Origin of the sequence: Nocardia sp. NPDC059764, from assembly GCF_042732555.1 — a bacterium.
Classification (GTDB): Bacteria; Actinomycetota; Actinomycetes; order Mycobacteriales; family Mycobacteriaceae; genus Nocardia.
In genome coordinates, this window is the sequence record NZ_JBHWHH010000036.1 from 1 (window position 1) to 51,435 (window position 51,435).

The following is a 51,435-nucleotide window of genomic DNA, read 5'->3' on the forward strand; positions in this document are numbered from 1 at the left end:
GTTTTCTAGGCGGAGCTGGACTTCTCGCGTAGATTCTGTAACAGGTTACAGTTTTCTGGTCAGGAGTTCGGATGTCGTTTGTGCTGGTCGAGAAGCCACGTCCCCAGATCGCGCTGGTCACGTTGAATCGGCCGGAGCGGATGAACGCCATGGCGTTCGATGTCATGGTGCCGCTGCGCGAGGCCCTCGAGGAGGTCTCCGCCGACAACGAGGTGCGCGTGGTCGTCCTCACCGGCGCCGGGCACGGCTTCTGCTCGGGCGCGGATCTGCAGCACGCGGGCAAGGTGCCGGGTGTAGAGGGCTTGACGCGCACCACCATCGGCCGCCGCTCGATGGAACTGCTCGACAATGTGATGCTCACGATCAAGCGCATGCACCAGCCGGTGATCAGCGCCATCAACGGCGCGGCCATCGGCGGCGGCTTCTGTCTGGCCATGGGCACCGACATCCGGATCGCCGCGGAGGACGCGTACTTCCGCGCCGCGGGCATCAACAACGGCCTCACCGCCGCCGAACTCGGCATCAGCTACACGCTCCCGCGCGCCATCGGTTCGACCCGCGCCTTCGAGATCATGCTGACCGGTCGCGACGTCGATGCGGCCGAGGCCGAGCGCATCGGCATCGTCTCCCGCGTCGTCCCCGGCGACAAACTCCTGGAAGCCGCCTACGACACCGCCGACCAGATCCTGCGCTGGAGCCGCAGCGGCGGCGAACTCACCAAGCGCCTGCTGTGGAGCGGCCTGGAGGCCGGCAGCTTCGAATCCCACATGCAGACCGAGGGCATGGCCCAGCTCTACGTCCGCCTCACCACCGAGAACTTCGACGAGGCCGTCCGCGCCCGCCGTGACCGCCGCCCACCCAACTTCCTGGACTGAGAACTCCCCTGAGACCAGGTGAGCGACGGCCCGGGTCCCTCGGCTCCCTGCCGAGCCGAGGGACCGGATCACCGACGGCTGGCGCTGCCGGTCGGGAACAGTCCGGTGCCGCTGCCGGTCGGGAACAGCTGCGAACTACCCAGGCTGGGGAGAACGATCTTGGGGAGCGCGGCGCTGCCGGAGATCGTGCCGTCCCCATGGCAGGCAGCTTGCGCGGGCGGCGTGACGCTGATCGACCCGGCCGGCGCGGCGACGACGGTGACGGTGGTGTCGGCGAAGTCGGAGCCCTGAATCACACGGATCTTGTGCGTTCCCGGGGTGGTCGGCACCCAGGTGATGTGCGTGTAGTCGTGGATCCCGTCGATGTCGGTCGCGGTGGTGCCCGCGATGCACGCTCCGTTGTCGAAGGCATCCACGTAGATATTGACCTGCACCCCGTCGAGTCCGTAAGCGATCCCGTACGACGTGGAAATCGTGTAGGCCTGTCCCACGGCATACGACCCCGGCGTCGCGCACGGTGTCCCCGTCGGAGTCGGCGGGCAGGCCAGGACCCCGATCGGGCCGACGTCCGCCAAGGCGCTGGGCGCGGTCAGTGCGGTAACCGCCGCGCCGACAGCCAAAGTCGTTGTGCCCCAGCCGATATGTCGCGACGACCGGCTCTTCTTCGCCATGTGTGAGCTCCTTCCGCATCCCCTCCGGGTGTGGGGGTCGGCAGAATCTATCCCGAGCGCCCCGTGCGATAAGAAGGAAGCGGAAAACCCATGTGCCCCAACTTATTTGGGCCGCAGAGCTGGGGGCGGAGGGGTCGGCTCGACCGCGGCCGCCACTACGCCTTCGGGTAGAGGGCTTCGCTGAGGCGCGGCACGGTCAGGGCGCGCTGCCAGGGGCGGGCGCCGCCGGCGGAGAGGAAGTCCTCGATGAGGGTCGGGGCCTCGCCGTTGGTGACGGACTTGGGCAGGCCGTCCCAGCACATGCGGCGGAGCAGGTCGGGGGTGAGGAGGTTCTCGACGGGCACCGCGACCTCGGTGGAGAGTTCGGTCATGGCGGCGCGGGCGCGTTGCAGGCGGGCGGCGGCGGCCGGGTCGCGGCGTTCCCAGCGGTTGACCGGGGGCGGGCCGTCGAAGGGCTGGGTGAGCGGAGGGAGCTCGGTGTCGGGGAGGGCGCGGGCGCGTTCGACGGCGCCGAGCCATTCGCGGGAGTAGCGGCGCTGGCGGGGGCCGCCGAAGATCGGCAGGGCGCGCAGGGCGGCGATGGTCTTGGGCTCGCTGGTGGCGGCGGAGACGATGGCCGAGTCGGGGAGGATGCGGGCCGGGGCCACATCGCGCAGGCGGGCCAGGCGGTCGCGGGTCGTCCATAGTTCGCGGACGATGGCGAGCTGGCGGGTGCGGCGCAGGGTGTGGATGCCGGAGGTGCGCCGCCAGCGGTCGGCCTTGGGGCCGGAGGGCTCGGCGGTGCGGACGTGCTCGAATTCCTGTGCGGCCCACTCGGATTTGCCCTGGTCGGACAGGTCGGCGGCGACGGCGGCGCGGAGTTCGAGGAGTAGCTCGACGTCGAGGGCGGCGTAGTTCAGCCAGTCGTCGGGCAGCGGGCGGGTGGACCAGTCGGCCGCGCCGTGGCCCTTCTTCAGTTCGCGGCCCAGCAGCTTCTCGACCATGGCGGCCAGCCCGACCCGCTCGTATCCGGCCAGGCGTCCGCCCAGTTCGGTGTCGAACAGTTCGGCCGGGTACAGCCCCAGCTCGGCGAGCCCGGGCAGGTCCTGGTCGGCGGAGTGCAGGACCCATTCCAGGCCGTTGATGGCGTCCGCGAGCGGGTCCAGATCGCCGTCGACCGGGATGGGGTCGATGAGGAAGCTGCCGGCGCCCTCGCGGCGCAGCTGGATCAGGTAGGCGCGATTGGAGTAGCGGAAGCCGGAGGCGCGCTCGGCGTCGACCGCGAGCGGGCCGGTGCCGGCGGCGAGGCGGCGGGCGGCCGCGGCCACTTCGAGGGCAGAGTCCAGTACCGGCGGTACACCGTCCACTGGCGCGAGCAACGGTACCGCGGCAGTGGCTTCGGGTTCATCTGGTACGGACATGGTCTTGAACTCTACGGGTTGGGCAAGGGCGAGCCGCGTCACGTCGGTGAAACGACCGGCCGTGACACTGCGTCGGGCCATGGGGAATCGTACTCATCGGCTGTCGATTTCGTTGCAGTACAGATGTTCTCGCAGGCGAGAGGGGGTTTCCCGCCCGGACGGGCGGGAATTCGGCGATCGGTGGGCGCGACCGGGGCCGCAACTACTCGGTGCCCTCGCCCCGGCGCACGTCCAGCCGGGTGACCCCGGCGGGCGGCAGCCCGGCCGCGTACGCCAGCACCTCGCAGAACGCCTCCACGTGGGGGCGCAGGTTGGTGTCGGTGACGGTCCAGGAGGCCCGTACCTCGAGCTGGTGGGCGCGCGGCGGCCCGGCGATGTCGCCGTAGCGGACCGAGCTGGTGGCGGTCACCGTGCCGCCCAGGGCGGTGAACGGGGTGCGCGAGTCGAGCGCGTCGACCAGCCAGCTCCACGCCACCTCGGGCAGCAGCGGGTCCGCGGCGAGCGCGGAGTCGATGTCGGCCTGGCAGTACGCGACCAAGCGGAACACGCCGTGCCAGGCGTCCTGCCCGGCCGGGTCGTGCAGCAGGATCAGGCGGCCGAACGCGTCCCCGTCGGAGTCGACGGGCACCACATTGCTGTCGGGTCGCGTGACTTCCGCCCCGAGGGCGTAGGAGTACGGGGCCAGGCGTTGGGGCGGGCGGATCGGTGCGAGTTCGATGCGGGGATGCACTGATGCGGTTCCCATGGCCTCGACCGCGGCGCGGAACCGGGCTGGTTCTTCGGGCTCCGGGGTCGGGGCAGCGCCGTCGCGGAAGTCGAGCGGTGTCACGAGACGCAACCGTAGACCTCTCGGGTACCCAGCAGTGCGAGGCGCGCCGCCGCGCCCCTTTACGATGGGCGGCGATGACTACTCACGCCCGCCGCCAGCTGACCGATGCCCCGTTCCTCGCCGCCGCCACCGGCGGCGTGCCGCATCGGCGTCCGGTGTGGTTCATGCGACAGGCCGGTCGGTCCCTGCCCGAGTACCGCGAGGTGCGTGCCGGAATCGGCATGCTGGAATCGTGTTTCGACCCGGAACTGGTGTGCGAGATCACCATGCAGCCGGTCCGCCGCCATCAGGTCGACGCGGCAATCCTGTTCTCCGACATCGTGGTTCCGCTCAAGGCCGCGGGCATCGACCTCGACATCGTGGCCGGTGTCGGCCCGGTCGTGGCCGACCCGGTGCGCACCGTCGCCGACGTGCGCGCCCTGCCGCGGCTGCGCCCCGAGAACGTGGGCGCGGTCACCGCGGGCGTGAAGCTGCTGCTCGACGCCCTGGGTGAGACCCCGCTCATCGGATTCGCCGGTGCCCCGTTCACTTTGGCGTCGTACCTGGTCGAGGGCGGGCCCAGCAAGAACCACGAGCGCACCAAGGCGATGATGCTCGCCGACCCCGAGACCTGGCACCAGCTGCTGGGCGTGCTCACCGACATCACCATCGAGTTCCTGCGCGCGCAGATCGCCGCGGGCGTGGACGCGGTGCAGCTGTTCGACTCGTGGGCGGGCGCGCTGTCGCTGGCCCAGTACCGCGAATACGTTATGCCGCACTCGGAACGGGTCTTCGCCGAGATCGCCGACGCGGGCGTGCCGCGTATCCACTTCGGTGTCGGCACCGGAGAACTGCTGGGCGCCATGGGCGAAGCGGGCGCGGATGTCGTCGGCGTCGACTGGCGGATCCCGCTGAACGAGGCCGCCCGCCGCGTCGGCCCCGGAAAAGCGTTGCAGGGCAACCTGGATCCCGCCGTGCTGTTCTCCGGACCGGCCGCCATCGACGCCGAGGTCCGCCGCATCGCCCGCGAGGCCGACGAGGCGATCACCCTCGGTGCGAAGGGTCACATCTTCAACCTCGGTCACGGCGTCCTCCCCAACACCGACCCGTCGGTCATCACCGATACCGTCGCCCTGATCCACAGCCTCCCGACCCCGCTCTGACGCGTAAACCTCCAGGTGGGAGGGAGGTGCCGGGTTCGATTCCCGGGACCTCCCGTGTCCTGGTTCCCGTGCGAACGGGTGCTGTCGGCGAGGCACCGGCTACCGACGCGTCCGAACGCCGGGAGTAGGTTGAGCTGCGGAGCGGCTCGACGTCGAGGTGCGGGTCGCGCGCCGTGGGCTGTGCGTTCGCGGCGGTGACGAGCGGACGAGGAGTGGTCGATGCGGGTCGCGGTGGTCGGTGGCGGGATCAGCGGGCTGGTGGCCGCGTACCGGCTGCGGCAGGCCCTGGGGGAGTCGGCGGAGCTGGTGCTCGTCGAGGAGCGCGACCGCGTCGGGGGGATTCTGCGGACCGTCGACATCGACGGTGATCCGGTGGATCTGGGGGCCGAGGCGTTCGTGGGGCGGCGGCCCGAGATCCCGGAATTGATGCGGGAATTGGGGATCGAGGATCAACTCGTGTTCCCCGCGGGGAAGCGGCCCCTGGTGTGGTCGGAGGGGCGCGGGCATCGCTTGCCCGAACGCACCCTGATGGGCATCCCCGCCGCTCCGGAATCGGTTGCGGGACTGGTGGATGCGGACACCCTGGCCCAGGTCGAGGCGGAGCCCGCGCGACCGCTGCGCTGGAAGCCGGGCGCGGACGTCTCGGTGGGTGACCTGGTCGGTGACCGTTTCGGTGAGCAGGTGGTGCGCCGCAGCGTCGACCCGCTGCTCGGCGGAGTCTATGCGGGCCTGGCGAATTCGATCGGCGTGCGCGCCGCGCTGCCGACCCTGGCCGCGGCCCTGGATCGGGGCGCGAGCAGCCTGACCCGCGCCGTCTCCGAGGCCCTCCCGCCCCCGAGTACGGCCCCGGTGTTCGGCGGCATCCGCGACGGCTACCGCGTCCTGCTCGACGCCCTGCGCGCCGCCGCCGACGTGAAGTCCGAAACCGGCACCGCCGCAACCCGTCTCACCCGCACCGCGACCGGCTGGCAGCTGGACCCGATCGGCGGGGTGGACGCGGTCGTGCTCGCGACCCCCGCCCCCGTCACCGCGCGCCTGCTGCGCGAGGTGGCCCCCGACGCCGCCGACCTGGCCGCCGGTATCGAACTCGCCTCCTCGGCCGTGGTCGCTCTGACCCTCCCCGCCGACACCGCCCTGCCCGACAACTCAGGCATCCTCGTCGCCACCGGTGAACCCTTGCGCGCCAAGGCCTTCACCCTCTCCAGCCGCAAATGGCCCCACCTGGCCGCCCGCGACGTGGCTCTGGTCCGCGCCTCCTTCGGCCGCTTCGGCGACGACTCCACCCAGTCCTGGTCCGACGCAGCCCTCACCACCGCCGCGGTCGAGGACCTCGCCACCGTCACCGGCGCCGACATCCGCCCCCTGCACGCGTTCGTTCAACGCTGGCCCGGCGGCCTCCCGCAGTACGCCCCCGGCCATGTCACCCGCATCCTCGACCTGCGTTCCGCCACAACAGATCTCCCTGGCCTGGCCTTGGCGGGCGCGTACCTCGACGGTGTCGGCGTCCCCGCCTGCGCCGCCAGCGGCAGCAAGGCGGCCGCCCGCATCGCCGCCCACCTGACCTGACGCGATTACCGCGCGACGAGGTCTGACGGGTCGGTGTTCGCGCCGCACACGATGACTGCGACCTGCTCGCCGGGGGAGGGGACGTAGGAGCCCGAGAGCAGGGCCGCGAGGGCGGTCGCCGCACCGTGTTCGACGGCGAGTCGCCGCGTGTCCCACAGAGTTTGGCGGGCGGAAGCGATCTGCTTGTCGGTGACGAGGACGGACTGGACATCGCCTTCGGCGGCGGCGGAGAGAGCCATGGGGGTGACGCGGCGCGCGCCCAGGGAATCCGCGGCGATGGAGTCGATGCCGACGTCGACGGGTGCCCCGGCGGCGAGGGCGGCGTTGAAGGCGCGGCAGTTCTCGGGTTCGACGGCGACCACCCGCACGCCGTGGTGGTTGGCGGACACCGTGATTCCGGCGAGCAGCCCGCCCCCGCCGACCGCGACCAGCACGGTGTCGAGGTCCGGGAACTGGGCGACGATCTCCTCCAGGAGGGTTCCCGCGCCCGCCGCGATGTACGGGTCGTCATAGGCGTGGGAGCGCAGCGCCCCGCTGACCGCCGCGAACCGCTCACACTCGGCGGCCGCCTCGGCGTATCCGCCGTTGCCGCACAGCACCTGCGCGCCGACCGTCTGGAGTCGGGCCAGTTTGACAGCGGGGGTGGCGTCGGGCACGAAGACCGTGGCGGTGGAATCGGCCAGTCGCGCCGCCCATGCCCCCGCCACGCCCGCGTTCCCGCCGGAGGCCAGCGTGATCCCGACCTTCGGCAGCCGCCTCTGCTCCTGGTGCGCCAGCACGAAATTCGCGGCCCCCCGCGCCTTGAAACTGCCGGTGTGCTGCATGTGCTCGAGCGCCAGCCACACGTTCCCGGCCACCGGCACGGTCTCGGCGTCCGCCTGGGCGAGGACGACGGGCCGGGTGTGCCCGGCGATCCGTTCGGCCGCGGCTGTCACGTCGGCATGGGTCAACTGCACGTGCGCTCTTTTCGCTCGATCTGGTCGGACTTCCGGTCGGGCGCGTCGTTCCGCGCGCACGGCTTGCGGGAAACCCCGGGCCGATCGACCCCCTGATTACACTGTAACTTACGATGGATATATGCCCAGGAACTCCCAGTCGCTCGCCGAGGCGACTCCCGAGGCGATCGCTCGCGCGGGGTTGGAGATCATCGCATCCCGCGGCGCGAGCGAGCTGAGTTTCCGCACCATCGCCGCGCATCTGCGGGTCTCGCACACCACCGTGGTGCGCCGCGGCGGCGGCGATTTCAACGGCCTGGTCGAACTCGTGGCGGACGTCCTGGCCCTGGACCTACCCGAGGTCCCGCCCGGCTCCGGTGACTGGTCGGCGTCCACCGCGCGCCGTTTCTCGGCCTGGTACGACCTGCTGACCGCCTACCCGGGCCTGGTCCTGCTGCGCGGCCCGCGCCCGTGGGTGGGCCGCCGCATCCTGGCTCGGCTCACCGAACCGCAACTGGCCGACAACATCTCGCTCGGCCTGACCCCGGAGCAGTCGTTCTTCGCCTACCGCGAGTGCTACCTCTACACGCTGGGCTGCGCGAGCCTGGTCGAGTTCCGCGACCGCAAACCCACTCAGCTCGCCACCCGGGGCCGCCTGGCCGCCCTGGATCCCGATGAATTCCCGATCATGGCAACCCATCTGGACACCGTCACCGAATTGCTGACCAGCGACGCCGTCTTCCACGACGGCCTGCGTCGCATCATCGCCTCCTGGGCGGCCACCGCTCGTTGAATCCGCTGTCCGTCCTGCCCGATTCCGGGCGGTCGGGGGCGCAGTGGCACGATGGGGCCATGGCGCGACTCGACTTCAAGGCCCTCAACGACACCATCCGCTACCTCATGTTCTCGGTGTTCCAGGTGGAGCCCGGCGAGCTCGGTGAGAACCGGGCGGCGGCGATCAAGGAGGCCACGGCCTTCTTCGAGTCGCTCGAGGAGCGCGGTGTCGTGGTGCGCGGCATCTACGACGTCGCGGGTTTGCGCGCCGACGCCGACTTCATGATCTGGTGGCACGCGGAGAAGATCGAGGATCTGCAGGCCGCGTACTCCGATTTCCGCCGCGTCACCGAGCTGGGGCAGATCTCGAACCCGGTGTGGAGCCAGGCCGCCCTGCACCGCCCGGCCGAGTTCAACAAGTCCCACATCCCCGCGTTCCTGGCGGGCGAGGAGGCGGGCAACTACATCTGCGTGTACCCGTTCGTGCGTTCCTACGACTGGTACCTGCTGCCCGACGAGGAGCGTCGCAAGATGCTCGCCGACCACGGCAAGGCCGCCCGCGACTACCCGGACGTGCGTGCCAACACGGTCGCGTCCTTCGCGCTGGGCGACTACGAGTGGATCCTCGCCTTCGAGGCCCCGGAGCTGCACCGCATCGTGGATCTGATGCGCGATCTGCGCGCCACCGAGGCGCGCCGGCATGTGCGCGAGGAGATTCCGTTCTTCACCGGTCCGCGTGTGGAGCTCGAGCAGCTGATCAACGCGCTGCCCTGACGTGTTCGGCGGGTTGCCGCGGCGGTCATTGCCGTGCGGTAACCCGCTGCCTGCCCGCAGAATTCGGGGCATGCGCGACATCGCTCTACCCCATAGCGTTTGTGCGACCCGATCCGCCTGCGCCGCCCGAGGGGTGTGGCCCGCGCGTGTCGAGTCGACGCGGTAGCGCTTGTTTGCGGGCGAGGGTTGTCCTTCGCCCCCGAACATGTGCTCCCCGTATCCCAATCTCCCCGCGACTGGCCGGGTTCGAGAAGCCACACCTGTCGGTTGCCGGTCGTTAGCCTGTATGGGTGGACTCATTCGCGGCGGCGCTGGGTCAGGAAGGATCCGATATACCTGCACAACTCGGATATATCGGATATGGCGGACTCGTCCGGAAACGAATGACGACCGGACTCGCCGATACCGCGATTGGCCTCGGAGTCCGACAGACTACTGTGAGCGCGATCGATTGGTCTGCAAGTTTGTCTCTACCGACATCGGAGGGCTTTGCATGGCGAAAGAATTGACGCAACTCGAGCTGCTGACCGAATTGGAACCGGTCGTCGGCCAGAATATCGATCGGCACCTCGCCATCGCCAAGGAGTGGAATCCGCACGATTACATTCCGTGGGACGAGGGCTACAACTTCGCCGCGATGGGCGGAACCGATTGGGAGCCCGGGCAATCCAGGCTCTCGGAGGTCGCCAAGGTCGCGATGATCACCAACCTGCTCACCGAGGACAATCTGCCGTCCTACCACCGCACCATCGCCGAGAACTTCTCGATGGACGGCGCGTGGGGCACCTGGGTGGGCCGCTGGACGGCCGAGGAGAACCGGCACGGCATCGCCATGCGCGACTACCTGATCGTCACCCGCGCGGTCGATCCGGTGGCGCTCGAGCACGACCGCATGGTGCACATGACCCGCGGCGTGCACGCGCCCGAGGGTTTCGGCGGGGTGATGGACCAGGTCGCCTATGTCACCTTCCAGGAGCTCGCCACCCGCGTCAGCCACCGCAGCACCGGCCGCGTGTGCGAGGACCCGGTGTGCGACCGCCTGCTCGCCCGCATCGCCGCGGACGAGAACCTGCACATGATCTTCTACCGCAATGTCGCCGGTGCCGCGATCGACCTCGCACCGGACCAGGCCATCGAGTGCATCAATTCGGTGGTGATGAACTTCGCGATGCCGGGCCACGGCATGCCGAACTGGCGTCGCAACGGCGTACTCATGGTCAAGCACGGCATCTACGACTTGCGGCAGCACCTCGACGAGGTCCTGTGGCCGGTGCTGAAGATCTGGAAGATCTTCGAGCGCGACGACTTCACCGCGCGCGGCGAGAAGGCCCGTGAGGAACTGGGCCTGTACATGGAGAACCTCGAGAAGGACGTCATCCGATTCGAGGAGCAGCGAGCCCGCATCCTGGCGCGGGAAGCGGCCAAGGCCGAGCGCGGTCTCGCCGCCAGTCGGTGAGCTCAGCTGGTGGAGTGCTCCGTGGGCTGCAGTCGCAGTGAGAGGGAGTTGATGCAGTAGCGCTTGTCCGTGGGCGTGGGGTAACCCTCGCCCTCGAACACGTGCCCCAGGTGACTGTGGCAACTGGCGCACAGCACCTCGACGCGGCGCATGCCCAGGGAGTTGTCCTCCACCAGCACCACCGCGTCGGACTCGGCCGGGTCGAAGAACGACGGCCAGCCGCAGTGCGAATGGAATTTCTCGGCGCTGCGGAACAATTCGGCCCCGCAGGCCCGGCAGGAGTAGACGCCCTCGGTCTCGGTGTCGGTGTATTCGCCCGTGAACGCCCGCTCGGTGCCCGCTTCGCGCAGGACGCGGTATTCGTCGGGGGTCAGTTTGGTGCGCCATTCCTGCGGGGTGAGCTGGATGCGCGGGACCGGCAGGGCGGTCGGGGTGGGTTCGGCGTCGGAACTCATGGCTCCACGCTAGTACGCCGCGCCCGCCTTGGTCCGGGGCGCGACGACCGGTTCCGGTTCGGTGGCGGCCCATTCGGGGTGCATCCAGGCCGGGTCCAGGGACTTGCCGACCCGCAGCCGGCCCTCGCGCCTGGCGGCCAGGTAGCGGTCGCCGAGGACGCAGAACGCGACGATGAGCAGCAGGCCCCAGCCGAAGGTGGTGCGCAGGTACTCGACCACGCGGCCGGGGTGCTGCCAGCGGTCCGAGAGCCACTTGTCGTAGGTCATGAATCCGAACACCGCGACCCAGGCGGGCCAGTTGCGCATCACCGAGTTGGGGCGCACCACGGTCATCAGCAGCGGGAACAGGTACATCGAGTAGTACATCTGGCCCAGCGAGCCGAGCAGCAGCATCGCGGTGATCATGATGCCCGCCGAGGTGCACACGAAGAACACCTCGTCCTCGCGGTAGTAGCGGTACAGCAGCCACAGGGTCAGCGCCACGATGGCGGCCATGGCGATCCGGATGACCCAGACGAGCCAGTCGGCGACGCCGTAGTAGGCGCCGTTGCCGACGATCGCGCTGTTGAAGTAGTCGCGCGACTCGGTCAGGTAGGGCAGCGTGTGCGACCAGAACTGGTCGAAGTCCACGATCAGCGGCCAGGCGATCAGGTTGAGCACCACGGGGATTCCGAGCGCGGTGATGAACACCTTCCACTGCCCGCGGGCCAGTGCGATCAGCAGCAGCGGCGCCAGCAATGGCCCCTTGACCGCGATCGCCAGGCCGAGCGCCACGCCCGCCCACAGGTCCTTGCGCTTCAGGATCAGGTGGATGAACACCATCATCGACAGGAACAGGCAGCCGTTGATGTTGGTGAACACCAGCGTGTTCGTGACCGTCTCGGAGGCGAACATGGCCAGCAGCAGCGCGGGCGCGGCCACCGACTTGAGCGAGTAGTCGAACAGCTTGAGCAGCAGGTACCAGGCCAGCAGGATGGCGATCGCGTTGACCAGGATGAACCCCCACCGCGACTTCTCCGGGTCCAGGATGGCCAGCGGCGAGATCAGCAGTGTCCCGCTCGGCGGGTACAGGTAGTGGGGGTCGGTGGTGTCGTAGTTCTCGCCGTAGATGGCGTGATGGTTGAGGAACGCCAGCGAGGCGTTGTACACCGGACGGAAGTCGTCGGTGATGAACCCGTTGACAGCCTTGATGAACACCCGGTTCAGCACCGTGAGTATCGCGAACGGCCACAGGGCGAAGTTCAGTACTTCGGATGTGGTGCGAGCGGTGCGGGGCTCGAGCTGGCGAAGGAACACTCGGGCACGGTACACCGAAACGCCCCGTCACACATGCGCCGCCTCCCCCGCCTCCCTGAATATTTTGCGGGAGGCTGGGTGCCGTCGGCCGTCTCGCATCCGTGCCGGCGGTTGGGAGCCGAACCGATTCTGGGCGTACCCGGGGAGCTACCCCGACCGTTGCGCGATCAGTTGCCGCCTCGGCACACGAAACGCTGCCGGGCGCGTTGGGCGGGCTGATGGCGATGGGTGTGCTGGCCGGGCTTGATGCGCCCTAGGCGGGGCAGGCGGTGCCGTCGGCGGGGAGTTTGCCCTCCTTCAGGTAGTCGGCGAGGGACTGCTGGGCGCAGCCGGAGTGGGCGAAGGTCGGGTGGCCCCAGCCCTGCCAGACGACGGTCGCGGTGCGGGCTCCGGCGGTGCCGAGGGCGCCGGTGACGGTGGGCCGCCCGTCCTGGCCGGTGACCGGGTCGGCGTTGCCGCCGAGGACCAGGACCGGGAGCGTGAGCTTGTCGGGCAGCGCCATCGGGGTGGCGGCGGGCCAGGCCGAGCAGGCCATCAGGTCGATGGCCGCGACCTTGCCGAACACCGGATAGTGGGTGGCCCAGGCGGTTTCGAGTTCCTTGGCCTTGCCGGGGGTGGAGGGCTCGTGATTGTCGGTGCAGCGGTTGACGAATTGGCCGTCGGTGGCGATCGCGGCGGTGGCGCGCAGCACGAACGGGGTGATCGGGCCGCGGTCGCCCTTGCCGAGAGCGGTGAGGGCGTCGGCGAATTCGGTGATCTGCTGGTTGCCCTGGGCGCGGGAGTCGCCGAGGAATCCGCTCAGCGTGGTCACGAATACGGCGGCGGACAGATCGGGCAGCTGCCCGGCGGCGGCCCGGGTGGCGAGGTCGACGACCGTCGCGCGCGGATCGGCGCCGAGCGAGCAGTTCAGGGACGCGCACCGCTGCGCGTAGGCGGTGAGCGCCGCCTCCTGGCCCTTCACCTTCTGCTCGGCGCGCCCGTTGGCGTCGAGTCCGACGGCCTGGGGCGAGTCGAGGATCAGCCGGCCCAGATGCGATCCGTACTTGCGCGCGTAGTTCAGCGCCACGTTCGCGCCGGTGCCGGTGCCCATCAGCGCGATGTGGTCCACCTGCAACTGCTTGCGCAGCTGTTCGATGTCGTCGGCGGCGTGCGGCGCGTCGTAGAGGCCCTGGCCCGGGGCCAGGAAGTCCAGGCAGGCCACGGTGGCCTCGCGCCCGGCGGTGGCCATGGCGTCCACGGGATCGGTTGTGCCGCGCGTGAATTGGGCCTGGTCGGCCAGTACCCGGCGCTGCGGGTCGGTCATGCAGCTGACCGGCACCGAGCTGCCGATGCCGCGCCGGTCCACCGCGATGACGGGTCGCGCGGCCAGCAGCGCGCTCGCGGACCCGGCCGCCAGTCCGGCCAGCGTCGAGGTGGAGGACTGGTCGGAGCCGGAGGTCAGCACCAGTGGCGCCACGTCCTTGGGTGTCCGGTCGTAGCGGGCGCGCATCACCGCGTTCTTGAAGATGCCCGACACATTGCCCGCGATATCGATCTGCGCGGTGTACTCGGCGCATTCGAGCACCAGTCCCTGCGGCGGCGCGCCGAGCGAGAGCAGATTGAACGTCGGTGTGGTGCAGTCCTTCCACGGCAATTCCGCCTTGGGCACCTCGGGTGCGGGCGGGGCGGTGTCGGCGGGCGCGGTGGTGGGGGCGGTACCGGCCTGGTGCGGATGTTCCACGGCGACGGCGGGCCGGTCGGACGGCCCGGCCCCGCAGGCGGTGGTCACCAATACCGTCAGTGTCGACGCCAGCAGAGCGGCCCGAGTCCAGCGCATGCGCTACAGCCTGCCAGGTCGGGCACGCGGTTTCAGCCTCGGGTGCGGGCGCGTTGGACATCGGATGCGATCCGGGTCGGGCGCGGGAGGCGATCCGGGTTCGGGCGCGGATGGGTTCTGTGAGCTGAATCGCATTCGGCATATGCTGCGTAAAGCCCCACGCGGGGCCGGATCTACGCTGACGCAGTGCAGAAACGCCTCGTCGACAGCCACCCGGAGGTTCCGGCCGACCAGCTCGTGGCCCAGATGGTTCCGCCGCCCACCTTCGACGAGGTGAGCTTCGGTTCCTACATCCCGGATCCGAAGGAACCGTCGCAGGCCGCGGCGGTGCTGAAGGCCGAACTGTTCGCTGATCAGGTCACCAAGCTGCGCAAGGCCGCGGACAAGAAGAGCCTGTTCGGCAAGAAGAAGCCGGTGCAGGGCATCGGCCTGTATCTGGACGGCGGCTTCGGTGTCGGCAAGACCCACCTGCTGGCCTCGATCTTCCACAGCGTGCCGAACCCGAAGTCGTTCGGCACCTTCGGTGAGCTCACCAATCTGGTTGGCGCGCTGGGCTTCAACAACGCGGTGGAGCGGTTGTCGGCCAACAGCGTGCTGTGCATCGACGAGTTCGAGCTCGACGATCCGGGCGACACCATGCTGGTCTCGCGGCTGCTGACCGAGCTGACCGCGCGCGGCGTCTCGGTGGTGGCGACCTCCAACACCCTGCCGGGTCAGCTGGGCGAGGGCCGTTTCGCGGCGCAGGACTTCCTGCGCGAGATCAAGAAGCTGGGTTCGCTGTTCGAGCCGATCCGCGTGGACGGCCCCGACTACCGGCACCGCGATCTGCCGCCCGCCCCGGAGCCGACCTCGCAGGAGCTGCTGGTCGAACGGGCCGTGGCCACACCGGATTCCACGCTCGACGACTACGACGAGCTGCTGAAGCACCTGAGCACCCTGCACCCGTCGCGCTACGGCGCGCTGATCGACGGCGTGTCGGCGGTGTACATCTCGGGCGTGCACCCGGTCACCGATCAGGCCGTGGCGCTGCGCATCGTGGTGCTGGCCGACCGGCTCTACGACGCCGGCATCCCGGTGACGGTGTCGGGCGCGAAGCTGGACGAGATCTTCACCCAGGAGATGCTCGACGGCGGCTACCGCAAGAAGTACCTGCGCGCGATCTCGCGTCTGCTGGCGCTGTCGCGTTTCGAGGCTCCGGTGCACGCCTGATCCGGTTCCGCCCGGGGTTTCCAGCGGAGATCCCGGGCGTTTCTCCACCCCGGCGGCCTTCATAGTTTGCACGGGTAATAAGTTTCGGTGGTCAGCCAAAACCGGGCCGAAGACGGTTTTCGGCCCCGGAAGGGAGTACCACCTTGCGTAAACGTGCTGTTCAGGCCGCCGCGGCGGTCACCATCGCCCTGTCCGCGAGCCTCGGTGCGGTGGCGCCCGCCTTCGCGGCCGACCCGCCGGCCGCCACCAGCAGCGTGCTGGTCAACACCGACAGCCGGGCCCTCGGCCTGACCGGTGTGCTCAATGCCCGCGACGCGGGCGGCTACCGCACCGCCGACGGCCACAACGTGCGCACCGGCCTGGTCTTCCGCACCGGCGAGCTGAGCAAGGCCACCGACGCCGATCTGGCGAAGCTCACCGCCGACAACGTGGTCGCCATCCACGACCTGCGGACGAGCTACGAGCAGTTGATGGGTCAGGACAAGGTGCCCGCCGGGGCCACCGAGCACCACGACGACATCATCGGCCAGGCCCCGCCGCAGGTGATGGCCTCGACCCTGTCCGCGGGCACCGACCTGTACCGCGCCTTCATCACCGCGCCCGGCGCGAACGAGGGTTTCGCGAACGTGCTGCGCGACATCGCCTACAACCCGGGCGGCGTGCTGTTCCACTGCACCGCGGGCAAGGACCGCACCGGCTGGACCTCGGCGGTGCTGCTCACCCTCCTGGGCGTGGACAAGGACACGGTCTACTACGACTACCTGCTGTCGAACTACTACCGCGGCGCCAACGCCGGCGACATGCTCAACGGCGTGACCGCCTCGGCGCTGGACTCGGCCTTCGACCAGGCGACCAAGAGCTACGGCAGCTTCGACGGCTACGTGCGCGACGGGCTGAAGCTGACCGACGGCGATATCGCCGCGCTGAAGGCGAAACTGTTGGCCTGACAAGGCGCTTCACAATACGAGAGCAGCACGGTCGATCGCCGGGCGGGTGATCCCGCCCGGCGCTCGCCGTCTGTGATCCACATCAAAGTGGTTGACGACCCCGCCGCGTCCCCGCTACCGTTCGAGTCCTCATGGGTTTCGGTTTCCTTTTCTTGTGATCGCGTCGCCGCGTTGAGCACCTGCTCCGCCGCGACTCCCTCCCCACGCGTACCCGCTGGTCAGCGGCTCGTATTCGCCTGTCGGCGACCGATTTTCGCGTGGGTTCCCCCACGATCCGGCTCGTGTGCGAGCCAGAACAGGAGACCCCTGTGCTTACCCTCCAACCCTCCGCGGTATCCCAGCTGACTCTGTCCGGCGTCACCAAGCGCTACGCCGATCGCGTGGTGCTCGACGAGGTGAGCCTGTCCATCCGGCCCGGGGAGAAGGTCGGCATCGTCGGCGACAACGGGGCCGGGAAGTCGACTCTGTTGCGGCTCATCGCCGGTCGCGACCTGCCCGACAACGGTGACGTCGTCGTGCACGCGGCGGGCGGCATCGGCTACCTGGAGCAAACCTTGGAGCTGCCGCCCACCGCCACCGTCGCCGACGCGATCGACCTGGCGCTCAGCGATTTCCGGGACCTGGAGTCCCGGATGCGCACGGCCGAAGCCGCTCTCGTCGCCCCGGGCCCGCTCGGCCGGCGGCTCGACGCGTACACCGACCTGGTGGCCCGCTTCGAGGCGCGTGGCGGCTACACCGTCGACGCCCGGGTCGACGCGGCCCTGCACGGCCTCGGCCTGCCGGACCTGGATCGAAACCGCCTGCTGGGCACGCTGTCCGGCGGTCAGCGGCGTCGTCTGGCGCTGGCGGCGACCCTGGCCTCCTCGCCGGAGCTGCTGCTGCTCGACGAGCCCGCCAACGATCTCGACGACAGCGCGGTCGAATGGCTGGAACGTCACCTGCGGGAGCATTCGGGCACGGTGGTCGCGGTGACCCACGACCGTGTCTTCCTCGAGCGCATCACCAGGATCGTGCTCGAGGTGGACGCGGGCGCGGTCACCCGTCACGGCAACGGCTACGCCGGCTACCTCACCGCCAAGGCCGCCGAACGCCACCGCCGGCAACAGGAGCACGACCGCTGGCGGGCCGAACTGTCCCGCAACCGCCGCCTCGCGGATTCGAATGTCGCACGCCTGGACGCGATCCCGCACAAGCTCCCCCTGGCAGTCTTCGCCGCGGGCCCCTTCCGGACCCGCAGCCGCGGCCACGGCGCGCAATCCCGCATCCGCAACGCCAAGGAAAGGGTGTCCCGCCTGACGACGAATCCCGTCGCCCCACCCCCGGATCCGCTCCGCTTCACCGCCGATCTGGCCCTCCCGGGTGCGCCGGCCGCGCCGCAGCCGCAGGAGTCGGTGCTGTCGGCGGGCGCGGCGCTGCCGCCGGTCGCTGAGGTGAGTTCGGTTGTGGTGCAGGGCCGTCTGCGTCTGGATGGGCTGCGGATCGGCGCGGCCGATCGGCTGCTGGTGACCGGGCCCAATGGCGCGGGCAAGACCACGCTGCTGCGGCTGCTGGCCGGTGAGCTGACCGCCGACTCGGGCCCGGTCACGGTCCGCGGCCGGGTCGGGCATCTGCGGCAGGAGGACACGGCGGGTCCGGCGGATCGAACGGTGCTGGAGGCGTTCGCGTCCGGCCGTCCCGGCTATCCGGACGAGCATGCCGACGCGCTGCTGGCACTGGGCCTGTTCCGCCCGGCCGACCTGGGCCTGCGGCTGGGTGAGCTGTCCTACGGTCAGCGTCGCCGCGTCGAATTGGCCCGGCTGGTCACCGATCCGGTGGATCTGCTCCTGCTCGACGAGCCGACCAACCACCTGTCCCCGAGCTTGGTCGAGGATCTGGAACAGGCCCTGGACGGCTACTCCGGCGCGGTGGTCCTGGTCACCCACGACCGCCGTATGCGGCAGCGGTTCCGGGGCCGCCACGTCGAATTGGTCGCGGGCGATGCCGAGTCGGCGGTTGCCGGTACGGTCGCCGCTCGCGGGCGGCGGGTCAGAACCTGTGCAGCATGACGTAGTCGTGGTGGAGCCGGCTGCCGACGGTGAAGGTCTTGGTGCCCGCCACGGTGAAGCCGTGTTTGGTGTAGAAGCGCTGGGCGCGGACGTTCTCCTGGTTCACGCCCAGCCACACCGCGATGTCGCCGCCGGTGCGCGCCGTCTCCAGGGCGGCGCGCATCAGGGCCGCGGACACTCCGTTGCCGTGCTGGCCGGGCAGCACGTACATCTTGCTGAGCTCGGTCACCGGCCGCTGCGTGACGGCGGCGGCGACATGCGGGTCCGCGGGCGGCATCGTGTTGAGCAGCGCGTAGCCGACGATCTTCCCGCGCAGGTTCGCCTTGAGGACCGACCGCTCGGTGTCGCCGAGGTACTCGCGGAACCGGTCCGCCGACAGCACCTGCGCGATGAACGCCGCCATGTCCTCCGGCGTGGATCCGGGCGGGCAGGCCAGCGGGAAGGTCGCGGCGGCCACGGCGGCGAGCTCGTCGGCATCGTCGGTGACCGCCGGTCGGATTGCTACGGCATCGCTCATGATTCCAGTCAAGCAGGCTCCGCCGCGGGTTCGCTGGTCGAGGGGAGCGTGGTGGCGCGCGGGTGGAAGACCCGCGCGAACCCGATCAGCAGGATCGCGAAGGCGAGCGGAATCGTGAATCCGGTCCGCATGTTCGCGGCGTCGGCGACCACGCCCACCACCGCGCCGCCGACCAGCGTGCCCGCGTAGTTGAACAGGTTGAGCCGTGCGATGAGCGCGTCCAGGTCCCGCCCGCTGGTGAGCTGCCCGGCCTCGCTGAAGCACAGCGGCGCGATCACCGGCAATCCGATTCCGGCGACCAGGAATCCGAGGATGGCCACGGCCGGTTCCGGCGCGGCGACCACGATCACCAGGCCCACCGAGCCGACGGCGGCGGCCACCCGCACCACCGTGCGCGGGCCGAAGCGGCGCACCCACAGGTCGCCGGTGAGGCGTCCGATCAGCGAGGCGCCCTGGTAGGCGGCCAGCGCCAGCGCGGCGGTCGCGGAGGAGGACAGCAGTTCGTCCTTCAGGTACAGCGCGGACCAGTTGCCGACCGCCAGGTCGATGGCGAAGGCGAGCGCGATCACCGCGCCGAAGATCCAGAAGACGCGGACCGGCACCGAACTGGTCGGGACGTGTTCGGCCGGACCGGTTTCGGCCTCGTCGGTGCCCAGCAGTCGCGGGCCCGCCGCGACGCACCCGGCCGCCACCACGGCCGCGGCGGTCAGGATCGTGGCCCACAGCGGCACGTGCAGCCTCTCGAACCCCGCCACCAGCAAGGCGCCCGCGATCGATCCCGCACTCCAGGCCGCGTAGAACGACACCAGGACGAATCGGCCGTAGCCGTGCTGGATGAACACCGCCTGCATGTTCGTTCCGGCGTCGACGATGCCCAGCGCGATGCCGTACACCGCCAGCGCGACGAAGAGCGCGATCTTGTTGGGTGCGGCCGCGATGGCCACACCCGACACCGCGATCAGGGCCAGCCCGATGCGCAGCGCGGTCCGGCTCGACCAGCGCAGCGCGATCCGCTCGGCGGTGATGCTGCCCGCGCCGGCCAGCAGCGAGATCATCGCGACCGATGCGACGATCAGGCCGTCGGTGAGCCCGAATTTGTCCTTCTGCTGCGGAAGTTCGGTGAGGATGACGGCCAGGAAGAACCCCTGCAGCGCGAACGCCACCGAGGTGGCGGCGCGTGCCGCCCTCAGGGTCGGGTGTAGCGCGCTGAGCTGCGGGTTCGGGGACTGCGGCGGGAGCATTTCGAAAGAGTAGCGGCGGGGGCGCGAGCGGGCATCCCGGACATCACCGGGGGCCTCGCGGACAGACCGGTGGGCGCGGCCTGTCAAGATCTATCTCGGCATCGTGGACGACGATTACGAACCGCGCCGTGCTTGATCACACGCGGCTCCCGGTTGGATAACGAATCTGGTCGCTTTCCTGCCGGTGGGTGCCCGCGCTGCGGCACTCTGGAAGTGACGGCTAGGGCTGGTGGTTTCCGATGAGGCGGAAGCGGCCCCTGCGGTGAGTGTGGTGGCTGGGGTGATCTTGTGAGCATGAGGCGAGTGGATGGTCCGCGCGACCGGTCGGTGGCTCTCGCCGACCCGGTTCAGCGCGCGAATCCCGCGGCGGCGGTGACGGATTCACCGGCCAAGGTGGGCAAGGGCCATGCGGCGGGGGAGCGCTGCCGGGAAGCCGACTGCGCGGACTGCCGCCGGGATGTGCGACGGCTGGAGTTCTGGCTGCGCGGGCAGCTGCTCGCGGCCGGAGCCGAGGACGTGCGCCTGGGTGCGGTGATCGGCGCGCACACCGTGGATGTGTTGTGGCGCAAGGGTGATCGCACCTGTGCCATCGAGGTGTCCAGTGCGCCACCGGAATTGACGCGCGCCCGGTTGATCACGGCCGAGCTGCGGACCGGCGGGTGCGGTGAAGTCCTCTGGATCTGCCCGCCCGGGTTCTGGACCGCGCAGCTGCCCGCGCTGGGTCTCGACGATTTCGCCGCCGCGGGCCGCGAGTACCGGGTGACCGGCGGGTTGCTGACCGCCGGTCCGGGCGGTGTAGTGTCGGCGCGCCAAACCTCGTGCGAACTGGACGAATTCGTGACGGGCTGGGTGGCCGCGGAGATAGCGTTCGGCTGCCGCGACGAACTCACGGGAGGATGGGCGACAGTGACCGACTGGGAGCGCCACACCCGCACGCAGGCCGCGGTCATCGCACGCCAGCGTCAGGAACTCACGAATCAGCGCACCGCGCTGGCCCTGGCCCGCAAGGCCACCCGCGACAAGTCCAAACAGCTGCTGCGCCTGACCCATCGCCTGGAGCGCGCCGAGATCGCGGCTCAGCAGCAGGCCGACGACCTGGCCCAGACCCGTCGCCGCATCGCCGACCACAATCGCGTGGACGCCACCTTGCGCCTGACGGTCGCGGCCCAGAAGTCGGCGATCATGCATTGGCAGCTGATCACCTGGTTCGCGGTCATGGTGATCGTGACGTTCATCGCGGCGGGACTCGTCCTGAAGTAGACGAGCGCGTTCGAATTTCCCTCCCCCTTCAACGTATATCGCAGTGGGGGGCTTGCGGCAAGGCCCCGGGTATGCCGCAGAATCGTCGACCGTAAGGCGATGACCTGCGGAAATCAGGAGGGCGTTCATGGTCGATGTGATCATTGTCGGGGCCGGGCCGACGGGGTTGATGCTGGCCGCGGAGCTGCGGTTACACGGGGTCGGGGTGGTCGTGCTGGAGCGCGATCCGGAGCCGACCAAGGTGGTGCGGGCGATGGGGATGCACGCGCGCAGTCTGGAGGTACTCGATCAGCGCGGGGTCGCGGATCGGTTCGTGGCGCTGGGCAAACAGCACGACCCGAGCGCCTTCTTCGCCGGGATCGTGCCGTCGAAGCCGTTGACGTTGGACAGCTCGTTCCCGTTCGTCCTCGGCCTGCCGCAGCCGATCACCGATCGCCTGCTGGCCGAGTGGGCGGTCGAGCTCGGCGCGGAGATCCGCTACGGCGTGCTGGTGACCGGGCTGACCCAGGACGCGACGGGCGTGACGGCCGAATTGGCCGACGGTTCCACGCTGCGCACGCGCTACCTGGTCGGCGCCGACGGCGGCCGCTCCACCATCCGCAAACTGGTGGGCGTCGATTTCCCGGGCGAACCAGCCCGCTTCGAAACCCTGCTCGGCGAGGTCGAACTGACCGCCCCGCAGGACGAGGTGATGGCCACGGTCATGGAGGTGCACAAGACCCACCGCCGCTTCGGCGCGGTCCCGCTCGGCAACGGCGTTTACCGCCTGGGCGCCCCCGCCGACGGCCTGGCCGAGGACAGTGACGCCCCACCCACCCTCGAGGACCTCACCCGTCAGGTTCGGGCCTTGGCGGGCACCGACTTCGGTGCGCACTCCCCGCGCTGGCTGTCCCGTTTCGGCGATGCCACCCGCCTTGCCGACCGCTACCGCGTGGATCGCGTCTTCCTCGCGGGCGACGCCGCCCACATCCATCCCCCGAACGGCGGCCAGGGCTTGAACCTGGGCGTCCAGGACGCGGTCAACCTCGGCTGGAAACTGGCCGCCGCCGTAACCGGCTGGGCCCCAGCCGATCTCCTCGACACCTACGAATCCGAACGCCGCCCCGTGGCCGCCGATGTCCTCACCACCGCCCGCGCCTCCAGCGAACTGACCTCCCTCGACCCCGGCCAGCAAGCCATCCGCCGCATCCTCACCGAACTCATGGAGTTCGAGGACGTTCACCGCTACCTCATCGAAAAGGTCACCGCCCTCAATATCCGCTACGACCTGGGCTCGGACGACGACCTGATCGGCCGCCGCCAACGAGACGTGGCTGTGAAGAACGGCCGCCTGTACGAACACATGCACCAGGCTCGAGGTCTTCTCCTCGATCAAACCGGAACCCTCTCGATCACCGGCTGGTCCGACCGGGTCGACCACGTGGTCGACATCAGCGATCAACTCCCGGCCCCCGCCATCCTCCTGCGCCCCGACGGCCACATCGCCTGGGCGGGATCGAACCAACAGGACCTCCAGCCGGCCCTGTCCCGCTGGTTCGGCGCCCCCACTCCCTGATCCCGGCGGGTCAGCGGGTGAGGCGGAAAGGACCTCGGTGCCACTGCCAGTCGTGACGGTGGACCAGGGCGGCGAGGTCCAGGAGGGTGAGCCCGCTCTCGGTGCGGAAGGTGTCGAGGGCGGGCCAGGTGAGGGGGCCTTGGGAGAGGCGACTCATCAGGGTGGACTCGTGGTGGGTGTCCACCTTGCGGGACAGCAGTTCTGGGAGGCCGTGGCGGCTGCCGGTCCAGGTGAGCCAGCCCCAGCCGCGGGTGAAGGCGGCCGCGCGGGAGGCGGCGGCGCGGGTGCGCTGGGGGTGCAGTGCCGTGTGGGCGAGGGGGGAGACGTCGATGAGGACGGTGCGGCCGTCGGTGAAGGTGGCTGCGGCCGTGGGGTAGTGGACGCGCTCACTGCCGTCGAGGTCGTAGGTGACGGCGACGGGAAGTTCGCGGAAGGTCTCGACCCGCGGGCTGGTGTCGAGCAGCCGGAGCAGGCGGGCCTGCAACGCGGTGTCGAAAGTCACTTCGCGGCCGAGCTTTTCGGAGAACATGTGGCCGCGACTGTCGTCGTCGTAGTCGAGGCGGCCCGCCGGGAGGCTGGGCAGCGGTTCCGGACTCCCGCCGCCGGGCCATTCGACGCGGCGCAGCCACGGAGCCCAAACATCGTCTCCCGCATCGGCTGTCACATCCTCGGCGGCCCCGGCGGCGAGAGTTGCTCGTCGTGCCGGTGCTGGATCGCCTGCGGCATCGGTCGCGCGACCGGTGGCTGCCGTGGTCGCCGGATCGCCTGCGGCGCCGGCCGCATGGTGGTCGGCTGCGGAGCCCGCGGTGCCCGGCGCACGCCGCGCTCCACCGGTCACGTCCTGCCCCGGCACCGGCAGTAGATGCCAGCGCCCCTTCTGCTGCCAGCCCGCGATGCGCTGGAAGACGAAGCCCGCCAGGCGTTTCGCGTCCTGGAGGTCGTGTCCGGCGAGCCGGAGTTTCAGGTAGGCCCAGTCCTGGGCGGCGATATCGCCGTCGGTGGCATAGGTTTCGGCGAGCAGAGCGCGCACGAGGCGTTCGTCGCCGTGGCCGACGGGGTACCGCTGGGCGAATACCGACAGGTCGGGCTGGCCGGTGGCGAGGGTCTGGCGCAGCATGGTGCCGACCGCACGGGTGTAGAGCTGGCGGGCCCGGTCACGGGAGACCCCGAAGCGCGCACCGAGCAGTGTCAGCGTTTCGGGGTTCTCGCCATCGAGTCCGAGTCGGCAGGTGATGAGTTCGGCATCGCGGGGCCGGTCGGCCGCCACCTCGGCGGCGAGACCCGCCAGGACTTCGTGGACGTGCTCCAGCCCGAAGTCGACCCCGTCTGCCGGGTCGTCGCGCAGCACGGTGCGCGCGGTGCGTGTGTCGCTCGTCGTCAAGGCGGCCCCTACCCGTGTTCGCCAGTCTGTTCGACGAGCGTAGCCGGGGCCACCGACAGTCGGCGCTGTACGCGCGGGAGGGTCAGAGGACGGCGTTCATGATGGTGCCCGCGCTGGTGGCGACAATGCCGCCGATCATCGCGCCGGCCACCATCTTCGGCGAGGCGAGCCCGCTGCCCGACCATTTCTCCCAGGCGAACCGGCCGCCGGCGTAGGTGATGGCCATGACGCCCGACAGCAGCACGAACCAGGTGAAGTAGCGAACCAGCTTCATGAGTTTGTCCGCGACCGGGGGAGTCTCCGGGGTCGGGTTTCCGAGCTGGGCGAGTGGGGCAGACACGAGATCATACTGGGAGAGCACAGTGTCGTGGAAGGCGCTGAGCAACATGGTCACCCTGCAAAGGTACCGCGAATTCGCGCCGACATGCCCGGGAATGTGCGCCAGATCTAGTGCGCAAGAACAACTTTCGTTGTCGTGTTGAGCGGATGACGAGATTCGAACTCGCGACCCTCACCTTGGCAAGGTGATGCGCTACCAGCTGCGCTACATCCGCATCGCTTCCGTTCCGGCGTCTCCGCCCGTCCGGCTGCGAGAGAGAACATTAGCCCACCCGCGCGCCAATTCCAAAACGCCCTGGCAAACCCTGAGTACCCCCGCGTGCCACCTCGGCTTCCGTACCGGGCCGTACCGGCTATTTCGGGGTGTCCTCGCTCATCGGGACCAGCGCCGAGATGAGGGTCGCCCCGCCGAACTGGGTGGTCATGACCAGCTGCGGGGCCCAGGTGCGTTTGGTGGCGTCGGGATGCTGCTCGGTCACGACCATGATGTGCTGTCCGTCGAACGGCCCCGGCATGATCTGCACGCAGTAGGTGGTGCCGACCGGGATGGAGTCGATGCCCGCCTGGATCTGCTCGATGGACGGCGCGGGCGCGTCGGGGGCGTACATCTCGCGCACGGCCTTGCCGGATCGGTCGACGTAATACCGGTTCTGGAGTGCGAGGATCGCCTCCGGCCCGGACCGCGTACTGCCCGGTCCGTTGCCGCGGACGGTGCCGCCCTTGGCTTCGTTGGGGCACAGGTTGGCGGGCAGCCCGGACGCGGGTTGATCGGTGGCGGCGGTCGTGGCGGGAGCGCTGGCGACCGGGGCCGCCGCGGGCGTGGTGGCCGCGGCTTTCGCGCGCTGGTCGTCGCCTTGGCCGACCTTGGCGATCTGCACGACGATCGCCGCCGTCACCACGATCGCGGCGAGTGCGCCCAGCGCCGGGACCGCCCACCCGCGTTCGCCGGTGGCGGGGAACCGGAACCGTGGACCCGATCGGGTCGGGTGGGGCGCTCGCTTCAGCGGCCGGCGTTCGTCCGGGAACCCCCATTCCGAGGATCCGCGCTGGCGGGGCGGGGTGAAGTCGCTGGACGCCCGATCCCGCAAGGAGTCGTACACCGCTTGGGCGCGGGGGGAATCGTGTGCGGTCCGGGTGCGGTGCGCGGCGGCCTCGCGGGACGACGGTGTCGGGTGTGAGGACGGCTGGTGTGCCGACGCCGCCGGGTGCGAGGTCGGCTCGTGTGCCGACGTGGTCGGGTGCGAGGTCGGCTGGTGAACCGATGTGGCCGGGTGCGCCGCCCGGTACCGCGAGGCAGGTTCGTTTTCCCAGGTCTGTGGCTCCGAGGCCCTCGCATGCGAGGGCCCGTCGCCGGTCCCGGCAGGGGCGGCGTCGTCCGCGGTCCAGGCATCGGATCGTCCATGGGCCGATCGGTTGTCGGTCGTGCTGTGTTCGGCCCGGTGCCGTGCCTCGTACTCCGCGGCCTCGTAGTCCCCGGTCTCGTCGTCGTAGAACTCGTCGTATCCGTCGTCGGGGTCGTCGTCGTACGCGTTGTAGACGTCGTGGCCGCGTGTCGACCCCGCATACTCGTCGCGCGGCGGCGGCCCGCTCGCGCCGGTGATCCAGTCCGCCCAGCTGCCGGTGTACGCGCCCTCGGTCGCGGGGGTGGGCGGTTCCGCGCCCGGACCCGTTGTCCGCGACCCTGATTCGGTGGTGCTCATGGCGTCGCCTGCGGGATGAGATCGGGGATCAGCGGAGCCCCGCTGCTCGGCGTCGTGGTGAGCACGCCGCTCGGCAAGGTGGTGGCCGCACCGTTCGAGGGCGTGGTCGTGGCCCCGCCGAGCGGGAACTGCCCACCCGGGGCGACCGTGGTGGTCGCGGTGGTGGTGCCCGCGAAATCCATTCCCACGCTGGGCTTGTCGCTACCGCCGCGCGGCGTGGCCCCGGGCGTCGCGGCCCCCGACAGATCATGCGCGACGGCCGCGAACCACCGTCCCACCCAGTCGGTCGGGCTGGCCCCGAATCCCGCGCCCTGGGCGTGGGTGTAGTCGTGCTTCTGCGCGGTGTCCCAGTACCGCACCCACGTGGTGATGTCGAGCAGATCCTTGTTGTCGGTGACGTTCTGGGTGACCGCGGAGAACGCCTGCGTGGTGAGCCTGCTGATGGTGGTGGGCGGCACCAGGTTGGCGGCGGCCCCGACCAGTTTGGCCCCGAACACGGCCAGTCCGGCGATCGGATTGGCGAGCCCGGCGGTGGCGATCTCGGCGATATTGCCCGGCGTGAGAATGTCTTTCACCACGGCCACGATGGAGTTGATGGCGATGGTGCCGACCTTGAGCAGCGCTTGGAACGCGCCCGGGATATCGACCTGGGTATTGGGGTTGGACGCGTCGGCGATGCGCTGCGAGATGGATTTCTGCGGCTGATACGACATATCGGTGAGCGAGGTCCCCGACACGTCCTTGTTCACCACGGAAGTGGCGGTCTTGATGGAGGTGAACGCCAGCGCCTCCGCGATCGACTTCAGTGATCCGATCGGGTCCCCGGCCGAAAGCTCCACCTGCCCGGCGATATTGGCGACGGTCCGCACCAGCGGCGCGCCGACGGGGGTGTCGCAGGCCAGGTCGCCTTCGGTGCAGAATTCGGCGACCCGCCCGACCAGCGAGCCGAAGTTCTCCAGCGTGCCGCTATCGGGTGCGATGCCCGCGCCGGAGGCGGTCTTGGTGGCGGGCGGATCACCCAGCCCGGCAACCGTTTTCCCGTCGGTTCCGGGTGCGGCGGTGGGCAGCTTCTGATCCGGTTTGCCGGGGAACAGCGGCGCGTTGGCATTGCGGTTCGGGTCGCCGAACAAGGCGACGGCCGCGACCTTCTCCGCGGGCACGGTTCCCTTGCCGGCCCCGACTTCCTGCGCGAACACCGAGGCCACGTGCGCGCCCTGCGAGTATCCGGCGATGGCGAGCCGCGTGTTCGGGCACCGGTCGGTGATCTGTTTCGCCATGGACCGCAGGCGTTCCAGCCCGCCGGTCACCGACTGGCTGTAGGTGGTCTTGGAGACGGCGACGACGCCGCCGAAGGAGGCCTCGTAGGGTACGTAGGCGCGGTCGACGAGCTCGTCCCCGGCGTCGGCCATCATGGGCCGGAACACTTCCGACAGCATCCCGGTGTCGGTGGTGACGGCGGCGTCGGGGGAGGATTCGCCGGTGCCCTGGATGCCGAGCGCGTACAGGGCCGGGCATTTGTCGATGGGCACCGTGGTGTCGGGCGGGCCGCCGTGGGCCACGGCGAGGTCGAACACGCCGGGCCCGGCGGCCGCGGTCCCCACCACGCAGACGGCGGCGGTGAGCAGCGCCGCGCTTCGGAACCATCGGGTGGACAGCAGTTGTCGATGCACGACGCACCTCGTTCAGGTTATGGGCCGACTGGGTCCGCGCCGTGTTGCGCGCGTTCGGTGATCCGGGTCCCGGCTATGCGTGCCGCGGTGAGGATCTGCTCGGCCAGGAGCCGAACCGGTTGCGGGGGAGTGCGGGTGGGATCGCCTTCTTCCATCGGCGAGACTCCGGCGGCGGGATCCCAGGCCGCCATCTCGTAGGGTTCCAGCGCCCGCCATTGTTCGAGCCACCCGAGCCGCCAGGTGCGGGCGCCCAGCTCGATGGCCAGTCCTTCCATCTCCTCGCGCCGTTGCGCGACCGGAACCGGTAGCGGCCGAGCCGAATCCGCCACCGTCAGCACGCCGACGACCGAGCTCCCGGCGGGCGTCGCCCGCGCCTGATGCGCCAGCAGCGCCCGGTGCAGCGCGTTCACCCCGCGCAGATGACTCCGCCCGACCAGCACCACCAGCGGCGAATCCATATCCGCGCCCGCCCCGATCCGCGCGGGCCACCGCTGCCCGGCATCCCCGGCCCAGCGCAGACTGGCCGCGAGACTGCTGACTCCCGCCCCACCGTGCACGCCGACCAGCCACAGCAGGGGTGGACGCGGCGGGCGGTTCGGTACGGCCCGATGCCACATCGCCACGGGCGGCACGGCCGGAGTCGGCGGATTCTGGTCTATGGCCTCGAAAAGCATGTCCCGGCCGCGTGATCGCTCGCCGACGCCGCTGGGCGGTAGGTGCTCCGCACCGTCCGAATCGGCTGTGCCCGCGTTGCTCGGAGTCGTGAGGCCCGCGCTACCGGGAACCGTTCGGTCCGGGCTCTTCGGATCCGTGGGAGTTGCGGCGTGCGGGTCTGTCGGGTTCGGACGGTGCGGGTCTGTCGGGTTCGCGCTGTGCGGGTCTGTCGGGTTCGGGCCGTGCGGGTCTGTCGGGTTCGCGCCGTGCGGGACCGTCGGGTTCTCCCGGCCCGGGTCCGCTCGTGGCGCGTCGCTTATGGGGTCCGGGGCTTGCGCCGGGCTCCGGTCGTCGGCGGTACCGGTTCGCCAGGCTCCCGCGCCGCGTGGCTGCCACGCGGCGGACGGTCCGGGAGTCGCGGCGCCCGGGAGCTGGGTGCTGGTCATCGCAGCGCTCCCAGCAGGGTGAGGTAGGCGTCGCGGGTTTCGGCGGCGAGCCGGTGCCAGGAGATGGGGCCGCCGGTGGCGAGGTGCAGGTCGAAGGGGATCTGCACGACGGCGCGCACCCAGGAGCCCAGGTGGGTGCGCACATGGTCGATGACGGTGGCGGCGGAGCCGGGCACCTGTTCGGTGAGCACGATGACGGCGTCGCCGACGACGAACTCGCTGAAGTTCTCATCCAGCCAGGCCAGCGCGGGTTGCAGGCGGTTGATGGCGTCGGGCCGCGCGGCCACGGTGATCACCAGCCCGACGCGGGGATCCGACAGCAGGGGAGCGGCCAACCGGCTGGTGACCGGCGCGCCCGCGTCGAAAACACCCAGCAGCCCGGCGTTTTCGAGATATCTGGCCACCGAGGTCAGGGATTCCCTGCGCGGCAACGGTTCCGGCGTCCGCGTCAGCACCCGCACGCCGGTGGAGGTCTGCCCCGAGCAGGCCCCGACACTGGCGGCCGTCCCCGGATCGCGGGTGCCGAGCCAATTCTGGAGTGAGCTCACCGGTGCGGCGGTATCGCAGCCCCGCAAGGCCACGTCCCCGCCGCCGAGCGTGGCGTCCACCACGACCGGCCACACGTCGCCGTCGCTGTCCACCGCGGCCGCGGCGGCCAATCCGAGCGCGGTGGTGCTGGCGCCCGACGCGCCGGATCCGCCCAGCACCAGCGCCGCGGGAACAGCGGCCCGCACGAGCCGTCCCCGCCCGCCGTGCAATGGCACCGCGTCGGTGGGTGACCCGGCGGGGCCGGGCCGCATCAGATCACTCTCGTACGACTCCCCGTCGCCGCCGTGGCCGGCCGGTGGCCGGAGCCGGTCGTCGATATCGACCATGGCTCACCGGCTTCCGGCGATGATCGAGGTGATGGTGGTGCGCCCGTCGCGGGTGGCGGTGGTGATGACCTGCTGCCACGAGGTCTGGGTGCCGTCGGGATGCTTCTCGTCGACGCTGACGTTCCACCGGTCGGCATCGGCCTCGGTGATGGTCACGCAGTGCTGGGTCCCGGCCGGCGTCGCCGAGATCGCGTCGCGCGTGGCCTGTTCCGGCGCGACCCGGGCGTCGGCGCTGAGCACCGACCGCACCGCCGCCGCGTCTCGCAGCACGTACCACGCGTATTCGAGCCGCATGATCACCCCGGGCCCGCTGGTGAGGTTCCCGGCCCCGGCCCCGCTCACCCGCTGCGGCGTATCCGTCTCTCGGCACCACACGGCCAGCCCCGGCTGATTCCCGCTCGCCGTGCTCGTCCCCGCCGTCCCCCCGGGCGTGCTCCCCGCACTGTTCCCTGGAACGGCTTGCGGCTCATTCGAATCCCCGGCCGACGACACCAGCCACGCCACGCCCGCCACGACCACGAGCGCCAGCGAAACCCCGGCAATCGCGATGGCGCGAGCCCGGATCCGCATTCGCCGCTGCGTCTGCACCGACCGCCGCCGCGCCTCGTCCACCAGCGCCGCCATCGGATCCTCGGCCCGCAGATCCTCCACGGCCCGCCACTCGTCGTCCCACCCGGAATCCCGCCCCGCCGAAACCGGCTCGGCGGCGGCCCCTTCCGTCAGCCACGAGGCCCACCCCGCCACCTCCACCGGCTGCGTCGCCGCCTCCGGCGCGGCCCCGACCGGCACGATCTTCGGCATCACCGGCCGCCGAACCCCTTCACCCGCTACCGAACCCCCACGGACCGCAGGTTCGGTCACCGGCTCCAGATCCTCGCCCGGAGTTTCTTCGCGTCGATGCCGCGACGCGCCAGGCTTGGGCACCCGCCGCGTAGACGCGGCTGCGTGCCCGCTCGCCTGCGTGGCCGCGGCCGGTGGGATTTCGGCCGGTGGGGGTTCGGGCGCGCTGGGTTCGAGTCGCAGGAAATCGCCGTCCGGCTGGTCCGGGCCGGGCTCGCGGTGGTGCGCCGCGGCGGCCGGGTCGGCGGCGCGGGGTTCGGCCTGGGTGGCGCGGGGTTCGGGCTGGGCGGCGGGGAGTTCTGGCTGGGCGGGTAGGGGGCCGGGGGTGGAGTCGCTGCCGGCGTTGTTGTCTGCGGTCACGGCGTCATCCGTGTCGTTGCGGTCACGCGCCCGGCGGGGCGGGCTGCAGGGCGGCGATGAAGGCTTCCGGGGTGATCGCGGGCATCTGCGCCACCGCGGCCCGGAACGAATCGACTTGCGCGTTCACGCCTTCCACCACCTGCTCCACCACGGGCGCGGCCTGCGGCACCGCCGCGACGACCTGCTGCCCCGCATCGGCCACCACCTGCTGCACCACCGGCGCGGCCTGCACCACCGGCTGCTCCATCACCGGAGCCACCCCCTGCGCGACCGGAACCACCTGCTGCTCGATCGCGGCCCCGACCTCCTGCACCGCGGGCACCGCCTGCTGCGCCACGGGCGCAACCTGCTCGAACGCCGTAGCGACCTGCTGCACAACCGGAGCCGCCCCTTGCGCCATCGGCGCGACCTGCTCGATCACCGCCCCGAGGTGGTGCAACGCGGGCGCGAGCATTTGCGCGATCGGCGCGGGCACCCCGATCAAAACCGAAACCGGCTGCACCCCAGGCGAACCCGCTGCCGGATCCACTCCGTCGATCGGAGCTGAAGCCGCGAGCGGTGCTTCCTGTGCGACGGCATGTGGCGCTCCGGCGACACTCACGGCCCCGGCGATACCACCGATGACTGCTCCCGCAGCTGCACCGACGCCAACACCGACGACTGCCGCGGGCATGATGCCAATCAGGCATCCACTCACGCCACCGACCGCGACACCAGCGGGAAGGCCAACCCCTGCGGTGGGGATCGATGCGATCAGGCCACCGGCGAGCGCCCCGACAGCGCCGCCTACGGCACAACCGATCGACCCTGCGGCTGCACCGACGATCATGCCGCCGTAGCCACCGAGTCCTCCGCCGATCATGGTCGAACCGGCCATGCGATCGGAATCTTCTCGGGAGAAGCCCAATCGGTCGTACTGGGCGGCGATTTGCCACTCCACGCCGTCGAGGTCCGCCTGCAGCTTGTCCCGCGTCCTGGCGTCCACGAAGTCGGGAATCTGCACCGTGGTCGTGCCAAGCCGCAGATCATGTGGGCTCGCAGGCATTACTGCGGGCGCGGTTGCGTCGGGTTGCTCAGCCTGGGGCTGGGCTTCCTGGGGCGATGTCTCGGTCTGTGGCTGGGTGGCCTGCGGCTGGATGATCGTGTTCTGCTGCGGAGACGGTGTCGTCTGCTGCTTGGGGCGTGGCCGATTCGCAGGCGGGGGAGGCGGGTCCGGAATCCAATCCGCAGCGCTGGGAGGCGCGGGCTGGGTGCTCAATCCCGGCTGCCCGTCTCCGGGCACGGCGAGCCCCGGTTGCCCCGGCGCCGCGACGGCGACCCCTTGGCCCGCGACCAGCGCGATGGGCAGCATGGACAGCAGGATCGACGTTCGTTTGGTCTTCATCTCCCCGGTTCCCCTTCCCCGAACGGACAGCAGCGGGCTCGCGACCCGATTCCCCCGAACGCCAGGGCATTACGCACCACTGGCAGATGACACAGGCGGCCCACCGGAACCAGGTCCCGATGATCCATCATCAACCCCACCACCTGCGATGATCATGTTGCGGCCCTGATGTTACCCGGATCGTGGGTCCCCGCAACCGGTTCCGTGACAGGAGTGACGAATTGTTAAACCGAACCGATCAACACTGCTAGACCCGCCACCGTGCCCGCTCGCGTCATAGAGTGAGCCCGACCGCGCGGGCCGCCGAACTCGCGTCCCCGCAACGCTTCTCGACCGTTCTCGGGTTCTACGGGAGGAATCATCGTGCGCGCCAATTCAGCACACCACGCGCAAACTTTCACCGCCACTGTGGCGGCCCTGCTCGTCGCGGCGACCGCCGTCACCGTCTCCGCCTGCGGTCTAGGCGATGAACCCGCCACCAAATCGACTACCACGGCGGCAGATCCGTCCCGTCCGCCCGCCGACGTGCGCTGGGAAAACTACCAGGGTGTCCAACTCCCGATCGGCGGCCACGACGGCCCCAGCAAACTCGGCACCACCGCCGCCGGCTACACCCACACCCCCCAGGGCGCGGCCTTGGCCGCCATCAACCACAGCACTCGCCTGTCCCTGGCTCCCGACGGCGTCTGGCCGCAGGTGGCCGCGATCTCCCTGATTCCCGGCGCCGCCAAGGATTCCTGGGTCCTGGCCCGCGCCCAGATCTCGATCACCGCCCCCGCCAATCAGACCGTGGCCCCCCACATCGCCGCATACAAGCTCACCGCCTACACCCCCGACCGCGCCGACCTCACCGTCTACGCCACTTACTCCGACGCCAGCATCACCGCGTCCACTCAGACCGTCGTGTGGGTTTCCGACGACTGGCGACTCCAACTCCCCGACCCCACCGCCAAAACCCAGACGGTCCAATCGGTCCCCGCCGTCCCAGTCGACGCGGTGAAACTGACCCCCGCCAAATAGCCGTCTATCCGACCAACTTCAACCCGATCACGCACGCCACGATCCCACCGAGCAGCAGAACCTTGATCGCACTGACAGCGGCCTCCCCGGTGGCCATCGAGTACACGACCGTCAAGACGGCCCCGATCCCCACCCACACCGCGTAAGCGGTCCCCACAGGCAGTCCGCGCATCGCATAGGCCAGCCCGGCCATGCTCACGACGAGCCCCACTCCGAACACTGCGCTGGGTCCCAGCCGGGTGAACCCCTCCGACTTCCCGAGCGCGGTAGCCCACACGGCTTCGAAAACCCCGGACACCACCAACACCAGCCAAGACATGACTACCTCCGAAGGCCGTCTTGTCGCACGCCGGGTACGGCTCCCTCGTCCGGGCCCCTGATAGGGGCTACCTCCACCATGGCAAATGCTCAGCGACCCGGGCAAATTTCCAGATGGTGATATCTGCCTCCACCTCGAGGCCGGGCAGGCCTACTGGTTCTGCACGGCCAGCCGTCCCGCGAGTGCGATGAACGAGACCCCGAACACGCGGCGCATCCACGTCATGACCGTCGGACGGGAAATGACGCGGCTGCGCACCCCCGCCGCGAAGGCGCCGTACCCGGCGAACACCACGAAGGTCGCGAGCATGAACAGCCCGCTCAGTTCGAGCATGCGCATGGTGGCGCCGGTCGAACCGTTCGGCACGAACTGCGGCAGGAACGCGAAGAAGAAGATCGTCAGCTTCGGGTTCAGCACATTGAGCAGAACGGCGGACGCGATCACCCGCCCGGCGGTGGGCGCGGCCTCGGAACTCTCCTCCGAGATGGCGAGAACTTCCTTGTCCCGCAGCGTATTCCACGCCATGTAGAGCAGATACGCCACGCCCAGGTACTTCAACGTCTGAAACGCCACCGCACTGGCATTGAGCAGCGCAGCCAGCCCGGTGATGGCCGCCACCATATGCGGCACGATCCCCAACGTGCACCCGAACGCCGCGATCACACTGGCCCGCACTCCCCGCGCCAACCCCGCGGCCAGCGTGAACAGCACCCCGGTACCCGGCGTCGCCACAATGACAAGCGTCGTCAACAGAAACTCGATGCTCATCCCCCGCACAGTAACCGAGCACGGAGTCCACCGCCTCGACTAACGCCGCCAGACCCCACTGCCCAGGAACCGATCCCACTGCTCCCCGGAGAACACGAGCACCGGCCCACCCGGATCCTTGGAATCCCGCACCCCGACGATCCTTGACCGGTCGGCGAAGGCGACCTCGACGCACTCCGATGCATCGGCGGACCTGGAGGACTTGAACCATTCGGCGTCGCGCAGATTGTTGATCACTTCGCGTACTCCTTCGCGGTGGCCGACAGCAGCTCCCTGGTGTCGTCTTCGCTCAACGCTACTCGCCGGAGATCTGTGATCGCTTGCTGGAAGCGGACGATCACCTGCTCCTGGTCCAAGTAGAGTGCGCCGACGGAGCCTTCGACGTAGACCACCGGTGGTTCATTGAGATGGTTTGCGAAGGGCGGGAATTCGAGCAGTCCGAACGACTGGAGCGCGAGACCGGCATGCGCGCCGACGCCGAACGGCACTACACGAATGGACACGTTCTCGCGTGCGCCGATCTCGGCCAAGTGCAGCAGTTGCTCGACCATGGCGGCGAGTCCGCCAGGCTGATGCTTCAGTGTTGCCTCAGACAGGATGGCCTCCAATCGAAAGTTCTTGTCGTTGAGGCGTTCCTGCCTCTTCGCGGCGAGCTCGAGTCGGCGCTCGACATCGACATTCGAAAGGTCCGGGTGTGTCGCCTTGATCAGGCTGCGCCGGTATTCGGACGTCTGCAGTAGCCCGTGGACCATGACGAGTTGGTGGGTCGTGAGGTGATTGGCGGCCGTCTCCAGGTTCAGATAGTGATCGAAGTGCGGTGTGAATTGGTCGCTGTACGACCGCCACCACCCCTTGGACGTTCCCAGCGCCCTCGACACCAGATCCTGCTGCTTCACCTCGTCCCACAGTGCGAGCAGGTCATCGCGTTCTTGGCTCGGATTCGCGATGCCATAGAACTCGAGTAAGTCACGTATTTGAGACGTAGATATTTTGACCCGCTGACCATCTTCCATTCGGCTGATGCTCTGCGGCGACATGTCGACGTGCCGACCCGCGACGAATTGTCCTTTACTGGCACGCAACCGGAAGCTGCGCAGAGTGCGCCCAAGTGCCCTGCGTGGAAGTGTCGATCCAGCCATTTTGTTAGCCTCGCTATCTGGGGAGCGCCGTACTGGAATAGGCCAATCTGGATGTCCAACAATCTCGGTGGAATTGCGCTCTTCGATGGTGCCAATCGCCCCTGCCTGATGTCTACTGGGATTCGGCGCGCCACACCGAATTTCGAAATGTCATCGAAAAGGAGGCCGAAATGCCCTGGGACGCATGGGCCCTGCTCGCGATCATCGCCCTCTGCGCCGTGATCACCGCCCGCACCGCCGTGGACTCCTACCGCCTGTGGCGTGAGTCCCGCACCGACACTCTCCGCTTGTCCCTGACCGGCGGCGGCCACCTCGACATCCCGTGCCCGCCCGGCCATCCCACCGGCCGCCACCGCACCCACGACCCGAGGTGACCACATGACCCCCGCCGAGATCGCGGTCCTCAACGCCCTTTACCCGGACCGCACCCTCACCGCCCCGCAGATCCAGCAGTCGGCCACCCTCACGGGCCACCGCACCCGAACCGCCCTGTCCCACCTCGAATCCCGAGGACTGATCACCCCCAGCCGCCCTCGAGGTCGCTACCGCATCACCCCTCGGGGCCGGGCCGCTCTGGCCACCAAGGCCCGCAGGTTCTCCTGATGCCGCGCCAGGACAAGGGTCAGAGTTCGATGGCGTCTTCCGGGCCGGCGGGCTGGTCGTCCACGGGCTCCGCCTTCCTGCGGAACGCGGCGGCGAGCAGTACCACGGCCGTGACGATCAGGACGTGGGCGGTGAGCATCACCGCCATGGGGAGGACGAAGCCTTCGTCGGTGAGAATGCCGTGGTCGCCGACGCAGTACAGGGTGTAGTTGGTGGACGTGCCGTCGGAGTCGTGGAAGGTGTCGGAGACGACCATGGGTTCGGTGGCCGGGGCCGAACAGAACAGGGCAGCGGTGAGTTTCGCTTCGCCGGGCCAGATGGCGACGGGCACGACGATGCTGAAAGCGCCGATGACGAGGCCGGTCGACAGGGCTGCCATCACACGGGCCATCGCCTACACCTGCTGGGCTCGCAGGAACACGCCGGCGCGGTCGAACTCGACGACCACCTCCGAGCGCGCGGACACGACATTGGCCACCATGCGGATGTCCCGCCCGAAGCGGCTCACCAGAACAGCGGTGACCTGCCCGTCGGGGATCGCACTGCGCGCCCGTGCCGTGTCCACGATGTCTTCGATCCGCGAGAGCCCCGGCACCTCGCTGACCCTGAAGTTCTGGCTGTCCAGGTCGTCGAAGGAGGAAACCCGCACCGGCCGAGGGTCACTCAGATCGCCGAGCGTGAACGAGTAGTCATCCATCACACGAGACTGTCCGGGCGGCCGGACCCGCAACCGAACAGTCGGTTCGCGCGCGGTGAAATCGCCCCCGTCGAAGAACTTCGTCACCTGGGCAGGCTGGTCGTTCACCACCATCCGGAACTGAGTCGAGTTCGGCGCCGTCAACAGCATGACATTCACCTCCGGATCGCTCGCCCCGATCCGCTGCCCCAACGCGGCGACCGCCCCCTGCGCCAACGCACTCACCAATCCACCCCCACGCGCCCGAACCTCGTTCTCGAATTCCCCCCGATCCACCGCCCCGATACACCCGCTGGTACTCCCGAGCACGGCCAAGCACACCACGACACGAAACCAGCCGCCACCACGCATGCCCCGAATGCTATGCGTCACGAACCGCTCGCGCTGCGCCGCTCCTGGGCCGGATGTGCTTGCCATGAGGCGAGTCGCCGCCAGCCGCAATTCTTGCTATCGAGTGAATCAGTCTGTCGCACATACGATTTGCGGAAATCTGGGCGCTCATGGTCCAGTTCGGTTTGATAAGGAATGGGCCAACCGGGACAATCGCCAGCCCACCACCATGTTCCAGGACAAGGGCTACTGGCAGCACCTCGGCTCGAACAGCGCGGGCCTGCGCCGCCCGTCCCGTCCCCACATCGGCAACGTCATACGCCCAACAGCCTTGGAGGCCAAACGAATTCGAACGCCCTATTCAGCGGCTGCGGCCGGCCGAAGACTCGTGGTTCTCAGCCGGCACGTCGAGCAAAGGGGTTGGCATGTGCACAGAGACGCGCTGCGATCGCGGCCGGGTCGGTGACGGCTGGTAGTTGGGAGATTCTGTCGGCGAGCTGGTGTAGCGCCAACGTCAGGATGCGCCATTCGGAGGGACCGTTGAGTAGCGGGCGCAGCGCGCGCGGCGCCTCGAAGGTGAGTCCGGCGTTGATTCCTGGGTGTGTCGTGGAGGCGGGCAGCCGCGCCAGAGCCGTTCCGAGTGTGCTGATGATGCCCATCATGCTGATCGCAGTATCGATCAGCGCCAATTTGTCGGTGGGGTCGCTGTCGGCGGGTCGGCCGTAAGCCTGGTTGAGGCAGCACAGCATCAGGGTGTAGACGGCGTTGCCGGCGTCGTTGACGGCGGCGGCGTCGGGCGCGTCGATATAGATCTTGCCCGCGGGTTCGGGCGGGCGGCGCATCACCGGATTGGTGGCAACCGGCCATGACGGAGTGAATGCCGGGTCCTCGGCGAGGATCTGCTGGTATTCGGTCCGCAGGGCTTGTAGCCGCGCGAAGTGGTTGTGATCGCCGTAGGCCGGTCCGCCTTCGCCTTGGGTGATGATGGTGTCGATGGCCACGGTCGCCTCGGCGAGGTTCGTGATCGAGATGAGGCCGGGCAAGGCGACGACATCGGGGCCGACCTGGGCCGCGGATCCCCCACAGAACAGGACGTTCTCGCCCTGGGAAGACGCCAGGTCGGCCAGTGATCGTGCAATGGCCTGGTAGAGGTCGCCGATGGTCGGATAGTCCTGGCCGGCCGGGAAGAACCGGCCGGCGGCCGTGCCGCGGAGATAGTCGGGACCCCCGCCGAATGCCGGCGGGTCGGTGACGGTGCTGCCGAAGGGCCGTTCCAGGAAGATCAGGTGGTCGAGCGTCTCGAGGTCGAATCCCGCCAGGGCCAGCCGAATATCGGCAGGGTGACAGCCGGGTGGAACGGGGAAGTTCTGCCGACCGAAGTGGGGGTGGGCTCCGAGTGCGACCATCAGGTTGGACACCAGCGCGAGGTGAACCATCTCCTCGATAGCGATGCTGATCAGCACATCGCGCCAGCGCCGTACCGCTTCGGCTTGCCGATGTGGCAGGCCCCCTGCCGGATCTGTGCGTAGCCCGAACGCCGCGTACAGGTAGCCGCACATCACCCCATGTTCGAGTTCGGCGGCCTCGGCCAGCACCGAGAGCAGTTGGGCCATGGTCGGGATCCGCAAGGTCGGTTCAGCGCCGGCCGTCATCGGGCACCTCCGAGGTCGGGCAACAGCGTCGCGGCATGATGACCGAACGCTTCGGGATAGCGGGCGATCAGAGGCCGGTAGCGGGCCATGGCGCGGATCCTCCGTGTTCTGCGCGAGTGAACGCAGCAGGGTGAGCGCAGGTTCGGGGTGCCGGTGAAGGAGCGTGTAGCCAGGTACAAAACCGATTTCGGTGAAGAATTTCCAACGCGATAATCGGGAGTAGCGCGTGGTGCTCGATTCCATTCTTGATCATACGGCCCGAAACGGGCAAATGGACTGAGTGTCGAGAGGGGGCCTTCGCCTGGTCGCGATCGATTCACCGGAAGATCCGGAAGGCACGCACTACGACTTCCCTCACGAAACGAAAGTCGTTCTAACCTTTCACGGTCCCGGCCGAGCTGACCCACACCCCGGATTCGGTAACCATCCGGCGCCCCGCCGACACCGAGGTCTGGGCCACGACAGGTGTCTGGTACCCACCGGTGAACCTCGGGTGCGGACCCAACCTCACTCGGCAACCACCTTGGAATACCGCTCGGCAGCCACCGAGCCGGTGAGAACTGGGCGCGGAGCCGTTTCGTTGGGGGCGAGGCACGCGTAGGCGATCCTCGAAGTTGGCATTGTCTTCCGAGCACTGTCAGCGCACGACCGAGTAACGCACGCAGGCGAATTCGCCGTTGTGGGCGACTTCCTCGGTCTTCAGCTCGAGACGGCGGGGGAGCAGGGGTGCGCCCGCGCCCAGCGTGACAGGGGCGATGGATACGATGATTTCGTCCAGCAATCCCTGATCGGCGAATTGCCCGACCAGCTCGCCGCCGCCCATCAGCCAGAGGTCCTTGCCGTCGGCGGCCGCGGCCATCTCCTTGTGTACGACCTCCACCGGCTCCGAGGTCAATCGGACGTCGCGGCCGTTGCGGTGACCGGCGGCACCAAGCCTGGCAGGATCGCCGAGGAAAACCGTTGGCGTTCAGCGGTTTCCGCATCCACACGCTTATCGTTCACGCGTGGCGCCTGCACCGGCACCGCGCCCGCCGCGGTCAGCACCTCACGCTCGGCGTGGTAGCCGTTGCGCACCACCGGCCGATGGCCGTTCGTGCTGGTCCACGCGTTCAACGCGCACGAACCAGCACGAAATCCCCATCGGTGGATTCAGGCTTGATCACGCAGAAAAGAATGTGCGACAGAGTCGTTGTCTTTTTGCATTCCCGCGCAGGCGGGACCGGAGTTGTGGTAGTTCACGGTCAGTCCCCAGCGGGCTGCGGTGGCCGCGGCGGCGGTGCGGTTGGGCACGTGGAGTTTTCGCAGGATGCGTTCGATGTGAGTGGCGACGGTGGAGGGTTCGACCCGCAGCTCGGTGGCGAGGTTGGCGTTGGATCCACCTTGTGGAAGTAGCGCGAGCACGACGAGCTCACGGGGCGTGAGGCCGCGAGGTGGATCGACGCGGCGATATGCGACCAGGGTCCCGCCGGATCGCGCCGCCTGCATCCGCGTCCGGTATACGACGTCGCTGTCGAGCAGCAGATGGTCGCTGGGTCGACCGGACGCGGCGACCGCCCAAGCGAGTTCGATGCCGGCGCTGCCGGGTACGAACGGGTGCGTTGTGGCGGGCCCTGTCACCGGATGTACGGTTCCGCTCGCGGTGACGATGACTACCGATTCCTCCTGATCGGCCGGCACTGCGATGCCGCGGCAAGGATCTATGGCCGCACCGACCACGTCTGCCAGCAGTGCGAGTGCTGTCACCGACGTCGTGGGAAAGGGTGTGTGCGTGGTGGTGCTCATATTGAGCATGCCGACGTAGCGGCCGTCGGCGGCGAACAACGGCTGGGTCAGGCCTTCCTGATAGCCGAGCGGGACGATTACCCCGTCGAAGATCGGACCGTGACGTACCTCCGCCGGTACCTCGCATAGTCGCATCGGTATCTGGTCGTTCCGGAGCCGGGCGAACAAGGGATGCGTGGGCAGGCAATTGTTGGTGACCTCGAGCGCCGCTTGGGGGTATCCGACGCTGGCCGCCGTGATGTGGACCCGGGCGACCGGGTCCCACCGCGACAGTGCGGCGTGCTGATAGGCGACGACTCGCGACAGCTCGAACAGCACACGTCCCAGGCCCGATCGGTCCGGTGTGGCCGCCGTGATAGCGGCTCGCACTCGGACCGCGGCAGCGGGTTGCAGATCTCGACCGGGTGTACCAACCACGTCCACAGTATGGCGTCGGCCAGGACAACCCGATCCGCCGACGCCTACCACGGATGCACAGTCACCGTTTCGCCGCGTCCGTCGATCAACGGATGCCGCGCTGCCCGCCCCGTCCTAGCTTCTCCCACAACAATCACAACGAACCAGGAGAGTTTCGATGGATATCGCCGATTACGCCAGGCGGGACGCCACAGAGCTGGCCCAGCTGATCAACGAAGGCGAGGTCAGCGCAGCCGAGGTGCAAGCTGCGGCCGCGGCCGCGATCACGCAGGTCGATCCCGAGCTCGGCGCGGTCGTCGGCGAGGTGTTCGAGCGGCCCCTGGCCTACGACGCGTCCGGCCCGTTCGCGGGGGTGCCCTCCGCTTTCAAGGACTTGATCATTCACGCGGCCGGCGTGCCACAGCGCAACGGTAGCCGGTTGTTCGGCCCCGGCGTGATGTACGCCGACGATACGGCGTTGATGGCCCGCTTCCGTCGAGCCGGTCTGGCGATGATGGCGGTGACCACCTCTCCCGAGCTCGGTTTCAACGCCACCACCGAAGCTCTCGCCTACGGCGCACCCACGCGCAACCCGTGGGATCCGACCCGCACAGCGGGCGGATCCAGCGGTGGCGCCGCGGCGTTGGTCGCGGCCGGAGCGCTGCCGCTGGCCCATGCCAACGACGGCGGTGGCTCCATCCGCATTCCGGCCGCGGCGTGTGGGCTGGTCGGGCTCAAACCGAGCCGCGGCCGCGTCTCCGCCGGTCCCGACTACGCCGATCCTCTGCTCGGCATGGGCGCGGAGTTCGCAGTCACGCGCACTGTCCGCGACTGTGCGGCGGTGCTCGACGCCGTGCACGGCAGCGAACCCGGCGACAAGTATCTGTTTCCCGCCGAGTCGGCGAGCTACCGCGCACTGATCTCGCGCCCGCCGCGCGCACTGCGCATCGCGGTCGCAGGCGAGCTCTCCCAGGCTGATCCCGCCTGCGCCGACGCGGTCCGCCGCGTGGCCGACCAGTTGGCTTCGATGGGCCATCGCGTCGAGGAAGCAACTCCGCGCATCGACACCGAGGCGTTCAATCACGCCAATCTCGATGCCTGGTGCAGTTTCCTCGCCCATACCGTCACCACCGCGGCCAAGGCGCTGGGCGTCGACCCCGGAGCCGAACACCTTGAAGCCACCACCCGCGCCTGCGTCGCCTACGGCGCCACCAGGACCGCGGACGACTTGTACGTCGTCGAGGAGACTTTCAACTGCGCGCGCCGCGAGGTCGCTCGACTGCTCACCGATTACGACCTCTACCTCACCCCGACTACCGCCAGCCCGAATCTCCCTCTCGGTCACCTCGACGCCGACGACGCGAACTTGACCGCGCACGAGTGGTACCGCAAGATCTTCGACTTCGCGCCCTTCACGGCCCTGTTCAACGCCACCGGCAATCCAGCGATCTCTCTGCCCCTGGCCCGCTCGGCCGAGGGCTGGCCGATCGGCGTGCAATTCGTCGCTCCCTACGGCGACGAAGCCACCCTGCTGACCCTGGCCGCCGACCTCGAACGGCGATTCCCTTGGCACCAGCACCGCCCGGCGATTTACGCGCACTAACAGTGTTGTTCACTCTGCCGGGCAGGCAGGTCCCGACCAGCGTCGGATTCCGCACAGGTCTCGAAACAACCCTCGCGGCCCCGGCTGGGGCAGACCGGCCGCCTTGATGGTCACCCCCCACCTCGACTACGAAGGTCTCCCGTTAGAGACGGCGCCACCCGTCTTGCAGGTGAACCTGCGAGAGCTGGCGGTGGCATACCACTGGGACAAGGAACAGCAGGAGTGAGACTGGTTGGCTCGCTGGAGCATTCGCTCCTGATCCCTCGCCCGGTCACTCCACCAGAGCGCGCCCGGGCCATCGACTACAGGAAAGATTTGTGTCACACAGCGCCGCCACCATCTCCAGCCCTTACCTTCCCGAAGCTGTCCGCGCCCAACGTCGTGTTCTGACTGTGCTGGTATCCGCGCAGATCCTCAGTGGCGCCGGACTGGCCGCCGGTATCACCGTCGGCGCACTGCTGGCCGAGGACATGCTCGGTTCCACCAGCCTGGCCGGCCTACCCAGCGCTCTGTTCACCGCGGGCTCCGCGCTCGCCGCCGTCGCCGTGGGGCGGCTGTCCCAGTCCCGCGGCCGCCGCGCCGGCCTGGCCGCGGGCTACTTCACCGGCGCGATCGGCAGCCTCGGTGTTGTTGGTGCCGCCGTCGCGGATAGCCCGGTGATGCTGTTCGTCGCGTTGGTCGTCTACGGCGCGGGCACCGCCACGAACCTGCAAGCGCGTTATGCCGGAGCCGATCTGGCCACAGCCTCGCACCGCGGCCGTGCCGTATCGACAGTACTGGTGGCCACCACTCTCGGTGGTGTCGTCGGTCCCAATCTGGCCGCCCCGACAGGCACACTGGCTCGCGCCGTGGGAATTCCCTATTTGGCAGGGCCGTTCCTGCTCGCCGCGCTGGCCTACGGCGTGGCCGCGCTGGTGCTGGCGGTATGGCTGCGCCCGGACCCACTGCTGTTGGCGCGACAGATCGGCGCGACGGACTCCGTTGCAGCGCCGAGTACCACGGAGAACTCGTCTGCTGACGGTTCCGGCAAGGCGATTGCCGCCGGTGGATTCCTGATGGCGCTCACGCAACTGGTGATGGTGGCGATCATGACGATGACGCCGGTCCACATGCTCGCGCACGGCCACGACACGGCCGCCGCTGGGGCGGTGATCGCCGTCCACGTCGGCGCCATGTATCTGCCCTCTCCGTTGACCGGATGGCTCGTCGACCGCTACGGCTGCCTGCCCGTCGCCGCAGCGTCCGGTATCACGCTGCTCGTCGCAGGCATACTCGCTGGCCTCGCACCCGGCGACCGGGTCACCCTGCTCGCGCTGGCACTGGCCCTGCTCGGGCTGGGTTGGAACCTCGGACTCGTCGCGGGCACCGCGATCATCACCGATACCGTCACGCTGGCCTCTCGGGCGAAAACCCAAGGCGCGGTAGACGTATCCATCGCCATCGCCGGAACCACCGGCGGCATGAGCTCCGGACTCATGGTCGCCGCTACCAGCTATCCGACGCTGGCACTCACCGGTGGTGCCCTCGCACTGGCGGTCGTCCCAGCCGCCGTGTACTCCGGCCTCCGAAACCCCTGAACCCCACACTCAACGAGGCCGGGAAACCTTAAACTACGCTTGGTAGTAGACATCGCCCCGAGCTTCTTCGTAATCTCGTCCCAAGGCTTGACTCGGTGGAGTGCTGAGGTAGGTCGCGACTTTGAATCATGTTGGGGGAGAAGGGGAGGGGTGGGGGCGCGCATGAATGATGCGGCGAACTCGTCGGCGACACCAGCGAAGCTCTGCAGGAGGGGTTCAGGTGAACCACTTTTGCTTCTTCACGCGTTCACGCAGACATGGCATTGCTGGAGCGGGGTGATCGATGAGTTGTCGAACGAGTTCGACATTCTTGCACCGACCCTCCCGTTCCACTGGGGTGGCCCGGTCGGCGATCGACCGCTGACCATTGCCGCAGGGGCCGACCATTTCGAAACGCTGATGGACGAGACTGGTTGGGAGACAGCACACATCGCTGGCAATTCCCTGGGAGGGTGGATTGCGCTCGAGCTCGCCCGGCGTGGCCGGGCACGCAGTGTGACCGCCGTCGCCTCGGCGGGGCTGTGGTCGCGCGGCAGCCGTCACGCCGACCGGCTCCGACTGAAGTTCCGGCTCGGCGCATTCCTCGCACCGCTGTCGAGGGGTTTCGCGAACCCGGCATTGGCCGCCATCGGCCAGGTCGCCACGATGCGCACGTTCTGTCATCGGCCAGGACTCGTCGCCCCCGATCTGGCTGCGATCGCCATGCAATCGGCGGGATTCTGCACAGCGCGAGACATCAACGCGATATGGCCGACTGACACCGCGCTGGAGATTCTCGACCGGATCAGCGCGCCGACCACGATCGTCTTCTGCGCCCGTGACCGCGTGATCCCACCCGCGCGCTTCGGTGCGGAACTGGTCACACCGTCAGACAATCGCCGGGTGGTCATGCTGCCCGATGTCGGCCACGTACCGATGCTCGAAGCCCCTGGCAGAGTAGCGGTCGAAATTCGCCGCACAGCAACAGAGCCAGTCGTCAACGCCGACTGAAGCCACCTCGAGAACATCCGCTACTGCCGCTGAGCGCTGGATACAGGTCGGCCGTGTGTCGTGTCGTGGGTGTGCTCCAACGTTCGGCAGGTGAGGAATCTGGCATGGTGCGATCGAGGGGATAGTCGAATTGCCCTCGCGCCCCGAATTTTTGGGGCATCCGGCCCGCAAGCGCTCCGATAACGCCACCCCGATCTGGCCCGATGACCAGTTTGTCCTTCCATTTGGATGGAAGTCGGGGATGACGTGTCGATGCGAGGAGAAATATGAAGGCCAGATCTGTGCTGTTCGCCGTGTTCGCCACCACCCTGGTGGCGGCCGCGAGCGGATGCTCCGGCAACTCGTCGACCTCGGCGGCGACAGCGACCACGACAGTGGCCGCATCCCAGGCGACGACCGTAGCGGCGCAGGGCAACCAGCCGGTTCCGCCGCCTGTCCAGGCCCCGGACAGCCAGGGCGGCAATCCAGCCGCGGGCGAAGCCAATTCGCCGCAGGCCGCACCTGCCACCAGTGTTGCGACCGACACGCCGCAGTCCACGATCGTCCCGGTGACCACCAGTTCGGCACCCAACGGCAGCGGCCACGGAATGTGCTTCGACCCCAATTCCGGGCTCGCCAATTCGGCGATCAAGAGTCTCGCCCCGGCCGGGAACGGCACATGGGGCAATCCGTATGCGAGCGAAGACCCGATCTCGGCGGGCTGCGATGGCGTACTGACATGGATGACGGTGGAAGCGGGCAATATTCACCCGTACACCCATGTCCTGTTCTTCACCAACGGCACCTACCTGGGTACCGCGACGTCCAAGCCCTACGGCTACACCCAGGTCATCGGAAAGGCCGCGAATACCGTCTCGGTGCAGTACAAGTGGGCGAAATCCGATGACGCCCTGTGCTGCCCGACCGGCGGCCCCAGCGTGGTGACCTTCACCCTCTCGGGTGGCAAGGTGGTGGCGAAGGGGCAGTTCCCGCCGAGCAATTGAGTGTCAGGCCGATGCTCGGGGCGAGTGGACCCGTCCCGAGCATCGGCGGGGTGAGAGCGGGCGCGGGTGTCAGAACGTGGCGCGGTCGAACGGGATCGGGAGCTTTTCCAAGGCCCCGGCGGCGCGCAGTCGGGTGTTCGCTTCGAAGATCGTCTCGATGGCCGGGTACTGCGTGCCGTCCCCGGTGAGGTCGATGACCAGTCCATCGTGTGCGGTGCGGACGTAGCTCGCGGGCAGCGCTCCGGGTGCGAGGGCCGCTCGGCGAGCGGAGAGGAAGACCGCACGCCCGCAGCGGGGGTCGCTGTTGGCCAGGTCGAACCGTTCGGCCACGGCGCGGTGCTGATGCCTGTCGTAGACCTGTCCGGCATCGATCTCCCAATGCTCCGCGAGCAGACGCAGCATCCGTGGAGCGCGCCGGATCACCCGCGTGTTCTCGTCGATCTCGCGTGACCGGAAGGCGAGTACGACGGAGTTCACCGTGTAGCGCGAGGTACTGCCCGCGTGAACCGCCATAGACACGTGCGCTGTACCCGGGTTCTGCGCCCACAGCGATGCCGTATACCCGAAGACGTCAAGGTCGGGACCGGTATTCGTGCGCTCGATGTAGTTCGCCAGCGCGGGGAGGGCTCCAGCACGGGATCGGACGGGCTTCTCCATCGCAAGGTCAGTTCGGATGTCCGCACCACGTTCCCCGGGTGACTCGACGTAGCTCCAGCCGGCGTGGAGGCAGTGCGCTGGTCTGTAGTGCCGACCACAGAAGTAGGGGCAGAAGACTTGAAACTCTGATGCTTCAGACATGCGTAGGGTGGCATCGACATCACGAAAATGAGGAGCGTCCATGAAAGCCGCTGCCCGCCAACGCATTCTCGCCGCTGCGGCCGGATGCCTGATCACCGCCGCTGCGGCCGGAACCGCTGGCGCCGCGCCCCTGGAACTGCAGCCCGCGGTCGAAGGACCCGTCGCTGCCGAAGGACCCGTCTCGCCTGTTGTGGCCGAAACCGGATCGTTCGAACGCGCCCTCGGCGGTGATGTGGGGTTCTCGGTGAGCCAGGGCTCGAGTGACATGTACTGGAACGTCGTCGAATTGGTGGTCTGCGACCTGCTCCGGGCTGGTCCGTTCATCTGCGCCCCCGGTGTCAGCCGCTGAAGTGCTTCTGGCGCTCGAACGCGTAGTCGAGAACCTGATGGCGCACCAAAATATGCTGTGCGGCCGTGATATTCGCTGTCCGAAGGCCGGGATCGCTCGTCTAGTTCACGCCGAACGTCACGGTGTGGCCGCCGGTGCTGCCGGTTTGAAAGCCGTTCAGGATCGTTTGGATCCGGTTCGGGGTGAAGGAGGAACTTCCAGTGGTGGCGCTGGATCTGACGTCGGTGAACTGCTGGCTGGTCGTGCCGTTCGCATTCTTCTGCGAGGCGACGATGCGCTGGTCGCCGGCCGCCAGGTTGAGTTCGACGTTGACGCCGTAATTGACGCCGTTGGCGCCGTTGGTTGGCTTCAGCGTAAATGGGCTGCCCCCAGCATCACTCCGTTGACCATAATCGTCACCGGGGTCGAGGTCGTCGCTCCTACACAGATGTATGCCTCCTGGAACCCGCCGTCGCTAGCGCCTCGACGTTCATGAATGGAGCGACCCGACGCGGACGGCGACCCGGACCGAGGTGTTCGGAGAACGGTCGCTCTCCGAACACCTCCCCGCGCGATATCACCTACCGCGAGCGCACCGCCGCCGGCCCGCGCCGCCCGTCCTGGTGCGGACTGCGATTCGACACGGGTACGGCTTGCGGCTCAGGGCCTTCCGTAGATGGCCGTGACGAAGTCACCGAGAGATTCGTCGTCCAGATGCCTGGCCAGGTCGGACTCGCTGATCATCCCGACCATCCGCTTGTTGCCGTCGATCACCGGCAGACGCTTGATTCGATGGACTTCCATCGAATCGAGTACTTCATCGACGTCGGCGTCCTCGGCGATCCAGCGTGGCGTGGCCTCGCACAGATCGCGGGCTGGGGTGGTCTCGGGGGAGTGTCCCCGGGCGATGCACTTCACCACGATGTCGCGGTCGGTGATGATGCCGACCATCCGCTCGTTCTCGTCGGCGATGACGATCGATCCGACGTCGAGGTCGGCCATCACTCGCGCCGCTCTGGCGACGGTCTCGTCCTGCGATATCCACTGAGCGCCGGGCTTCATGATGTCGCGTGCCGTGGTCATAGAGCTACCTCCTCATATCCAGCAGAGCTGATCAATGGGATGAAGCGCCTCCATTCTCCAGGAGATCGTGGCGCGGGGTGGGGGATTGCGGACACTTTTGCCGCGGGCCGGGAGCTGACCCTCACCTCGATGGCTGTACGCCGCTGACCTGGGCGGCGTCGGCCGTCGGATCGACCGTGGCCTGTCGTTGACCTTGAACGCCTACCATCGATCAGGTCGGCCTCCGCTTTCGCGGTGGCGCGGACCTTCGGCAACGTCGCCTGGGCCTCGTGGCATTTCTCGGGCGCGGTCGACCTCGGCGTAATACCGCCGCGGCGAGTTGAGAATCCAGCCCGCCTCGGTGAGACCGGACGTCGGGCAGCGATTCGAAGGTGCGCCATGACAGCAACACCACCCGAACAACACGACGACAGATTCGCAAGCCGACCGGGTAAGCGGCGTACGCCGCCGCCCACCATCACGCGAGATGCCGATGAGGACGTGCCATTGCGCTGGCCGGAACCGAGCAAGCTCGAACCCTGGTGGGACGCCGTGATGCGGCACGCCGACGAACCACACACCCATACGTGACCGACACGGTCGGTACGTCCTCGGCGATACGGCTAGGCGCAGAACTCGAAATCACCCGAGAGGCGGAGCATTTCCAGCACCCGTTGAACGCGGGCCGATCCGTCGATGCGCAGCACAGCATGGTGTAGATCGGCGGCGTCGCGCGCCTGGATCAGGGCTTCGGCACCGGCAACCCCGAAGAACGTCACCTCGCTCAGATCGACATACGTCGATTCGCAGGCGTGCAGGCTCTCCAGTAGCGCCTTCAGAAATTCAGGGCCTGGTCTGTATGTCGATCTCGCCGCACACCCGGCAGACATGAAGATGATCATCCGTCGTCACGACCGACGTCGTCATGAGTGCGGAACCGGGGAGGTGGGCCATCGCATCACCTGAGTTCGGGGCGCGCCGCGCGCAGCCGACCGGGTCTGCTTCGATCGGGTCCTTCGTTGAGCTCATCTTTAGCCGCTGCATCGATGAGCAGACCACGAACAGCGATCAGCACGCCTTCCAGTCGACGGACGACCTACCAGTTCACCCGCGGCCGACCGGCACATCCCAGAACGCGAGTTCGTGGCGCATGCCGGTCAGGAACAGCTCCTCCGCGTTGTCGCCGCCGGCTTCGTCCAGCATCTGGGCGCAGCGGGTGGTGAGGGCCGCGAAGCCGGGGTCGGCGTAGGTGTCGATCCAGCGCCGGTAGCGCGGGTCGGCGGGAGGGTTCTGCGCGAGGATCGCGCCGAGCGTCGAATAGCCCCACATGCACGGGTAGAGGGCGGCCAGGCCGTCGGCGTAGTTCGCGGCCGAATCCAGCAGGAACGCAGTGTATTTCGTGCACGGCTCGCCCTTGGTGGCGCCGTCGAGGTCGGCACCGAACTCCGCGGCCAGACCGCGGTGCAGCGAGATTTCGTCGTGGAAAGTGGCGTGCGCGAGGTCGACCAGGTCGCCGAGGTGGGCGGCGGGCGCCTGCCAGGCGAGCCGGGAGAAGACGCGGACATAGTCGAGCAGGAACAGATAGTCCTGCTCCAGCCAGGAGCGGAACACCGGCTCGGCGAGGTCGCCTGTCGCGATCCCCGCCACGGTCGGATGCGCAAGCTGCTCCTCGACCAGCGGGCGGCCGAGCTGCTCCAGACGTGCTGCAAGACTCATACGAGAAGTCTCTCTTACAAGCTTGATCGCGTTGGCGGCGGTGCTGCCCCGGGTAGCGCTACCGCAGCTCGAAATGTCCTGGTATGTCTGGATCTGCGGCGGCTACAGTCGCTGCCCGTGCCCACATTGATCTTGCCACCGCGCTACTCCGAGGATTCTCGCGTCATGCGAGCAGCCGCGATCAGTGCTGGATGGAATGTGTTGCGCCTGTCGGGCTGGCGAGTCGGTGAGGGGGACGTGAGCGGTCCGGTGGCGTTCTACGGTGAGCCGTTGTTGCCGACGCCACTCGCGGTCGTTGTCGACATCGGTCTGATCGAGGGGCGTGGCTGGGCGGTCGTGGAAGCCAACAGCGCTTATGGCGCCGGGGTCTACGGCTGCGATCCGCGCCGGGTGCTCGATGTGCTCGCCCGTGGGTGCGTCCCACGAAGCACGCTGTCGGACAATGATGTTCACTGGGCTGCATCCGCTGCTGATTTCGCGTGACCGACGAGCGCGGCAGTGCCGACCGGACGCGTCGGCACGACCGCGGACATCAGCACCTGGATCACCCGCCTCGCCGAACCCGCCAGTTCCTGGATCACCGGCGAGATCATCACCATCGACGGCGGAAAACTGCTTGTCTGACGCGTGCCCGCGGATTCGAGCCGAACCGCGAAAGCCTGATCCATTCAGTGGTTCCGAGGGTTTGCGGCGGATTTGCGCCTCTGTCATCATCTGCCGATGAAGAAATCGAAGGCTGTGGTGTTCGGTGCCGCAGTGGTGCTGTCCGTGGGAATCGCTGGTTGTAGTTCGGACCAGGAGTCGTCGTCGACCGGGACCTCGGTCGCGCCGACCAGCGCGGCCGCATCACCTGCCGCCAGCGATTACGCGAACCTGCTCATCAAGCCCAGCGATATCGACTCCGACTGGACGTTGAAGACCTCCAAGGCGGAGCCGCACGGAATCACCGGCGTCTACGGCAACGGCGCGGGGACCGAGAAGATCAGCACCGCGGTCATCGTGCGCGAGAACGCCGCGGCCGCTGCCGCGGCGGCGAAGAATGATGTGGCGCAGAAGGCGGGCGCGGCTTTCACACCTATCGATATCGGTGTCGACGGCGGCATCCTGAATGGCCCGAACGGAACCAGCGTCGTGGTGTTCGCCGAGGGGGGAGCCTTCGCGATCATCGAATTCAACAGCAAGACCGGCGAACACGTCCCGGCCGAAGTAGCGCTCGCGATCGCCGAGAAGCAGGACGCCGCCATCAAGAACGGCGTGAAG

Annotated in this window: 54 protein-coding genes, 1 tRNA gene, 1 pseudogene and 1 riboswitch; of the genes and pseudogenes, 24 read left to right on the forward strand and 32 right to left on the reverse strand. The window is 68.7% G+C overall.

Annotated features, from left to right (window positions below; translation table 11 throughout):
• Nucleotides 1-71: 71 nt before the first annotated feature.
• The gene (locus tag ACFV4K_RS10625; RefSeq protein ID WP_379273843.1) at nucleotides 72-875 is read left to right on the forward strand and encodes an enoyl-CoA hydratase; all 804 of its coding nucleotides are present in this window, start codon (nucleotides 72-74) and stop codon (nucleotides 873-875) included.
• 68 nt (nucleotides 876-943) lie between these two features.
• Here the strand turns inward: ACFV4K_RS10625 and ACFV4K_RS10630 are convergent, their stop codons facing one another.
• From ACFV4K_RS10630 to ACFV4K_RS10640, 3 genes are all read right to left on the reverse strand, one after another.
• On the reverse strand, nucleotides 944-1,546 hold the full coding sequence (locus tag ACFV4K_RS10630; RefSeq protein WP_379273845.1) for a hypothetical protein: 603 nt from the start codon (nucleotides 1,544-1,546) through the stop codon (nucleotides 944-946).
• A 155-nt stretch (nucleotides 1,547-1,701) separates the two neighbouring features.
• Nucleotides 1,702-2,946 carry an HRDC domain-containing protein gene (locus tag ACFV4K_RS10635; protein ID WP_379273847.1) on the reverse strand — a complete coding sequence of 415 codons (1,245 nt, stop codon included), beginning with the start codon at nucleotides 2,944-2,946 and terminating at the stop codon, nucleotides 1,702-1,704.
• Between the two features lie 202 nt (nucleotides 2,947-3,148).
• A complete protein-coding gene (locus ACFV4K_RS10640; protein ID WP_357093771.1) occupies nucleotides 3,149-3,775 on the reverse strand; it encodes a DUF3000 domain-containing protein in 627 nt (208 codons plus the stop codon).
• 74 nt (nucleotides 3,776-3,849) lie between these two features.
• On the opposite strand from ACFV4K_RS10640, the gene hemE reads away from it, so the two are divergent.
• Together hemE and ACFV4K_RS10650 are read left to right on the forward strand one after the other, a co-directional pair.
• The gene (gene hemE / locus ACFV4K_RS10645; RefSeq protein WP_379273849.1) at nucleotides 3,850-4,917 is read left to right on the forward strand and encodes a uroporphyrinogen decarboxylase; all 1,068 of its coding nucleotides are present in this window, start codon (nucleotides 3,850-3,852) and stop codon (nucleotides 4,915-4,917) included.
• Between the two features lie 219 nt (nucleotides 4,918-5,136).
• The gene (locus ACFV4K_RS10650) at nucleotides 5,137-6,483 is read left to right on the forward strand and encodes a protoporphyrinogen oxidase (RefSeq protein ID WP_379273851.1); all 1,347 of its coding nucleotides are present in this window, start codon (nucleotides 5,137-5,139) and stop codon (nucleotides 6,481-6,483) included.
• A gap of 5 nt (nucleotides 6,484-6,488) precedes the next feature.
• Here the strand turns inward: ACFV4K_RS10650 and ACFV4K_RS10655 are convergent, their stop codons facing one another.
• Nucleotides 6,489-7,439, reverse strand: coding sequence for a serine/threonine dehydratase (locus tag ACFV4K_RS10655; RefSeq protein ID WP_379273853.1), 951 nt, complete (start codon nucleotides 7,437-7,439; stop codon nucleotides 6,489-6,491).
• Nucleotides 7,440-7,560: 121 nt separating this feature from the next.
• Between ACFV4K_RS10655 and ACFV4K_RS10660 the strand changes: the two genes are divergently transcribed.
• From ACFV4K_RS10660 to ACFV4K_RS10670, 3 genes are all read left to right on the forward strand, one after another.
• The gene (locus ACFV4K_RS10660; RefSeq protein ID WP_379273855.1) at nucleotides 7,561-8,211 is read left to right on the forward strand and encodes a TetR/AcrR family transcriptional regulator C-terminal domain-containing protein; all 651 of its coding nucleotides are present in this window, start codon (nucleotides 7,561-7,563) and stop codon (nucleotides 8,209-8,211) included.
• A gap of 59 nt (nucleotides 8,212-8,270) precedes the next feature.
• The gene (gene hemQ, locus ACFV4K_RS10665; protein WP_357283138.1) at nucleotides 8,271-8,966 is read left to right on the forward strand and encodes a hydrogen peroxide-dependent heme synthase; all 696 of its coding nucleotides are present in this window, start codon (nucleotides 8,271-8,273) and stop codon (nucleotides 8,964-8,966) included.
• Nucleotides 8,967-9,459: 493 nt separating this feature from the next.
• Nucleotides 9,460-10,422, forward strand: a complete 963-nt coding sequence (locus tag ACFV4K_RS10670; RefSeq protein WP_379273857.1) for an acyl-ACP desaturase — start codon at nucleotides 9,460-9,462, stop codon at nucleotides 10,420-10,422.
• Between the two features lie 2 nt (nucleotides 10,423-10,424).
• Here the strand turns inward: ACFV4K_RS10670 and msrB are convergent, their stop codons facing one another.
• The 3 genes from msrB to ACFV4K_RS10685 all read right to left on the reverse strand — a co-directional run bounded on the left by msrB (nucleotide 10,425) and on the right by ACFV4K_RS10685 (nucleotide 13,989).
• Nucleotides 10,425-10,877: a peptide-methionine (R)-S-oxide reductase MsrB gene (gene msrB / locus ACFV4K_RS10675; RefSeq protein WP_379273859.1), complete on the reverse strand. Its 453-nt coding sequence runs from the start codon at nucleotides 10,875-10,877 to the stop codon at nucleotides 10,425-10,427.
• 9 nt (nucleotides 10,878-10,886) lie between these two features.
• Nucleotides 10,887-12,173 (reverse strand): glycosyltransferase family 87 protein, encoded by a 1,287-nt coding sequence (locus ACFV4K_RS10680; RefSeq protein ID WP_379273861.1) that lies wholly within the window; start codon nucleotides 12,171-12,173, stop codon nucleotides 10,887-10,889.
• Nucleotides 12,174-12,426: 253 nt separating this feature from the next.
• A complete protein-coding gene (locus ACFV4K_RS10685; RefSeq protein ID WP_379273863.1) occupies nucleotides 12,427-13,989 on the reverse strand; it encodes an alpha/beta hydrolase in 1,563 nt (520 codons plus the stop codon).
• A gap of 186 nt (nucleotides 13,990-14,175) precedes the next feature.
• On the opposite strand from ACFV4K_RS10685, the gene zapE reads away from it, so the two are divergent.
• The 3 genes from zapE (at nucleotide 14,176) to ACFV4K_RS10700 (ending at nucleotide 18,190) form a co-directional block, all read left to right on the forward strand.
• Nucleotides 14,176-15,198, forward strand: coding sequence for a cell division protein ZapE (gene zapE, locus ACFV4K_RS10690; protein WP_379273865.1), 1,023 nt, complete (start codon nucleotides 14,176-14,178; stop codon nucleotides 15,196-15,198).
• A gap of 143 nt (nucleotides 15,199-15,341) precedes the next feature.
• On the forward strand, nucleotides 15,342-16,145 hold the full coding sequence (locus ACFV4K_RS10695) for a tyrosine-protein phosphatase (RefSeq protein ID WP_379273867.1): 804 nt from the start codon (nucleotides 15,342-15,344) through the stop codon (nucleotides 16,143-16,145).
• Between the two features lie 308 nt (nucleotides 16,146-16,453).
• Nucleotides 16,454-18,190, forward strand: coding sequence for a TlrC/CarA/OleB/SrmB family ABC-F type ribosomal protection protein (locus ACFV4K_RS10700; protein WP_379273869.1), 1,737 nt, complete (start codon nucleotides 16,454-16,456; stop codon nucleotides 18,188-18,190).
• Here the strand turns inward: ACFV4K_RS10700 and ACFV4K_RS10705 are convergent.
• Complete coding sequence (locus tag ACFV4K_RS10705) at nucleotides 18,171-18,707, reverse strand: GNAT family N-acetyltransferase (RefSeq protein WP_379273871.1); 537 nt, start codon at nucleotides 18,705-18,707, stop codon at nucleotides 18,171-18,173. The two genes, ACFV4K_RS10700 and ACFV4K_RS10705, sit on opposite strands and share 20 nt — an antisense overlap.
• Before the next feature lie 8 nt (nucleotides 18,708-18,715).
• Complete coding sequence (locus ACFV4K_RS10710; RefSeq protein WP_379273872.1) at nucleotides 18,716-19,948, reverse strand: MFS transporter; 1,233 nt, start codon at nucleotides 19,946-19,948, stop codon at nucleotides 18,716-18,718.
• A 294-nt stretch (nucleotides 19,949-20,242) separates the two neighbouring features.
• Between ACFV4K_RS10710 and ACFV4K_RS10715 the strand changes: the two genes are divergently transcribed.
• On the forward strand, nucleotides 20,243-21,208 hold the full coding sequence (locus ACFV4K_RS10715) for a hypothetical protein (protein WP_379273874.1): 966 nt from the start codon (nucleotides 20,243-20,245) through the stop codon (nucleotides 21,206-21,208).
• A gap of 127 nt (nucleotides 21,209-21,335) precedes the next feature.
• Nucleotides 21,336-22,763 (forward strand): rifampin monooxygenase, encoded by a 1,428-nt coding sequence (rox, locus tag ACFV4K_RS10720; RefSeq protein WP_379273876.1) that lies wholly within the window; start codon nucleotides 21,336-21,338, stop codon nucleotides 22,761-22,763.
• A gap of 10 nt (nucleotides 22,764-22,773) precedes the next feature.
• On the opposite strand, the gene ACFV4K_RS10725 is transcribed toward rox, so the two are convergent.
• The 9 genes from ACFV4K_RS10725 to ACFV4K_RS10765 all read right to left on the reverse strand — a co-directional run bounded on the left by ACFV4K_RS10725 (nucleotide 22,774) and on the right by ACFV4K_RS10765 (nucleotide 32,412).
• The gene (locus ACFV4K_RS10725; protein WP_379273877.1) at nucleotides 22,774-24,144 is read right to left on the reverse strand and encodes a hypothetical protein; all 1,371 of its coding nucleotides are present in this window, start codon (nucleotides 24,142-24,144) and stop codon (nucleotides 22,774-22,776) included.
• 82 nt (nucleotides 24,145-24,226) lie between these two features.
• Nucleotides 24,227-24,532 (reverse strand): hypothetical protein, encoded by a 306-nt coding sequence (locus ACFV4K_RS10730; RefSeq protein ID WP_357094104.1) that lies wholly within the window; start codon nucleotides 24,530-24,532, stop codon nucleotides 24,227-24,229.
• Nucleotides 24,533-24,625: 93 nt separating this feature from the next.
• A tRNA-Gly gene (locus ACFV4K_RS10735) sits at nucleotides 24,626-24,698 on the reverse strand.
• Between the two features lie 138 nt (nucleotides 24,699-24,836).
• Nucleotides 24,837-26,183 (reverse strand): hypothetical protein, encoded by a 1,347-nt coding sequence (locus ACFV4K_RS10740; RefSeq protein WP_379273879.1) that lies wholly within the window; start codon nucleotides 26,181-26,183, stop codon nucleotides 24,837-24,839.
• Nucleotides 26,180-27,853, reverse strand: coding sequence for a cutinase family protein (locus tag ACFV4K_RS10745; protein ID WP_379273881.1), 1,674 nt, complete (start codon nucleotides 27,851-27,853; stop codon nucleotides 26,180-26,182). The genes ACFV4K_RS10740 and ACFV4K_RS10745 overlap by 4 nt, the downstream gene beginning before the upstream one ends.
• A 17-nt stretch (nucleotides 27,854-27,870) precedes the next feature.
• Nucleotides 27,871-28,527 (reverse strand): hypothetical protein, encoded by a 657-nt coding sequence (locus ACFV4K_RS10750; protein WP_379273883.1) that lies wholly within the window; start codon nucleotides 28,525-28,527, stop codon nucleotides 27,871-27,873.
• A gap of 422 nt (nucleotides 28,528-28,949) precedes the next feature.
• Entirely contained in the window at nucleotides 28,950-29,828 is an 879-nt protein-coding gene (locus tag ACFV4K_RS10755) for a MinD/ParA family protein (RefSeq protein WP_379273884.1), read from the reverse strand.
• A 3-nt stretch (nucleotides 29,829-29,831) separates the two neighbouring features.
• Nucleotides 29,832-31,028, reverse strand: coding sequence for a hypothetical protein (locus ACFV4K_RS10760; RefSeq protein ID WP_379273886.1), 1,197 nt, complete (start codon nucleotides 31,026-31,028; stop codon nucleotides 29,832-29,834).
• A gap of 22 nt (nucleotides 31,029-31,050) precedes the next feature.
• On the reverse strand, nucleotides 31,051-32,412 hold the full coding sequence (locus ACFV4K_RS10765) for a hypothetical protein (protein WP_379273888.1): 1,362 nt from the start codon (nucleotides 32,410-32,412) through the stop codon (nucleotides 31,051-31,053).
• Between the two features lie 363 nt (nucleotides 32,413-32,775).
• On the opposite strand from ACFV4K_RS10765, the gene ACFV4K_RS10770 reads away from it, so the two are divergent.
• Nucleotides 32,776-33,432, forward strand: a complete 657-nt coding sequence (locus tag ACFV4K_RS10770) for a hypothetical protein (RefSeq protein ID WP_379273889.1) — start codon at nucleotides 32,776-32,778, stop codon at nucleotides 33,430-33,432.
• Between the two features lie 4 nt (nucleotides 33,433-33,436).
• Here the strand turns inward: ACFV4K_RS10770 and ACFV4K_RS10775 are convergent, their stop codons facing one another.
• The 4 genes from ACFV4K_RS10775 to ACFV4K_RS10790 all read right to left on the reverse strand — a co-directional run bounded on the left by ACFV4K_RS10775 (nucleotide 33,437) and on the right by ACFV4K_RS10790 (nucleotide 35,658).
• Entirely contained in the window at nucleotides 33,437-33,751 is a 315-nt protein-coding gene (locus tag ACFV4K_RS10775) for a DMT family transporter (RefSeq protein WP_379273891.1), read from the reverse strand.
• 9 nt (nucleotides 33,752-33,760) lie between these two features.
• Nucleotides 33,761-33,824: riboswitch (guanidine-III (ykkC-III) riboswitch) on the reverse strand.
• A 77-nt stretch (nucleotides 33,825-33,901) separates the two neighbouring features.
• On the reverse strand, nucleotides 33,902-34,519 hold the full coding sequence (locus tag ACFV4K_RS10780; RefSeq protein ID WP_379273893.1) for a LysE family translocator: 618 nt from the start codon (nucleotides 34,517-34,519) through the stop codon (nucleotides 33,902-33,904).
• Nucleotides 34,520-34,558: 39 nt separating this feature from the next.
• The gene (locus ACFV4K_RS10785) at nucleotides 34,559-34,756 is read right to left on the reverse strand and encodes a DUF397 domain-containing protein (RefSeq protein WP_379273895.1); all 198 of its coding nucleotides are present in this window, start codon (nucleotides 34,754-34,756) and stop codon (nucleotides 34,559-34,561) included.
• A complete protein-coding gene (locus ACFV4K_RS10790; protein WP_379273897.1) occupies nucleotides 34,753-35,658 on the reverse strand; it encodes a helix-turn-helix domain-containing protein in 906 nt (301 codons plus the stop codon). The genes ACFV4K_RS10785 and ACFV4K_RS10790 overlap by 4 nt, the downstream gene beginning before the upstream one ends.
• Nucleotides 35,659-35,828: 170 nt before the next feature.
• Here ACFV4K_RS10790 and ACFV4K_RS10795 point away from each other — a divergent pair, with 170 nt between their 5' ends.
• Both ACFV4K_RS10795 and ACFV4K_RS10800 read left to right on the forward strand, forming a co-directional pair.
• Nucleotides 35,829-36,032, forward strand: a complete 204-nt coding sequence (locus tag ACFV4K_RS10795) for a hypothetical protein (RefSeq protein WP_379273899.1) — start codon at nucleotides 35,829-35,831, stop codon at nucleotides 36,030-36,032.
• A gap of 4 nt (nucleotides 36,033-36,036) precedes the next feature.
• Entirely contained in the window at nucleotides 36,037-36,261 is a 225-nt protein-coding gene (locus tag ACFV4K_RS10800) for a hypothetical protein (protein ID WP_379273901.1), read from the forward strand.
• Nucleotides 36,262-36,280: 19 nt separating this feature from the next.
• On the opposite strand, the gene ACFV4K_RS10805 is transcribed toward ACFV4K_RS10800, so the two are convergent.
• The 6 genes and pseudogenes from ACFV4K_RS10805 to ACFV4K_RS10830 all read right to left on the reverse strand — a co-directional run bounded on the left by ACFV4K_RS10805 (nucleotide 36,281) and on the right by ACFV4K_RS10830 (nucleotide 40,890).
• Complete coding sequence (locus ACFV4K_RS10805) at nucleotides 36,281-36,652, reverse strand: hypothetical protein (protein WP_379273903.1); 372 nt, start codon at nucleotides 36,650-36,652, stop codon at nucleotides 36,281-36,283.
• A gap of 3 nt (nucleotides 36,653-36,655) precedes the next feature.
• Complete coding sequence (locus tag ACFV4K_RS10810) at nucleotides 36,656-37,399, reverse strand: hypothetical protein (RefSeq protein WP_379273905.1); 744 nt, start codon at nucleotides 37,397-37,399, stop codon at nucleotides 36,656-36,658.
• Nucleotides 37,400-37,683: 284 nt separating this feature from the next.
• Nucleotides 37,684-38,883 (reverse strand): ferritin-like domain-containing protein, encoded by a 1,200-nt coding sequence (locus tag ACFV4K_RS10815; protein ID WP_379273907.1) that lies wholly within the window; start codon nucleotides 38,881-38,883, stop codon nucleotides 37,684-37,686.
• 694 nt (nucleotides 38,884-39,577) lie between these two features.
• Entirely contained in the window at nucleotides 39,578-39,820 is a 243-nt protein-coding gene (locus tag ACFV4K_RS10820; RefSeq protein ID WP_379273922.1) for a dihydrofolate reductase family protein, read from the reverse strand.
• Between the two features lie 31 nt (nucleotides 39,821-39,851).
• Nucleotides 39,852-40,032, reverse strand: a pseudogene (locus ACFV4K_RS10825) (IS256 family transposase); the annotation flags it as partial.
• Nucleotides 40,033-40,089: 57 nt separating this feature from the next.
• Nucleotides 40,090-40,890, reverse strand: a complete 801-nt coding sequence (locus ACFV4K_RS10830; RefSeq protein ID WP_379273908.1) for a LuxR C-terminal-related transcriptional regulator — start codon at nucleotides 40,888-40,890, stop codon at nucleotides 40,090-40,092.
• Nucleotides 40,891-41,296: 406 nt separating this feature from the next.
• On the opposite strand from ACFV4K_RS10830, the gene ACFV4K_RS10835 reads away from it, so the two are divergent.
• The 4 genes from ACFV4K_RS10835 (at nucleotide 41,297) to ACFV4K_RS10850 (ending at nucleotide 46,271) form a co-directional block, all read left to right on the forward strand.
• The gene (locus ACFV4K_RS10835) at nucleotides 41,297-42,721 is read left to right on the forward strand and encodes an amidase (protein WP_379273909.1); all 1,425 of its coding nucleotides are present in this window, start codon (nucleotides 41,297-41,299) and stop codon (nucleotides 42,719-42,721) included.
• Between the two features lie 386 nt (nucleotides 42,722-43,107).
• A complete protein-coding gene (locus tag ACFV4K_RS10840; protein WP_379273923.1) occupies nucleotides 43,108-44,298 on the forward strand; it encodes an MFS transporter in 1,191 nt (396 codons plus the stop codon).
• Nucleotides 44,299-44,460: 162 nt separating this feature from the next.
• Nucleotides 44,461-45,288: an alpha/beta fold hydrolase gene (locus tag ACFV4K_RS10845; RefSeq protein WP_379273910.1), complete on the forward strand. Its 828-nt coding sequence runs from the start codon at nucleotides 44,461-44,463 to the stop codon at nucleotides 45,286-45,288.
• A 266-nt stretch (nucleotides 45,289-45,554) separates the two neighbouring features.
• On the forward strand, nucleotides 45,555-46,271 hold the full coding sequence (locus tag ACFV4K_RS10850; protein WP_379273911.1) for an LppP/LprE family lipoprotein: 717 nt from the start codon (nucleotides 45,555-45,557) through the stop codon (nucleotides 46,269-46,271).
• A 69-nt stretch (nucleotides 46,272-46,340) separates the two neighbouring features.
• Here ACFV4K_RS10850 and ACFV4K_RS10855 read toward each other — a convergent pair whose 3' ends face one another.
• On the reverse strand, nucleotides 46,341-46,784 hold the full coding sequence (locus ACFV4K_RS10855) for a hypothetical protein (RefSeq protein ID WP_379273912.1): 444 nt from the start codon (nucleotides 46,782-46,784) through the stop codon (nucleotides 46,341-46,343).
• 325 nt (nucleotides 46,785-47,109) lie between these two features.
• Here ACFV4K_RS10855 and ACFV4K_RS10860 point away from each other — a divergent pair, with 325 nt between their 5' ends.
• Nucleotides 47,110-47,418, forward strand: a complete 309-nt coding sequence (locus ACFV4K_RS10860) for a hypothetical protein (RefSeq protein WP_379273913.1) — start codon at nucleotides 47,110-47,112, stop codon at nucleotides 47,416-47,418.
• A gap of 1 nt (nucleotide 47,419) precedes the next feature.
• Nucleotides 47,420-47,893, forward strand: coding sequence for a hypothetical protein (locus ACFV4K_RS10865; RefSeq protein WP_379273914.1), 474 nt, complete (start codon nucleotides 47,420-47,422; stop codon nucleotides 47,891-47,893).
• Nucleotides 47,894-48,057: 164 nt separating this feature from the next.
• Here the strand turns inward: ACFV4K_RS10865 and ACFV4K_RS10870 are convergent, their stop codons facing one another.
• A complete protein-coding gene (locus tag ACFV4K_RS10870; RefSeq protein WP_379273915.1) occupies nucleotides 48,058-48,480 on the reverse strand; it encodes a CBS domain-containing protein in 423 nt (140 codons plus the stop codon).
• 378 nt (nucleotides 48,481-48,858) lie between these two features.
• Here ACFV4K_RS10870 and ACFV4K_RS10875 point away from each other — a divergent pair, with 378 nt between their 5' ends.
• Nucleotides 48,859-49,050 carry a hypothetical protein gene (locus ACFV4K_RS10875; protein ID WP_379273916.1) on the forward strand — a complete coding sequence of 64 codons (192 nt, stop codon included), beginning with the start codon at nucleotides 48,859-48,861 and terminating at the stop codon, nucleotides 49,048-49,050.
• 32 nt (nucleotides 49,051-49,082) lie between these two features.
• Here the strand turns inward: ACFV4K_RS10875 and ACFV4K_RS10880 are convergent, their stop codons facing one another.
• Together ACFV4K_RS10880 and ACFV4K_RS10885 are read right to left on the reverse strand one after the other, a co-directional pair.
• Entirely contained in the window at nucleotides 49,083-49,361 is a 279-nt protein-coding gene (locus ACFV4K_RS10880; protein WP_379273917.1) for an STAS domain-containing protein, read from the reverse strand.
• Between the two features lie 202 nt (nucleotides 49,362-49,563).
• Entirely contained in the window at nucleotides 49,564-50,175 is a 612-nt protein-coding gene (locus tag ACFV4K_RS10885; protein WP_379273918.1) for a TenA family protein, read from the reverse strand.
• Nucleotides 50,176-50,292: 117 nt separating this feature from the next.
• Here ACFV4K_RS10885 and ACFV4K_RS10890 point away from each other — a divergent pair, with 117 nt between their 5' ends.
• The 3 genes from ACFV4K_RS10890 to ACFV4K_RS10900 all read left to right on the forward strand — a co-directional run.
• Nucleotides 50,293-50,658: a hypothetical protein gene (locus ACFV4K_RS10890; RefSeq protein WP_379273919.1), complete on the forward strand. Its 366-nt coding sequence runs from the start codon at nucleotides 50,293-50,295 to the stop codon at nucleotides 50,656-50,658.
• Nucleotides 50,659-50,673: 15 nt separating this feature from the next.
• Nucleotides 50,674-50,799 carry an SDR family oxidoreductase gene (locus ACFV4K_RS10895; protein ID WP_379273920.1) on the forward strand — a complete coding sequence of 42 codons (126 nt, stop codon included), beginning with the start codon at nucleotides 50,674-50,676 and terminating at the stop codon, nucleotides 50,797-50,799.
• A gap of 96 nt (nucleotides 50,800-50,895) precedes the next feature.
• Nucleotides 50,896-51,435: hypothetical protein (locus tag ACFV4K_RS10900; RefSeq protein WP_379273921.1), on the forward strand; the 540-nt coding region annotated here is incomplete at its 3' end.

Bases quoted from the DNA above. Each gene is read 5' to 3' on its own strand.
- ACFV4K_RS10625 (WP_379273843.1), top strand. From the start codon at position 72: ATGTCGTTTGTGCTGGTCGAGAAGCCACGTCCCCAGATCGCGCTGGTC.
- ACFV4K_RS10630 (WP_379273845.1), bottom strand. From the start codon at position 1,546: ATGGCGAAGAAGAGCCGGTCGTCGCGACATATCGGCTGGGGCACAACG.
- ACFV4K_RS10635 (WP_379273847.1), bottom strand. From the start codon at position 2,946: ATGTCCGTACCAGATGAACCCGAAGCCACTGCCGCGGTACCGTTGCTC.
- hemE (WP_379273849.1), top strand. From the start codon at position 3,850: ATGACTACTCACGCCCGCCGCCAGCTGACCGATGCCCCGTTCCTCGCC.
- ACFV4K_RS10650 (WP_379273851.1), top strand. From the start codon at position 5,137: ATGCGGGTCGCGGTGGTCGGTGGCGGGATCAGCGGGCTGGTGGCCGCG.
- ACFV4K_RS10660 (WP_379273855.1), top strand. From the start codon at position 7,561: ATGCCCAGGAACTCCCAGTCGCTCGCCGAGGCGACTCCCGAGGCGATC.
- hemQ (WP_357283138.1), top strand. From the start codon at position 8,271: ATGGCGCGACTCGACTTCAAGGCCCTCAACGACACCATCCGCTACCTC.
- ACFV4K_RS10670 (WP_379273857.1), top strand. From the start codon at position 9,460: ATGGCGAAAGAATTGACGCAACTCGAGCTGCTGACCGAATTGGAACCG.
- msrB (WP_379273859.1), bottom strand. From the start codon at position 10,877: ATGAGTTCCGACGCCGAACCCACCCCGACCGCCCTGCCGGTCCCGCGC.
- ACFV4K_RS10685 (WP_379273863.1), bottom strand. From the start codon at position 13,989: ATGCGCTGGACTCGGGCCGCTCTGCTGGCGTCGACACTGACGGTATTG.
- ACFV4K_RS10705 (WP_379273871.1), bottom strand. From the start codon at position 18,707: ATGAGCGATGCCGTAGCAATCCGACCGGCGGTCACCGACGATGCCGAC.
- ACFV4K_RS10710 (WP_379273872.1), bottom strand. From the start codon at position 19,948: ATGCTCCCGCCGCAGTCCCCGAACCCGCAGCTCAGCGCGCTACACCCG.
- ACFV4K_RS10715 (WP_379273874.1), top strand. From the start codon at position 20,243: ATGAGGCGAGTGGATGGTCCGCGCGACCGGTCGGTGGCTCTCGCCGAC.
- rox (WP_379273876.1), top strand. From the start codon at position 21,336: ATGGTCGATGTGATCATTGTCGGGGCCGGGCCGACGGGGTTGATGCTG.
- ACFV4K_RS10730 (WP_357094104.1), bottom strand. From the start codon at position 24,532: ATGTTGCTCAGCGCCTTCCACGACACTGTGCTCTCCCAGTATGATCTC.
- ACFV4K_RS10740 (WP_379273879.1), bottom strand. From the start codon at position 26,183: ATGAGCACCACCGAATCAGGGTCGCGGACAACGGGTCCGGGCGCGGAA.
- ACFV4K_RS10750 (WP_379273883.1), bottom strand. From the start codon at position 28,527: ATGCTTTTCGAGGCCATAGACCAGAATCCGCCGACTCCGGCCGTGCCG.
- ACFV4K_RS10755 (WP_379273884.1), bottom strand. From the start codon at position 29,828: ATGGTCGATATCGACGACCGGCTCCGGCCACCGGCCGGCCACGGCGGC.
- ACFV4K_RS10765 (WP_379273888.1), bottom strand. From the start codon at position 32,412: ATGAAGACCAAACGAACGTCGATCCTGCTGTCCATGCTGCCCATCGCG.
- ACFV4K_RS10775 (WP_379273891.1), bottom strand. From the start codon at position 33,751: ATGTCTTGGCTGGTGTTGGTGGTGTCCGGGGTTTTCGAAGCCGTGTGG.
- ACFV4K_RS10780 (WP_379273893.1), bottom strand. From the start codon at position 34,519: ATGAGCATCGAGTTTCTGTTGACGACGCTTGTCATTGTGGCGACGCCG.
- ACFV4K_RS10790 (WP_379273897.1), bottom strand. From the start codon at position 35,658: ATGGCTGGATCGACACTTCCACGCAGGGCACTTGGGCGCACTCTGCGC.
- ACFV4K_RS10795 (WP_379273899.1), top strand. From the start codon at position 35,829: ATGCCCTGGGACGCATGGGCCCTGCTCGCGATCATCGCCCTCTGCGCC.
- ACFV4K_RS10800 (WP_379273901.1), top strand. From the start codon at position 36,037: ATGACCCCCGCCGAGATCGCGGTCCTCAACGCCCTTTACCCGGACCGC.
- ACFV4K_RS10805 (WP_379273903.1), bottom strand. From the start codon at position 36,652: ATGGCCCGTGTGATGGCAGCCCTGTCGACCGGCCTCGTCATCGGCGCT.
- ACFV4K_RS10835 (WP_379273909.1), top strand. From the start codon at position 41,297: ATGGATATCGCCGATTACGCCAGGCGGGACGCCACAGAGCTGGCCCAG.
- ACFV4K_RS10845 (WP_379273910.1), top strand. From the start codon at position 44,461: ATGAATGATGCGGCGAACTCGTCGGCGACACCAGCGAAGCTCTGCAGG.
- ACFV4K_RS10850 (WP_379273911.1), top strand. From the start codon at position 45,555: ATGAAGGCCAGATCTGTGCTGTTCGCCGTGTTCGCCACCACCCTGGTG.
- ACFV4K_RS10855 (WP_379273912.1), bottom strand. From the start codon at position 46,784: ATGGCGGTTCACGCGGGCAGTACCTCGCGCTACACGGTGAACTCCGTC.
- ACFV4K_RS10860 (WP_379273913.1), top strand. From the start codon at position 47,110: ATGAAAGCCGCTGCCCGCCAACGCATTCTCGCCGCTGCGGCCGGATGC.
- ACFV4K_RS10870 (WP_379273915.1), bottom strand. From the start codon at position 48,480: ATGACCACGGCACGCGACATCATGAAGCCCGGCGCTCAGTGGATATCG.
- ACFV4K_RS10875 (WP_379273916.1), top strand. From the start codon at position 48,859: ATGACAGCAACACCACCCGAACAACACGACGACAGATTCGCAAGCCGA.
- ACFV4K_RS10880 (WP_379273917.1), bottom strand. From the start codon at position 49,361: ATGATCATCTTCATGTCTGCCGGGTGTGCGGCGAGATCGACATACAGA.
- ACFV4K_RS10885 (WP_379273918.1), bottom strand. From the start codon at position 50,175: ATGAGTCTTGCAGCACGTCTGGAGCAGCTCGGCCGCCCGCTGGTCGAG.